The organism is Serratia sp. A07 (assembly GCF_058725505.1).
The window spans coordinates 168,530-226,200 of the sequence record NZ_JBZXDO010000004.1 but is presented as its reverse complement, the minus strand read 5'-3'; the positions used below and the strand labels follow the sequence as shown (position 1 = coordinate 226,200).

Genomic DNA, 57,671 nt, shown 5'->3' with positions numbered 1-57,671 from the left:
CCGCCGTAACTGATCAGCGGCAGCGTCAGACCTTTGGTCGGCAGCATGCCCGCGGCGGCGCCGACGTTAACCAGCGCCTGGAAGCTGAACCATACGCCGATCGCGCAGGCCAGGAAGCCGGAGAAGCGTTGGTCGATCTCCAGCGCGCGGCGCCCGATGGACATCGCGCGAAAAGCGACGAAGAATACCATTAACAGGGCTAAAACCACACCGATATAGCCCAGTTCTTCACCCAAAATGGAGAAGATGAAGTCGGTGTGTGCTTCCGGCAAATACTCCAGTTTCTGCACCGAGTTGCCGAGCCCCTGTCCCCAGAACTCGCCGCGGCCGAACGCCATCAGCGACTGGGTCAGCTGGTAGCCGCTGCCGAACGGATCGGCCCACGGGTTCCAGAACGACGTCACACGGCGCATACGGTACGGTTCCGCGATGATCAGCAGCACCACGGCGAACACGCCGGAGCCGATGATCGCCAGGAACTGCCACATTTTCGCGCCGGCCAGGAACAGCATCGCCAGCGTGGTGATGAACAGCACCACCACGGTACCGAGGTCCGGCTGCGCCAGCAGCAGCACTGCCAGCACCACCATCACGCCCATCGGCTTGCAGAAGCCCCAGAAGTTGCTGCGTACCTCTTCCACCTTGCGCACCAGATAGCTCGCCAGGTAGCAGAACAGCGACAGCTTGGATAGCTCCGCCGGCTGAATACGCAGAGGGCCAAGCGCGATCCAGCGCGAGGCCCCGTTCACCGAACTCCCCACCACCAGCACGATCAGCAGCATCACGATCGACATCAGCAGCATCACGTTGCTGTAGCGCTGCCAAATCTCCATCGGGACGCGCAGCGTCACCAGCGACAGGCCGAACGCCAGGCCGAGGTACAGCGCGTCGCGTTTGGCGAACAGGAACGGATCGTCCGCCAGGCGTTGGCCGATCGGCATCGACGCCGAGGTCACCATCACGAAGCCGATAATCGCCAGCCCGAAGGTCAGCCACAGCAGGGTGCGATCGTACAGCACCATGTTGACCGCGTCGTTGTCGCGCGCGCCGGTCACCCAGTCTTTCAGCCGTTCTGTCAGCCCGAAGTTCGGCAAGCGTAGTTTCATCCGCCAAGCTCCTGCGCCAGGCGGGCGAACTCATCGCCACGCACTTCAAAATTACGGAACTGATCGAGGCTGGCACAGGCCGGCGACAGCAATACCATGTCGCCAGGCTGTACGCGGCCGGCGATGGTGCGCATCGCCTGCTCCATGGTCTCAGTCAGCGTCGCCACCTCCGGCCGCAGCTGTGCCAGCTGGGCGCCGTCGCGGCCAAAGCAGTACAGACGCACGTTGTCGCCCTGCAGGTAGCGCGCCAGCGGCGAGAAATCGGCGGACTTGCCGTCGCCGCCCAGCAGCAGATGCAGCGTACCGTCTACCTGCAGGCCGTTCAGCGCCGCTTCGGTGCTGCCGACGTTGGTGGCTTTGGAATCGTTGATCCAACGCACGCCGTTGTGCTCCCAGGCCAGCTGGAAGCGGTGCGCCAGGCCGGTGAAGGTGGTCAGCGCCTTCAGGCTGGACGCGCGCGGGATATTGACCGCATCCGCCAACGCCAACGCCGCCAGGGCGTTGGTGTAGTTGTGGCGGCCGGTCAGTTTCATCTCGCGCGTATTCAGCACTTTCTCACCGCGCACCCGCAGCCAGGTTTCCCCCTGCTGGCGGTTCAGGTGATAATCGCCGACGTCCGCACCGAAGCTGACGCAGCGCTCGTCGGCGCCGCGCACCGGCATGGTCAGTGCATCGTCTGCGTTCACCACGCACACGGCGGCGTTTTCATACACGCGCAGCTTGGCGCCGCGATACTGCTGCAGGCCGAACGGATAGCGATCCATATGATCTTCGGTCACGTTCAGGATGGTCGCCGCCGCCGCCCGCAGGCTATACGTCGTTTCCAGCTGGAAGCTGGACAGCTCCAGCACGTAAAGCTGGCATTCCTGACGCAGCAGGCTCAGCGCCGGCAGGCCGATATTGCCGCCCACGCCCACCGCCCAACCGGCGGCTTTCGCCATCTCGCCCACCAGGGTGGTGACGGTGCTTTTGCCGTTGGAGCCGGTGATCGCCACGATCGGCGCCTGCGCTTCACGGCAGAACAGTTCGACGTCGCCGACGATTTCCACGCCGGCATCCGCCGCAGCGCTCAATGCCGGGGTCGCCAGCGCGACGCCCGGGCTGGCAACGATCAGATCCGCCGCCAGCAGCCAGTCCTGATTCAGATCGCCCAGATGGCGCTCCACGCTTTCAGGCAGTTTGTCCAAGCCTGGCGGCGCGATACGGGTATCCATCACGCGCGGCGTCACGCCGCGCGCCATGAAGAAATCGACGCAGGACAGGCCGGTGAGGCCCAACCCGATGATGACGACTTTTCTACCCTGATAGTCTGCCATGATTAACGCACCTTCAGCGTTGCCAGGCCAATCAGCACCAGCATCAGCGAAATGATCCAGAAGCGCACGATAACGCGCGGCTCAGGCCAGCCTTTCAATTCATAGTGGTGGTGAATCGGCGCCATGCGGAAAATGCGTTGCCCGCGCAGCTTGAACGATCCCACCTGCAGGATCACCGACAGCGTCTCTACCACGAATACGCCGCCCATGATCACCAACAAGAACTCCTGACGCAGCAGCACCGCGATGGTGCCCAGCGCGCCGCCCAGCGCCAACGAACCGACGTCGCCCATAAACACCTGGGCCGGGTAAGTGTTGAACCACAGGAACCCGAGGCCGGCGCCGACGATGGCGGTACACACGATCACCAACTCACCGGCATGACGCAGATACGGAATATGCAGGTAGTTGGCGAAGTTCATGTTACCGGTCGCCCAGGCCACCAGCGCGAAGCCGGCCGCCACGAATACCGTCGGCATGATAGCCAGGCCGTCCAGGCCGTCGGTCAGGTTGACCGCGTTGCTGGTGCCGACGATCACGAAATAGGCCAGCAGGATGTACAGCAGGCCCAGCTGCGGCATCACGTCCTTAAAGAACGGCACAACCAGCTCGGTGGCTGGCGTGTCTTTTCCTACGGCGTACATGGCGAATGCGACAATCAGCGCAATCACCGACTGCCAGAAATACTTCCAGCGGGCGATCAGCCCTTTGGTGTCCTTACGCACCACCTTGCGGTAGTCGTCGACGAAGCCGACGATGCCGTAACCCACCAGCACGAACAGCACGCACCAGACATACGGGTTGGACGGGTAAGCCCACATCAGCACCGAAATGGTGATGGAGGTCAGGATCATGATGCCGCCCATGGTCGGCGTGCCGCGCTTGCTGAAGTGCGACTCGGGGCCGTCGTTACGCACCACCTGGCCGAAGGACATTTCTTGCAGGCGCTTGATCACCCGAGGGCCCATCCACAGCGACAGGAACAGTGCGGTCAGCAGGCTGACAATGGCTCGGAACGTCAGATAAGAAAAGACGTTGAAGCCTGAGTAATACTTGACCAAATGCTCGGCCAGCCAAACTAACATGGTGCTTTCTCCTGTAACGCGCGTACTACCTGCTCCATTGCGGCACTACGTGAACCTTTGATTAACACGGTAATGACCGCATGTTCCGACAGTAATTCCGCCACGCGCGCGATCACTGCTGTCTTGTCTTGATAATGTTCGCCGTTACCGGACGCCTCGCTCAGCACGCGGCTCAAACCGCCGACGCTGATCACTTTATCGACCCCGGCCAGACGGGCGGCTTCGCCCACCTGACGGTGGCACTCTTCCGCTTCCGCACCCAGCTCGGCCATATCGCCGACCACCATCACGCGGTAGCCCGGCATCTCTGCCAGTACCTGCGCCGCCGCGGTCATCGACCCGACGTTGGCGTTATAGCTGTCGTCCAGCAGCAGCTTGCCTTCGGCCAGCGCCACCGGGAACAGCCGCCCCGGTACCGCCTGCAGCTGTTTCAGCCCCTGACGCACCGCTTCGAGGGTGGCGCCCACCGACATCGCCAGCGCCGTCGCCGCCAGCGCGTTGGCCACGTTGTGGCGCCCCGGCAGCGGCAGCGCGATCTCGGCGGTGCCGAACGGGCTGTGCAGCGTGAACTGCGTGCCTGCACCGTTCACCCGCACGTTATCCGCGAAGAAGTCCACGCCTTCGGCAGCCTGCGGCGAGAAGCGCCAGACGGTTTTGCCGCCCAGCATGCTCTGCCAGTGCGGCCAGTCGTTGTTGTCGGCGTTGATGATCGCCACGCCGTCGGCCGGCAGGCCGGTAAAGATTTCACCTTTCGCCTGGGCGACGCCGGCCAGCGAGCCGAAGCCTTCCAGGTGCGCCGCCGCCAGGTTGTTCACCAAAGCGGTCTGCGGACGCGTCAATGCGGTGGTGTAAGCGATTTCGCCAATATGGTTAGCGCCCAGCTCTATCACGGCAAAATCATGCTGCGGCTCCAGACGCAACAGCGTCAGCGGCACGCCGATGTCGTTATTGAAGTTGCCAGCGGTATACAGCACTTCGCCGCATTCGCGCAGAATGGCGGCGGTCATTTCTTTCACCGAGGTCTTGCCCGAGGAACCGGTCAGCGCCACCACGCGCGCCGGCACCTGCTGACGCACCCAGGCGCCAAGCTGCCCCAGCGCCAGACGGGTGTCTTGCACCACCAGCTGTGGTACGTCCACCAATAAGCGCTTACTGACCAGCAGCGCCCCGGCACCTGCGGCTACGGCATCCGCCGCAAAGTCGTGAGCGTCGAAACGCTCGCCTTTCAGCGCCACAAACAGGCAACCGGCGGTCACCTTGCGGGTGTCTGTCGTCACCTCGACAATTTGGCAATCGGCGCCGATCAATTCAGCGCTCAATACCTCAGCCAGTGTCTGAAGAGAGACAGGGATCATGCCAGCACCCCCAGCAGTCGGGCGACCGTCGTGCGGTCGGAGTAATCCAGGCGGCGGTTGCCCACCAGCTGATAATCTTCGTGGCCTTTGCCTGCCACCAACACCACATCCTGTTCCTGCGCCTGCATGATGGCGCTGGTCACCGCTTCGGCACGGCCGTGGATCACCAGCGCCTGTCCGGCGTCCAGCAATCCGGTCAGGATGTCGTTGATAATCGCGCGCGGCTCTTCGGTACGCGGGTTGTCATCGGTGATCACCACGCGATCGGCGAACTGCTCGGCGATGCCGCCCATCAGCGGACGCTTGCCCTTGTCGCGATCGCCGCCGCAGCCGAACACACACCACAGCTGCCCCTGGCAGTGCAGGCGCGCGGCTTCCAGCGCTTTCTCCAGCGCATCCGGCGTGTGGGCGTAATCCACCACGACCGTCGGTTTGCCCGGCGCGTTAAACACTTCCATGCGGCCGCAGACCGGCTGCAGGCGGCTGCCGGTTTCCACCAGCGCCTCCAGCGGATAGCCCAGCGACAGCAGCGTCGCCAAGGCCAACAGCAGGTTGCTGACGTTGAAAGCGCCCATCAGGCGGCTTTCGATCTCGCCGTCGCCCCAGCTGGAGCTGAAACGAACGGTGGCGCCGTTGTCGTGATAATCGACCGCCGTGGTTTTCAGCCAGCGGCCGTGGCCGCCCGGCTGCAGGTTGCCCTGCATCGTCACTGCCACCGCATCCGGCAACTTGCTCAGCCAGCGCTGACCGACTTCATCGTCGGCATTGATGATCGCCTGCCCCACGCTGTGGGCGGCGAACAGCGACCATTTGGCCGCCTCGTAATTGGCCATGTCACCGTGGTAATCCAGGTGATCGCGGCTTAGGTTGGTGAAGACCGCCGCGGCGAACGGCAGCGCCGCCACCCGGTGCTGCACCAGACCGTGGGAAGAAACTTCCATGGCGGCGAAGGTCGCGCCCTGTTCCGCCAAATCGTTTAATACGTGTTGAACATCCACCGCAGAACCGGTGGTATTCTCGGTCGGACACACCTGGCCCAGCAGGCCGTTGCCGACGGTGCCCATCACCGCGCTGGTTTCGCCCAGCAGTTGGCTCCACTGCGCCAGCAGTTGAGTGGTGGTGGTTTTGCCGTTGGTGCCGGTTACGCCGACCAGACGCAGACGCTCGCCCGGCTGGTGGTAAAAACGCCCGGCCAGCGCGGAAAGGCGCTGGTTCAGTTGGCTCAGGTAGATCACCGGCACGCCGTGCATTTCAACGATGGCACCGTCTTCGGCCTGACCGTCAGCTTCGGCGATCACGGCGGCGACGCCCTGCGCGATGGCCTGCGGAATATAGCGGCGTCCATCCGTTTGATGGCCGACAACGGCGACAAACAGATCCCCGGCAGCCGCCACACGGCTGTCTAATGTCATTTCCCGCAGCGCGCGCCCGGGTGCCGTCGGCACCCACGGGGCGAGTAAGTCGCGCAAATTACGATCTGCCACCTGAACCCTCTTTCTTGTTAATCACTAATTCGCTTTTGTCACCGGTAGGCAACGCGTCAGGCTCGACGTTCATGGTACGCAATACGCCGCCCATGATGGCACCGAACACCGGCGCGGAGATTGCGCCACCATAGTATTTCCCACCCTGCGGGTCGTTGATGACGACCACCAGGGCAAAACGGGGGTTACTTGCCGGCGCGACGCCGGCGGTATAAGCGATGTATCGGTTGACGTATTTGCCGTCCGGGCCCACTTTTTTCGCGGTACCGGTTTTGATGGCGATACGGTATCCCTTGATGGCGGCTTTCACGCCGCCGCCGCCCGGCAAGGCCACGCTTTCCATCATGTGCACCACGGTGCGCACCAGAGGTTCAGGGAAAACGCGTTCGCCGGCGACCGGAGGGTCAACCTTGGTGATCGACAATGGGCGATACACGCCCAGGCTGCCGATCGTTGCATAGACTCGCGCCAACTGTAACGGAGTTACCATCAGCCCGTAGCCGAAAGAGAAGGTGGCCCTCTCTATGTCAGACCACCGTTGTTTTTTTGGGTATATGCCACTGCTTTCTCCGACCAGCCCCAAATTGGTCGCTTTTCCCAGCCCAAAACGAGAGTAAGTATCTACTAACGCTGAGGACGGCATCGCTAACGCCAGCTTTGAAACACCGACGTTACTCGACTTCTGCAAGATCCCGGTCAATGACAGCTCCGAGTACCGCGCCACGTCTTTGATCTCGTGGCCCTGAATGCGGTACGGGATGGTGTTCAACACACTGTTTTCTCTCACCACGCCGTTTTGCAGCGCGGTCATCACCACCATCGGCTTCACGGTTGAACCGGGTTCAAAAATATCGGTGATAGCACGGTTACGCATGGTCTCTTTCGGCGTACCGGCCATGTTGTTCGGGTTGTAAGACGGGCTGTTGGCCATCGCCAGCACTTCGCCGGTGTTCACGTCGATCAGCACCGCAGTGCCCGACTCGGCCTTGTTGAACGCCACCGCGTTGTTCAGCTCGCGATACACCAGCGCCTGCAGGCGTTCATCGACGCTCAGCACCAGGTTGTGCGCCGCCTGACTGTCTACGGAGGAAATATCTTCGATGACCCGGCCGAAGCGGTCCTTACGCACCGTTCTCTCGCCCGGTTGCCCGGTCAGCCAGCGGTCGAAGCTCTTCTCGACGCCTTCAATGCCTTGTCCGTCGATGTTGGTCACGCCGATGATGTGCGACGTCACCTGCCCCGCCGGGTAGTACCGGCGCGACTCCTGCCGCAGGTAGATCCCCGGCAGCTTGAGCTTGTGGATGTAGTCGCCGATCGCCGGGTTCACCTGGCGCGCCAGATAAACGAAGCGCCCTTTCGGGTTGGCGTTGATGCGGTTGGAGAGTTGGTCCAGCGGGATGTTCAGCGCATCAGAAAGCGCTTTCCAACGGCTGTCCAGCGTGATACCGCCGCGCTCGTTCAGCTCTTTCGGATCCGCCCACACCGCATTGACCGGCACGCTGACCGCCAACGGACGGCCGGCGCGATCGCTGATCATGCCGCGCGCGGTCGGCACTTCCTGCACGCGCAGCGAACGCATGTCGCCTTCTTTCACCAGACGATCGGGGTTGATGACCTGCAGGTACGCGACGCGCAGCATCAGGCCAACCATCGCCAGCAAAATGCAGCCGCACAGCAACGCAAAACGCCAGCTGACAAAGCTGGCCTGATCTTCCTGGCGTCTCAACTTACCGGGGCGCGCTGCTTTCATGCGTTTCCTTTCTACTCCGTGTCATTATTCCGGTTAAACCATTCATTGTTTAACGATGATATTTTCCTGCGATGGATCAACGTGTTGCATCTGCAGTTTTTCTGTCGCGATACGTTCAACCCGGCTGTGATCGCCGAGGGCGTTCTCTTCTAAAATCAGGTTGCGCCACTCGATATCCAGCGCATCGCGCTCCAGAACCAGCTGTTCGCGCTCGGCGGTCAGCAGGCGGGTGCGGTGCGCGGTGGTCACCACGAAAATCGCGGAGACCAGTGACGCAATCAGTAAAATCATGGGGATCTTGGCGTTGCGCAGCAGGTCGCCGCCAATAACCCCGACCAAACCGTGGCGTTCGTTGCCGATCACGCGGGCATCCTCTCAGCAATACGCAGCACCGAGCTGCGCGCACGCGGGTTGTCCGCCACTTCCGCTTCCGAAGGCATCATTTTGCCCAGCGCTTTCAGCGTTCGCCCGCCCATGCTGCGCAGTTGCTCTTCGGTCAACGGAATGCCCGCCGGCACCTGGGCGCCGCGGCTATGGTGACGCATAAAGCGTTTGACGATGCGGTCTTCCAGCGAGTGGAAGCTGATGATCGACAAACGGCCCTGTGGGGCCAGCACTTCCAGCGCGCCGTCGAGCGCACGCTCGATCTCTTCCAGCTCGCTGTTGATATAGATACGAATCGCCTGGAAGCTGCGCGTCGCCGGATGCTTGTGCTTTTCACGGAACGGACTGGCATCGGCAATCAGATCCGCCAACTCTTTGGTGCGCGTCATCGGCTCCACGCGGTTTCTTTCCACGATGGCGCGTGCGATGCGCTTGGCGAAACGCTCTTCGCCAAAGGTTTTCAGCACCCAAGCGATGTCGTCCGCTTCGGCCTTCATCAGCCACTCTGCGGCGGACAGGCCGGTGGACGGATCCATGCGCATGTCCAGCGGACCGTCGCGCATAAAGGAGAATCCGCGCTCTGCGTCGTCAAGCTGCGGCGAAGAAACGCCCAGATCGAGCAGAACGCCGTCGATCTTGCCCACCAATTCACGTTCCCGCACGTAGTGCGACAACTCGGAGAATGGGCCGTGTACGATGGTAAAACGAGGATCTTCAATAGATTTGGCGGCTGCAATCGCCTGAGGGTCACGGTCAATCGCCAGCAAGCGCCCTTCCGGCCCCAGCTGGGACAGAATCAGACGAGAATGGCCACCGCGACCAAAAGTACCGTCGATATATATGCCGTTGCTGCGGATGTTGAGGCCGTTGACGGCTTCGTCCAGCAGGACGGTGGTGTGTTTATAGTTTTCCAACATGCTTATAGCGACAAGTCCTGTAGCCGCTCAGACAACGGTTCCTGAGTCGACTGTTCAGCGTCAATATCATCCTTGACTTGTTGATACCAGGTCTGTTCATCCCACAGTTCAAACTTGTTGAACTGACCGACCAGCATCACTTCTTTCGTGAGCCCGGCGTGTTGCCGCAGCGTATTGGCTAACAGCAAACGACCGGCACTATCCATCTGACACTCACTGGCATGCCCCAGCAGCAGGCGCTGAACGCGGCGCTCGGCGGGATTCATGCTCGACAGACGTGATAATTTTTGTTCAATAATTTCCCATTCGGGCAAAGGATAAAGCAGCAGGCAGGGCTGATGGAGGTCAATGGTACAGACCATTTGGCCTTGCGATTCCTCGTTGAGCAATTCCCGATATCGGGTAGGTACGGCAAGCCGCCCTTTGCTGTCGAGGTTGACCATCGTCGCTCCACGGAACATTCCTGAGCTACCCCTTAGTGACCGTTTTCACCACTTTACCCCACAAATTCCCACACAATGGAGTTTACGGAGGGTATGAAAACCTTGTCAAGCCAGAGCGCCAGCGCTTTGGCAATATTTCTCTGGTCATTTTGGGAGCTGACTCGCGAAAGAAACTCTGATTATTCGACGATTAAAAATTAACACCATGATAAACGGAGAGAATTTTCTAAGCGGAAAGAATCTGATTAAAAACCTGACGAACTGGCGATTAATTAACTCATTACTTCCTTCTGCAATCCATGTCTCATTTTTCAGCTCGGCAATCTCAGTGCGGTAACCGCTGGCGAGCCGCGCCCGCCAAGGCTCGGCGTTGGGCGAACCGATCGCGGAATAAGGCCATAACTCCTTGAGTTAATAACGCTCAATCGTTATTCACCGTAAAACCGGGCGCTATTTTACTTCAATTTGCATGGCCGTGATGCGGCCGCGATAAAAATAAATGGTTCGGATATTACGAGCAGAAGTAATTTCGATTTAAATCAATTTGGTAAGATTATTCCCAAAATACCTGTTTACAATTATGGTTTCATTTTCTTACACCTTTATTTCCACAATTTTTGCCGGAAAAAATCCCCATTCGACGCCAAAAATCGCAACCGTATGTTTTTAATGAATTTATTTTAAATTGCCGATTTTAATCTCTCTACCCTCTCCTATCGCCCGGTTCTGCGGGACAAAAACCGAGCAAATGTTAAAAATAAAAATATAAATCTAGTTAAAAAACACAATGCAGATTAGTACACTATATAAAAAGCAAAAAAGCAGCTTTAACAGCCAACGATTAATAAATTAACAGAATTTTAACCAAAGGGAGATAACACATGCTTTCGCCCGCCGCTCACTGGCGTAGCGCCGCTGCCGATACGTTCGCACTGGTGGTGTACTGCTTTATCGCCGGCATGGCGATAGAAGTGTTGATCTCCGGCATGAGCTTCCAGCAATCCCTCTCTTCGCGCCTGCTGTCGATCCCGGTCAACATCCTGATCGCCTGGCCTTACGGTCGCTATCGCGATCTGTTTATCCGCACGGCGCGCCGCTGTCCACGCGGCCAGTTCGTGCTGCGCAACCTCGCCGACCTGCTGGCCTACGTCAGCTTCCAATCGCCGGTTTATGCCGCCATTCTGTGGAGCGTAGGCGCCGACGGTCAACAAATGCTGGCGGCGGTCACCAGCAATGCGCTGGTCTCCATGGCGATGGGCGTGGTGTATGGCTATTTCCTGGAATATTGCCGGCGGCTGTTCCGGGTGGTGGGCTACGTCTAAACCAGGAGCCCGACATAGCGGGCTCCTGTAGAGCGGACTATTTGCGGCTCAGGCTGCCGCGGCGGAACAGATTGCGGCGGATACGCGTCAACCCCGGTTTGGGTTTACGCGGTTCGTCCAGGCTGGCCAACACCAGCTCCAGCACGCGTTCGGCTACGTCACGATGGCGCTGCGCCACCGCGAGCACCGGGCACTCGAGGAAATCCAACAGTTCATGGTCGCCGAAGGTGGCAATCGCCAGATCGGTCGGCAAACGGCCACGTTGCTTCAGCGTCACGTCCATCACGCCCTGCAACAACGAGAACGAGGTGGTGAACAGCGCCTGCGGCATCGGGTGCGTTTTCAGCCATTCGGCAAACAGCGCGCCGGCGGCTTCACGTTCATAGCTGTTGGCGTACAGATAATCGACGTGGCGGGGATCTTCTTGCCAGGCCTGACGGAAGCCCTGCTCACGCAGGAAGCTCACCGAAAGCTCCGGCAAGGCGCCCAGATACAGCACCGATTCAGCCGGGAAGGTGCGCAGCTCCTGCGCCAGCGCAAAGGCGTCTTCCTGATCGGCCCCGACGACGCTGATGAAATGCTCGCGATCCAGCGCGCGGTCCAGCGCGATGATCGGCAGCGGATCGTTGGCCCAGCGTTGATAGAAAGGATGCTCCGGCGGCAAGGCGGTGGAGACGATGATGGCGTCCACCTGGCGCTGCAACAGGTGCTCGATACAGCGCATTTCGTTGTCCGGCTGATCTTCGGAACAGGCGATCAGCAATTGGTAACCACGCTGGCGCGCCTGGCGTTCCAGGTAGTTGGCGATGCGGGTATAGCTGGTATTTTCCAGATCCGGGATCACCAGACCGATAGAACGGGTACGCCCGGCGCGCAGCCCCGCCGCGACGGCATTCGGGTGATAGTTATGCTCCCTGACCACGGCCATCACTTTCTCGACGGTTTTATCGCTGACACGATACTGCTTCGCCTTGCCGTTGATGACGTAACTGGCCGTCGTGCGCGAAACGCCCGCGAGACGCGCGATTTCATCCAGTTTCACATTAACCCCTTAATGACGCTGAAAATAGAAGTGAAGGCTGTGCTCGGATTAACCATGACATCCCGTACGGTTATTCAATCCAGCCTCTGCGATCTAACAGCAGAAAACACTGCCTAGCAACCGCTTTTGCCGAAAGGTGCCAGCAATCGGGCAAAAAATACCGAAAAACAAAGGGCGCAGCCACGCCGCGCCCCCGATTATTCGCCGCCAGACCGCGCTCAGCGCATGATTTTGTCGCCGCGCGACACGCCAACCACGCCGGAACGGGCCACTTCCACGATCTCCGCCACTTCACGCACTGCGCTCAGGAAGGCGTCGAGCTTGTCGCTGGTGCCGGCCAGCTGTACCGTGTACAGCGTCGCCGTCACATCGACGATCTGGCCGCGGAAAATGTCGGCGCAGCGCTTCACCTCTTCACGGCCGTAGCCGCTGGCCTGCAGCTTCACCAGCATGATCTCGCGCTCAACGTGGGCGCCCTGCACCAGCTCGCTGACGCGCAGCACGTCCACCAGCTTGTGCAGCTGTTTCTCAATCTGCTCCAGCACTTTCTCGTCGCCGACGGTCTGGATAGTCATGCGCGACAGCGTCGGATCGTCGGTCGGTGCCACCGTCAGGCTCTCGATGTTATAACCGCGCTGGGAAAACAGCCCGACCACGCGCGACAAAGCGCCGGATTCGTTTTCCAGCAAGACAGATAAAATACGGCGCATGATCAGGTCCTCTCCGTTTTGCTAAGCCACATTTCGTCCATGCTTCCACCGCGGATCTGCATCGGGTAAACATGTTCGGTTTCATCGACGGTCACGTCGACGAACACCAGCCGCTCTTTTTCCGCCAGCGCCTGCGCCAGCTTGCTTTCCAGCTCATCCGGCGTGCGGATGGCGATACCGACATGGCCGTAAGCCTCGGCCAGCTTGACGAAGTCCGGCAGAGAATCCATGTAGGACTGCGAGTGACGGCCGGAATAAATCATGTCCTGCCACTGCTTCACCATGCCCAGATAGCGGTTGTTGAGGTTCACCACCACCACCGGCAGGTTATATTGCAGCGCGGTGGACAGCTCCTGAATGTTCATCTGAATGCTGCCGTCGCCGGTCACGCACACCACGGTTTCCTCCGGCAGCGCCAGCTTGACGCCCAATGCCGCCGGCAAACCGAAGCCCATGGTGCCGAGGCCGCCGGAGTTGATCCAGCGGCGCGGTTTGTCGAATGGATAATAGAGCGCGGCGAACATCTGGTGCTGGCCCACGTCCGAGGTGACATAGGCGTCGCCTTTGGTCAGGCGATGCAGGGTTTCGATCACCGCCTGCGGCTTGATGGTGCCGCTGTGCTTGTCGTAACCCAGGCAGTCGCGGGCACGCCACTGCTCGATAGACTGCCACCAATCGCGCAGCGCGTCGTGATCCTGCGCTTTCTCGTCCTGCGCCAGCAGCTCCAGCATCTGAACCAACACCTGCCTGGCATCGCCGACGATCGGAATATCGGCGTCCACCGTTTTGGAGATCGAAGTCGGATCGATATCGATGTGCAGCACGGTGGCGTCCGGGCAGTATTTAGCGAGGTTATTGGTGGTGCGATCGTCGAAGCGCACACCGACGGCGAAGATCACGTCGGCATGGTGCATGGTTTTGTTGGCTTCATAGGTGCCGTGCATGCCGAGCATGCCGACGCTCTGGCGATGGGTGCCGGGGAAAGCGCCCAATCCCATCAGGCTGCTGGTCACCGGCAGGTTCAGCTGCTCCGCCAACGCCAACAGTTCGGCCTCGCAACCGGCGTTGATCGCGCCGCCGCCGACGTACATCACCGGCTTTTTGGCCGCCAGAATGGTTTGTAACGCGCGTTTGATCTGCCCGCGGTGGCCCTGCACCGTCGGGTTATAAGAACGCATGCTCACGTCCTGCGGGTAGGCATAAGGCATCCGCACCGCCGGGCCGACGATATCTTTCGGCAGATCGATCACCACCGGGCCGGGGCGCCCGCTGGAAGCCAGGTAGAACGCCTTCTTCAACACCGCCGGGATGTCTTCAGTGCGTTTTACCAGGAAGCTGTGCTTCACCACCGGGCGAGAAATCCCCACCATATCGCACTCCTGGAAGGCGTCGTAGCCGATCAGCGAGCTGGGCACCTGCCCCGACAGCACCACCATCGGGATCGAGTCCATGTAGGCGGTGGCGATGCCGGTAATGGCGTTGGTGGCGCCGGGGCCGGAGGTCACCAGCACCACGCCCACTTCACCGGTGGCGCGCGCGTAGCCGTCGGCCATGTGCACCGCCCCCTGCTCGTGGCGCACCAGAATATGATCGATCCCTCCTACCGTATGCAGGGCGTCGTAGATATCGAGCACCGCCCCGCCGGGGTAGCCGAATACATGCTTAACGCCCTGATCGATCAACGATCGGACGACCATCTCGGCTCCTGACAACATCTCCATGGGTTTGCCTCCAGGCTTGCTTATTCTTCTCTGGCGCCGGAACGTAGCGCCTGCTGCGGGGCAATGCCCCAAAGTTTTTATGGGTTGTCGCTATCGAATTAACATAACGTCAGAATATGGGGCAGGCAAACGGCAAAATGGCTTAACGGTAGCGGGGTTATTGCCAAGCAGCTGGAGATCGCGGCTTTATAAAAACAATGCGCTAGCCTCGGGGTTGTCAGGCTAAGCATTGTTTCGAACAGGCGGGAAATTACAGAACTAAATCAGGTGAAGGATATGCCGATTTTTTGGCCGGGTGCATGGCCCGGCGGCGGCGTCAGGCCTGTTCCTGGTACATCGAGTCGATTTCACGCTGATAGCGCTGCAGGATCACTTTACGGCGCAGCTTCAGCGTTGGCGTCAACTCCCCCAGCTCCATCGAAAAGGCCGCCGGCAGCAGCGTGAACTTCTTCACCTGTTCGAAGCGCGCCAGCTCCTTTTGCATCTCGCGCAGGCGCTTTTCGAACATCTCGAGGATTTCGCCGTTGCGCAGCAGTTCCAGGCGATCTTGGTATTTCAGGTTCACTGACTTCGCGTACTCTTCCAACGACTCAAAGCACGGCACGATCAGCGCGGAAACGAATTTACGCGCATCGGCGATGATCGCCACCTGCTCGATAAAGCGATCCTGCGCCAGCGTGCCTTCCAGCATCTGCGGCGCGATATATTTGCCGCCGGAGGTTTTCATCAAATCCTTCAGGCGTTCGGTGATGAACAGGTTGCCCTCTTCATCGATCGCCCCGGCGTCGCCGGTTTTCAGCCAGCCGTCCTCGGTAAAGGTCGCGGCGGTTTCCAAAGGTTTGTTGAAATAGCCGCGCATCACAATCGGCCCGCGCACCTGGATTTCATTTTCCTCGCCAATGCGCACCTCGACCTCCGGCAGCGGTTTACCGATGGAGCCGAAGCGGAAATGCCCCTCTTCCCAGCAGGAGACGGTCGCACAGGTTTCGGTCATGCCGTAACCGTACTTGATGTTGACGCCCATCGCCTGGAAAAACAGGATCACATTGTCGTCCAGCTTGGCGCCCGCCGCCGGCAAAAAGCGCACCCGGCCGCCGAGGATACCGCGCAGCTTGCTCAACACCAGCTTATCGGCCCAGCGGTGGGTGAAGTCGAACACTTTGCCCAACGGTTTGCCGGCGCGCTCCTGCAGGAATTTGCGCTCGCCGCAGACGATCGCCCAGTGGAACAACGCACGGCGCAGCCAAGGGGCGCGCGCCACTTTTTCGTGCACCGCGCTGAAAATCTTCTCGTAGAAACGCGGCACCGCACACATCAGCGTCGGGCGGACCTGCCCCATCGCTTCCCGCACCCAGTCGGTGTTCGGCAGGAAAACGTTCTGCGCGCCGGAATGCATCACAAAGAAGCTCCAGGCCCGCTCAAAAACGTGCGACAGCGGCAGGAAGCTGAGCGACACATCTTCTTCGCCGACCGTCAGCCTTTCATCATGAAGGTAGAGCTGCGCCGCCAGGTTGCGGTAGTCCAGCATCACTCCTTTCGGCTCGCCGGTAGTGCCCGAGGTATAGATCAGGGTGAAGAGATCCTGCAGGTCGCACTCTTCAATACGCTGCTGGCGTTGAGCGGCAAAAGTCGCCGGATCGGCAGCGCGCTCGAAGGTGCTCAGATGCTGTGCGATCTCGCAGCCGCGCAGATCGGCCCCCTCGTCGAAGACGACAATATGGCGCAGCTGCGGGCAGACGCCGCGCAGCGCGATGGCGGCGTCAAGCTGCGCCTGCTCGCCGACGAACAGTATACGGATGTCGGCGTCGTTGGTGACGAACGCCGCCTGTGCCGGCGTGTTGGTGGAATAAAGCGGAACGCTGATGCCGCGCAGGTGAAGGATAGCGAGATCGGTCAACGCCCAGACCATCGTGTTATTGGCGAAAATACCGATGCGTTCTTGTACTTCGACGCCCAGCCCCAGCAGCCCGGCGGCAATGCGGTCAATACGAGTGGCGGCCTCTCCCCAGGTCAGCTGCAACTCGCCGTTGGGCGACCATTGGCGAAAAGCTGTGCGATCGGCTCGGTGGATGATTTGATGCTGTATACGATGGATCAAATGGTATTGCAGCAGATTAGTGATCATAGTGCTCTAAGCCTGAAATGAATCAAACAGTTAAGCCGGAACGACGCCTTACGGCCCTCATCTCAGCTTACACGTGTTTACTTTTTTCTGCGCAGTCTACCTAGTCTCAGACAGGGGGAAAAGCGATTTCAGCGTAGAAGTGTGAGCCAAAACTCAGTCCGGCTTCCGCACTTTCATTGGTTGGACAAAACGGGGAGGAAAAGGTTTGCTGATGGCAATAAAACGCGGCCCATCCGGGCCGCCGCATCGAGTTAGTTTAAAATACCAGCCGGAAAGTAAAAATCAGAATATTAATTTATATTAATTATTTTTGCTGAACGAACAAACTCACTCTGAAAATAAGTTATTTTATCGCCGTAAAACCAAGAAACATCTTAATAAAAACACAGATAGTTCTTAGTTTTTATCATGAGAAAAAAACGCTCAGTTGAATATTATCTTTATGTGGCTCCCATTCTTTATCGCTTTACTTTGGGTTACCTGCCTCAATCAGGACGGATTTCATCCACTGGTGGCCTTTATCCCGCTCGGAGGATTCATGCCAGGAGAGATAGCAGGTGGCTTTATTCTCGTTGCCACATAAAGGAACCGCCTTTATTTTCAACGCTTCCGTCTGCTGTCGCACCAACCAAACGGGCGCAATCGCCACCATTTCCGTTTGCGACACCATATTCAACACGCTGTAGAGATCCGTGCACTGTTGCGTCACGGCGCGCAGCATCGGCTCCTCTAAATAAAAAGGTTTACTGAACGATCCAAAACTCTCCAGGGAAACCGCAGCGTGCTGCTCGGCCAGCATGTGCTCCGGCGTCACCTCCTCGCCTATTCTCGGATGCGCCTGCGCAACCGCCAGCACTAATTCGTCGTCGAACATCGCCAGGCTGCGAAACTCCGCCGATTCGAAACGGCTGTAGCCGATGACAAACTCGACGTCCTGATAACGCAATTGATGCTCAATATTATTGTTGATGTACGACTTTATTTGCAGGTTAAGCTGCGGCGCGATCTGTTTGACGTGATTGATTATCCCGGCGCCCAGACGCAAATCGAGCGGGCTACACAGCGACAGGGAGAACGCTCGCGTGCTGGTCAGGGGTTCGAACTCGGCGCCCGGCAACTCATTTTGCACCAGCTGCAGCGCTTGCCGCACCGGCCCAAAAAGCTGCCTGGCCCGCATGGTGGGCTGGATCCCGCGCCCACAGCGCACGAAAAGCTCATCGTTGAACATCACCTTCAGGCGCGCCACCGCGTTGCTCACCGCCGGCTGCGACATCCCTAACGAATTAGCGGCTCGCGTAATATTTTGCATTTGCATCACGGCGTCAAACACCGTCAGCAAATTAAGATCGACGCTGCGCAAATGAATGTCCGCCGGCTCTTTGACCATGGCGATTTCTGAATCATATTCAGCCATATTTCACTCCACTAAATCCTGTGTAGATAATCTAATCCTTATGCTCGACAAACAATGAAACGCCGCATTGTCTTATCTTTGCACGACAAATCCTGCCATTACCGCCATCAGCCGATAAAAAACCTCGTGTTATCGTCACGATATAAGTCGTATGTGGAATACATGTCAGCAGCATCTCCCGTCAGCGGGAAGAATGCCACCTGGGTGGTACTAATAATTAGGTATCAACAATGATTAAGACAATTAAACAACCTAACCGCACAGTATGAGACAAACTATAGAAACACATCATAAGCAATCAAACCATCTAAAAACACCGCTCACTTTGTGTAAAAACGCATTATTTTGTTATATTATGACTAAAACAATCAATTAATCATATGAATTTAATTTAAATCATTTGTATTAAAAATGTTATTTTATTGCCCCCCGTGATTAATTCCTCTTATTTTTTCATCACAAATCTTAACGCAACGAAATCCAGAAGCAATTAGCGCAGTATATATTCGATTCGTTTATGCTAAGCAGCACGCAAACTGGCCCCGTTTTTTCTCTAGGGCGTCGCTTTTTTGCCGCATGATCCTCTGTTCGGTCGATTCGCCGATGCATTGTCCCCGCATTCAATCAGGTGTTGACATCGCCAGGGCAATCACGTATCAAATTAGGCAGACACCCCATTTAAGAGAAGCTGAACCCTTATGATCCGTACTCACCGTCTACTAGGCCTACTACTTAACGCATCTTGTTTGCGCGGTATGCCTGTGGACGAAGTTCGGAGCTGACTCAGCCGATCACCCATAAGAAACCCGCGCTACTGCGCGGGTTTTTTTTTGCCCGCTTAGCGTGAAATCAACACGATAAGGAATGCACCGATGAGCCAACAAGTCATTATTTTCGATACCACGCTGCGTGATGGCGAACAGGCATTGCAGGCCAGCCTGAGCGTAAAAGAGAAGATTCAGATTGCGCTGGCGCTGGAGAGAATGGGCGTCGACGTGATGGAGGTCGGCTTCCCGGTCTCTTCGCCGGGCGACTTCGAGTCGGTGCAAACCATCGCGCGCCAGATCAAGAACAGCCGCGTCTGCGGCCTGGCCCGCTGCGTAGACAAAGACATCGACGTGGCCGCAGAAGCGTTGCGCGTCGCCGAAGCGTTCCGCATCCACGTGTTCCTGGCCACCTCGACCCTGCACATTGAATCGAAGCTGAAACGCTCGTTCGACGAAGTGTTGGAGATGGCGGTGCGCTCGGTCAAACGTGCCCGCAACTACACCGACGACGTAGAGTTCTCCTGTGAAGACGCCGGCCGCACACCGATCGACAATCTGTGCCGCGTGGTCGAAGCCGCCATCAATGCCGGTGCCACCACCATCAATATCCCGGACACCGTCGGCTACACCACGCCGAACCAGTTCGGCGGCATCATCACCACCTTGTATGACCGCGTGCCGAACATCGACAAAGCCATCATCTCCGTGCACTGCCACGACGATTTGGGCATGGCGGTCGGCAACTCCATCGCCGCGGTACAGGCCGGCGCCCGTCAGGTGGAAGGCACCCTGAACGGCATCGGTGAACGCGCCGGCAACTGTTCGCTGGAAGAGGTGATCATGGCGATTAAAGTGCGCCAGGACATCATGAACGTGCACACCAACATCAATCATCAGGAAATTTTCCGCACCAGCCAGATCGTCAGCCAGCTGTGCAACATGCCGATCCCGGCCAACAAGGCGATCGTCGGCTCCAACGCCTTCGCCCACTCCTCCGGCATTCACCAGGACGGCGTGCTGAAGAACCGCGAAAACTACGAAATCATGACCCCGCAGTCGATCGGCCTGAAGGACGTGCAGTTGAACCTGACTTCCCGCTCCGGCCGTGCGGCGGTGAAACACCGCATGGAAGAGATGGGCTACCAGGAGCAGGACTACAACCTGGATACCCTGTACGCCGCCTTCCTGAAGCTGGCCGACAAAAAGGGCCAGGTGTTCGACTATGACCTGGAGGCGCTGGCCTTCATCAATAAACAGCAGGAAGAGCCGGAGCACTTCAGCCTGGGCTACTTCAGCGTGCAGTCCGGCAGCAGCATCATGGCCACCGCTTCGGTGAAACTGATCTGCGGCGGCGAAGAGAAAGCCGAGGCCGCCACCGGCAATGGCCCGGTCGATGCGGTTTATCAGGCAATCAACCGCATCACCGACTACCCGATCGAGCTGGTGAAATACCAGCTGACCGCCAAGGGCCATGGCCGCGACGCGCTGGGCCAGGTGGATATCGTGGTCTCTTACAACGGCCGCCGCTTCCACGGCGTAGGTCTGGCGACCGACATCGTCGAATCCTCCGCCAAGGCGATGGTGCACGTGTTGAACAATATTTGGCGCTCACAGCAGGTAGAAAAAGAAAAGCAGCGCCTGCAGCAAAACAAACATCAAAATAATCAGGAAACGGTGTGAACATGACGAAGACTTATCACATTGCCGTCTTGCCCGGAGACGGCATCGGCCCGGAAGTAATGGCTCAGGCGCGCAAAGTGTTGGACGCGGTGCGTCAACGCTTTGACATTCGCATCACCACTGCCGAATACGACGTCGGCGGCATCGCCATCGATCGCCACGGCAGCCCGTTGCCGCCGGCGACCGTCGCCGGCTGCGAGCAGGCCGACGCCATCCTGTTCGGATCGGTAGGCGGCCCGAAATGGGAACACCTGCCGCCGGCCGAGCAGCCGGAACGCGGCGCGCTGTTGCCGCTGCGCAAGCACTTCAAGCTGTTCAGCAACCTGCGCCCGGCGCGCCTGTATCAAGGGCTGGAGGCATTCTGCCCGCTGCGCGCCGACATCGCCGCCCGCGGCTTCGACATTCTGTGCGTGCGCGAACTGACCGGTGGCATCTACTTCGGCCAGCCGAAGGGCCGCGAAGGCCAGGGTATGCAGGAGCGCGCTTTCGATACCGAGGTGTATCACCGTTTCGAGATTGAACGCATCGCGCGCATCGCCTTCGAATCCGCCCGCAAGCGCCGTAACAAGGTGACGTCGATCGACAAGGCCAACGTGCTGCAGAGTTCCATCCTGTGGCGTGAGGTGGTCAATCAGGTCGCCAAGGATTACCCGGACGTGTCGCTGTCGCACATGTATATCGACAACGCCACCATGCAGCTGATCAAGGATCCGTCCCAGTTCGACGTGCTGCTGTGCTCCAACCTGTTCGGCGACATCCTGTCCGACGAATGCGCGATGATCACCGGCTCGATGGGCATGTTGCCGTCCGCCAGCCTGAACGAGCAAGGCTTCGGCCTGTACGAACCGGCGGGCGGTTCCGCGCCGGATATTGCAGGCAAAGGCATCGCCAACCCGATTGCGCAGATCCTGTCCGCCACCCTGCTGCTGCGTTACAGCCTGGGCGCCGATGAAGCGGCCGACGCCGTGGAGCGCGCCATCAACCAGGCGTTGGAACAGGGCTACCGCACCGCCGATCTGGCCGGTGACGGCAAAGCCGTCAGCACCGATGAAATGGGCGACATCATCGCTCGCTTTGTAGCTCAGGGGGCATAACATGGCCAAGACCTTATACCAGAAGCTGTACGACGCCCACGTGGTGCACGAAGCGCCGAACGAAACGCCGTTGCTGTATATCGACCGTCACCTGGTGCACGAAGTCACTTCGCCGCAGGCGTTCGACGGCCTGCGCGCCATGGGCCGCAAGGTGCGCCAGCCCGGCAAAACCTTCGCCACCATGGATCACAACGTGTCGACCCAGACCAAAGACATCAACGCCAGCGGCGAAATGGCGCGCATCCAGATGCAGGAGCTGATCAAGAACTGCGCGGAATTCGGCGTTTCGCTGTATGACCTGAACCACCCGTTCCAGGGCATCGTACACGTGATCGGGCCTGAGCAAGGCATGACGCTGCCGGGCATGACCATCGTCTGCGGCGACTCGCACACCGCCACCCACGGCGCTTTCGGCTCGCTGGCGTTCGGCATCGGCACCTCCGAGGTGGAACACGTGCTGGCGACCCAGACCCTGAAGCAGGGCCGCGCCAAGACCATGAAGATTGAAGTCACCGGCGACGCCGCCGAGGGCATTACCGCCAAAGACATCGTGCTGGCGGTGATCGGCAAAACCGGCAGCGCCGGCGGCACCGGCCACGTGGTGGAGTTCTGCGGCAAGGCAATCGAAGCGTTGAGCATGGAAGGCCGCATGACCCTGTGCAACATGGCGATCGAAATGGGTGCCAAGGCCGGGTTGGTCGCACCGGACGACACCACCTTCGCCTACCTGAAAGGGCGCCAGTTCGCACCAACCGGCGAAAACTGGGAGCAGGCGGTCGCCTATTGGCGCACGCTGAAGTCCGATGCCGACGCCCAATTCGATACCGTGGTGACGCTGCACGCCGAAGAGATCGCGCCGCAGGTCACCTGGGGCACCAACCCCGGCCAGGTGATCGCCGTCAATCAGGCGATCCCGGCGCCGGAATCGTTCAGCGATCCGGTCGAGCGCGCCTCTGCGGAAAAAGCCTTAGCCTACATGGATTTGAAACCGGGCATCAAATTGACCGACGTGCCGATCGATAAAGTGTTCATCGGCTCCTGCACCAACTCACGCATCGAAGATCTGCGCGCGGCGGCGGCGATCGCCAAGGGGCGCAAGGTCGCCAGCGGCGTGCAGGCCATCGTGGTGCCGGGATCCGGCCCGGTGAAGGCCCAGGCGGAAGCCGAAGGGTTGGACAAAATCTTTATCGAAGCCGGTTTCGAATGGCGTTTGCCGGGTTGTTCGATGTGCCTGGCGATGAACAACGACCGCCTGAATCCGGGCGAGCGCTGCGCATCCACCAGCAACCGTAACTTCGAAGGGCGTCAGGGCCGCGGTGGGCGTACCCACCTGGTCAGCCCGGCGATGGCCGCTGCGGCCGCCGTCGCCGGTCACTTCGCCGACATCCGTGATATTCACTAAGGGGCTAACGTGGCTAAATTTACTCAACATACCGGCTTAGTGGTGCCTTTGGATGCGGCCAACGTCGACACCGACGCCATTATTCCCAAGCAGTTTTTGCAGAAGGTGACCCGTACCGGCTTCGGCCAGCACCTGTTCAACGATTGGCGCTTCCTCGACGACGCCGGCCAACAGCCGAACCCGGAGTTCGTGCTGAATAAACCGCGCTATAAAGGCGCGAGCATCCTGCTGGCGCGCGAGAACTTCGGCTGCGGTTCCTCGCGCGAACACGCGCCCTGGGCGCTGACCGATTACGGGTTCAAAGTGGTGATCGCGCCGAGCTTCGCCGATATTTTCTACGGCAACTCGTTCAATAACCAGCTGTTGCCGGTGACGCTGAGCGAGCAGCAGGTGGATGAGCTGTTCAACCTGGTCGGCGCCAACGAAGGGACGGAGTTCGTGGTGGATCTGGAGAACCAGACGGTCAACGCCGGCGGAAAAAGCTATCCGTTCGAAATCGACAGCTTCCGCCGCCACTGCATGATCAACGGGCTGGACAGCATCGGCCTGACGCTGCAGCACGAAGCGGACATCTCCCGCTACGAAGCGCAGCAGCCGGCGTTTCTGAATTAATCCCCTTCACCCGCCGCCCGGCGGGTGAATTTTTTCCTCACCAGTAGCCCAGCAGCTTCCACCACGCCCCACCGATCAGCATCCAAATCAGCAGGTTAACCACGCTCATCACCAGCCCCACTTTCCACCATTCCCCCAGCGTCACGTAGCCGGAGCCGAAGATGATCGGCGCGGTGCCGGTGCCGTAATGCGTCAGCGACATCATCAGCGAGGAAGAGAACGCCAGGATCAGGCCCAGCAGCGCCGGTGGCGCGCCGAGCGCGATGCCGGCGGCGAAGAAGGCGGCGAACATCGCCGTCACGTGCGCGGTGGTGCTGGCGAAGAAATAGTGAGAATACAAATAGATGAGAGTCAGCAAGATCGTGCCGCCCACCCAGCTCATGCCCATATGGTCGATGCCGTTGCCCACGGTTTGCGACAGCCAGCCGATCAGCCCCAGCTTGCCGAGGAAGCTGGCCATCATCACCAGCGCCGAGAACCACACCACGGTGTCCCAGGCACCTTTATGCTTGAGCACATCCTCCCAGCTCAGCACGCCGGTGGCCAACAGCACCGCCAGGCCGATCAGCGCCGCGGTGGTGGGATTGACCGCCAGCGCCGGGCCGAAGATCATCGCCGGGATGCCGGCCCACAGCACCAGCAGCAGCGCGAACACCCCGAGGGTGATTTTCTCCGGCAGCGTCACCGGCCCCAGCGCCTGCAGTTTTTCGCGCGCGAAGCGCGGCGCGTCCGGGGTACTTTTGACCTCCGGCGGATACAGCAGATAGATGACCAACGGCATCACGATCAGCGAGCACAGCCCCGGCACCAGCGCGGCGACTGCCCACATCGACCAGGACAGTTCGAAGCTGCCGTGGGTGCCTTTGGCAATCAGGCTGACGATCAGCGGGTTAGGCGCGGTGGCGGTGATAAACATCGCCGAAGTGACCGGGTTGATGTTGTAGTTCACCAGCGACAGATAGCGACCGATTTTACCGGAGGTATTGAGCTCGGGTTTGGAACCGAAGCTGTCAGCGATCGACTTCATGATCGGGTGAATGATCCCCCCGCCGCGTGCGGTGTTGCTCGGCGTCACCGGCGCCAGCGTGGTTTCCGCCAGCGTCAGCGCATAGGCGATACCCAGCGTTTTTTTGCCAAACAGCGAAATGAAGTAGTAGCCAATGCGCGCGCCCAGCCCGGTTTTGTTCAGGCTGAGGGAGATCATGATCGAAAAACCGATCAGCCAGATCAGCTGGTTGGAAAAGCCGCTGAGCGCGTCGTCCAGCGCGGCGCCCGGCTTGCCGGGGTTGGTGACGCCGGTCACCGCCACCAGGGCGATGGCGATCACCGAGACCGCGCCGATCGGCATCGCCTTGCCGATGATGGCGATGATGGTGCCGATAAACAGCGCCAGCAGCTGCCAGGCGTTGGGTGCAACGCCCTCCGGCACGGGAATGAGGAACCAGATAATCAGCGTGGCGGCGAGGGCGCACAGGGAAGGAAGCGGTTTGAGCGGTGTGAGTTTATCCATAACGTTCCCACTGTTCTAAACAACAAGGCGGCGTCTCAATAGCGAGACGGGCGTGGGCGCAACGATCGCGCTCCATATGCCTTCAGCTTGGGCGTCCGTTTCAGCCTTCTCAATGACTTGCATCAAGAATGCCGCCGTTTGACCTCACACTTCACGCACTTTGGCGCTCATCCAGAGCGCCGCCAGCGCCAACAGCGCCGCCATCCAATACACCGAGCCATGACCGAAGTTCTCCACCAGCGCCCCCTGCAGCACCCCGGCCAGGATCACCCCGGTCGAGATACTGTTGGTGAACAGCGTGGTGGCGGCGCCCGGTCGGCCCGGCATCAAATCTTGAAAATAGAGCATGCCGATACCGGCGACGATGCCGATAAACACCGCGTTGAGCAGCTGCAGCGCGATCAGGGCCGGCTTGGCCGCCAGCACTATCAGCCCGAGATAAAACAGCACGCCCGCCGCCACCGCCAGCAGCATCATGTTGCGCTTGCCGAAGCGTTTGACGTAATAACCGGCCAGCAGCATTGCCGGGATCTCCAGCCCGGCGGCGGTGCCCATCAGCACCCCGGCCAGCCCTTCCGGCAGGCCGAGATCGGCGGTGATATACAGTGGCATGTCGATGATGTACAGGGTGTTGCAGGTCCACATCAGCATTGAGGCAATGAATAGCCAGCGCACGTCTCGATTGCGCCAGGCGCTGGCGGGCGCAATCGGCGCGGAAGCGCCTTCCCGCAACCCTTCGCCATCCGCCGCGCGCGGCACCGAAGGCAGCATGAATCCGACCAGCAGCACGCAGACCGCGAAGGTGGCGGCGGCGATCAGGAACATCACGGTAAAGCCGTAGTTCAGCGCCAACGCAAACGACAGCGGCGGGCCGATCACCCAGGCCAGCGAAAGCTGGGCGCGCATCACCGAGCTGAACATCACCACTTCACGCGCCTCGCTGTCGGCGTATTCCCGCGCCAGGGCGAAGATCTGCGGCATGGCGGTGTTGGCGATCGCCGCCATCAACACCCCGGCGGTGATCAGCGTCAGGTAATCGCGGTTAAAGGCGAACAGCAGGCAGTTGCCGACCGCCATCAGGCAGCACAGCAGGATCAGCCTGCGCCGGTCGCCGCGGGTGTCAGAACGTTTGGCCAGCAGGAAGCTGACCACGATGCCGGCCACGGCGTTAGCGGTGTAAAACAGGCCGACCCACAGCGGCCGCACCTTGACCTCGGTGGTCAAAAACAGGCTGAGCGTCGGCGTCAGCAACGCGCCGGCGATGCCGGAGAGAAAAGCGATCAGCAGGAATGCGGCAAAGATGGGGTTGATGCGCAGTGACAACCGGCTCAGGCGTTGCATATCGTCTTCCCTGACCTTAAAGCAGAAGAATGAACCTTAGGTCACGGCGAGAAAAATGCAAGCATATCGCCATGACCACGCATAAAAAAACCAGTGGGTCGCCCCACTGGCTGGTGAAACAGCACCATTACTCAGAAATTGGTTGCCGCCGCCCTTACAGGTGCTCGCGATACTGCTTATCGGTCATCTCTTTGATATCCCACTGGGTCAGGTGCGCCAGCATCGCCAGCCGCGCCTGTTCGGGCACCACGCTCAGCCAGTCGGCGCGCTGGCGGCGCACTGCGCTGAAATAGCGTTGATAGAACTGTCTGGATAAGAAAGCTTTCATGATTACGCCCTCCCCTTTCATTGATGAAAATTATCGGCGTAATATAGGGAAAGAAAAATTGACGAGTTGAGGCAGGAGCGTTCCTCTTTTATGTCTACGTCCCGATTGCAGCAGCAGTTCATCCGTCTGTGGCAACGTTGCCACGGTGAAACGACCGACACCACACTGCAGGCGCTGGCGGAGGTGCTGAGCTGTTCGCGGCGCCACGTGCGCTCCCTGCTGAGCGCCATGCAGCGGGAGGGTTGGCTCACCTGGCAGGCGGAGTCGGGGCGCGGCAAGCGTTCGCGGTTAACCTTCCACTACACCGGCCTGGCGCTGCAGCAACAGCGGGCCGAGGAGCTGCTGGAACAGGACCGCATCGATCAGTTGGTGCAGCTGGTGGGCGACAAAAACGTGGTGCGCCAGATGCTGCTGTCGCAGCTGGGGCGCAGCTTCCGCCAGGGGAAACACATCCTGCGGGTGCTCTACTACCGGCAGCTGTACAACCTGCTGCCCGGCTCGGCGCTGCGGCGTTCGGAGACCCATTTGGCGCGCCAGATCTTCAACGGCCTGACGCGCATAAATGAGGAAAACGGGGAACTGGAGTCCGATCTGTCTCACCATTGGCAGGCGCTGACGCCGCTGCACTGGCGGTTTTACCTGCGCCCGGCGATCCATTTTCATCATGGCCGCGAGCTGGAGATGGCGGACGTCATCACTTCCCTTTCGCGACTGACCTCGCAACCGCTGTTCTCGCACATCGAGAGCGTCACCTCGCCGACGCCGTTCGTTATCGACGTGCAGCTGCGCAGCCCCGACCACTGGCTGCCCTGGCTGCTGGGCAGCGTGCAGGCCATGATCCTGCCGCGCGAATGGCGTGAACTGCCGGATTTCGCCCGCCATCCGGTCGGCACCGGCCCCTACCGCATGGTGCGCAACCATCCCAGCCAGATGAAGATCCACGCCTTCGACGACTATTTTGGCTACCGGGCGCTGATCGACGAGGTGAACATCTGGGTGCTGCCGGAGTTTTCCGAAGAGCTGGTGCACTCCGGCGTGCAGCTGCAGGGCGATGAAACCGGCAACAGCGAGCTGGAAAGCCGGCTGGAAGAGGGTTGCTATTTCCTGCTGTTCGATCAGCGTTCTCCGCTGGCCGCCGACCCCGCCATTCGCAGTTGGCTGTGCGAATTGATCAACCCCATTTCGCTGCTGAGCCACGCCGGGCCGCTCTACCAGCGCTATTGGTCGCCGGCGTACGGCCTGCTGCCGCGCTGGCACCACAACCGCACGCTGGCGCAGCAGCCCAAGCCCGCGGGCCTGACCGAACTGACGATGACCCACTTCAATGAACATTCGGAGTTTCACGCCATTCGCCAGGCGATCGAACCGCTGCTGGCGCAGCACGGCATCCGCCTGATCGTGCAAAGCGTGGATTACGCCACCTGGCACCAGGGCGACGCGCGCAGCGATCTGTGGCTCGGCAGCGCCAACTTCTATCTGCCGCTGGAGTTTTCGCTGTTCGCCACGCTGTACGAACTGCCGCTGATGCAGCATTGCATGAACGAAGATCTGGCGCAGGACGCGGCGCTGTGGCGCGCCAACCGCTTGCCGCTGGCCGAGTTCTGCCAGCGTCTGGTCAGCAACCACCAGCTGCATCCGCTGTTCCACCACTGGCTGCAGCTGCACGGCCAGCGCAGCATGCGCGGCGTGCGGATGAACACCCTCGGCTGGTTCGACTTCAAGTCCGCCTGGTTTGCCCCGCCGGAGGCATAAGCGCCTTTCGCCCGGGTCGGTTAATCTTTACAATAGCGCCGTCTCAACGGGGTGCGGTAAGTCGGGCCGCGTGATAAGCCCGATTTTCCGCTGAGAGCACACCCGTCGAACCTGATCCGGTCAATACCGGCGGAGGGATTTGAGCCCAGCGAACCGGCGACGCCGCCTCGCCCCCTCAGATGCCCTTGCCCCCTTATTTTTCAGGAGTGCAACGTGGTCAAAACATATCTGCCCTGCTTATTGCTGCTGTGTGCCGCGCCGGTGTTCGCCAAGCCGACGCTGACGGTTTACACCTACGATTCCTTCGCCGCCGACTGGGGCCCAGGCCCGGCGGTAAAAAAAGCCTTCGAAGCCGAGTGCGACTGTGAACTGAAGTTCGTCGCGCTGGAAGACGGCGTCTCGCTGCTGAACCGCCTGCGTATGGAAGGCAAGAACAGCGCCGCCGACGTGGTGCTGGGGTTGGACAACAACCTGTTGCAGGCGGCGCAGCAAACCGGCCTGTTCGCGCCGAGCGGCGTCGACACCGCCAAACTGACGGTGCCGGGCGGCTGGCAGGACGCGACTTTCGTGCCTTACGACTACGGGTACTTCGCCTTCGTCTACAACAAAGAAAAACTGAAGAACCCGCCAAAAAGCCTGCAGGAGCTGGTCAGCAGCGATCGCAACTGGAAAGTGATCTACGAAGATCCGCGCACCAGCACGCCGGGCCTCGGCCTGCTGCTGTGGATGCAAAAAGTGTATGGCGACAAGGCGCCGGCCGCCTGGCAGCAGTTGGCGAAGAAGACCGTCACCGTCACCAAAGGCTGGAGCGAAGCCTACGGCCTGTTCCTGAAAGGCGAAGGCGATCTGGTGCTCAGCTACACCACCTCTCCCGCCTATCACCTGATCGAAGAGAAAAAAGATATCTACGCCGCCGCCACGTTCAGCGAAGGGCACTACCTGCAGGTGGAAGTGGCGGGCAAGCTGAAGGCCGCCAAACAGCCTGAGCTGGCGGAGCGCTTCATGCAGTTCATGGTGACGCCGGCCTTCCAGAACACCATCCCGACCGGCAACTGGATGTACCCGGTGATCAACACCCCACTGCCCGTCGGCTTTGAGCAGATGAACGTGCCGCATACCGCGTTGCAATACAGCGCCGAAGAGGTGGCCAAACAACGCGGCGGTTGGATCCGGGCATGGCAAACCGCCGTCAGCCGCTGATCCCCCGCTGGCTCTGGCCGGGGCTGCTGGCCGCCGGCGTGATCCTGCTGGTCGCCGCGCTGGCGATGGGCTCGCTGTGGCGTCACGCGCCGGACAGCGACTGGCGCGGCCTGTGGCAGGACAGCTACCTGTGGCACGTGGTGCGCTTCACCTTTTGGCAGGCGCTGCTGTCGGCGCTGATTTCGGTGCTGCCCGCCGTTCTGCTGGCGCGCGCGCTCTATCGCCGCCGCTTCCCCGGCCGGCAGCTGCTGCTGCGGCTGTGCGCCATGACGCTGGTGCTGCCGGTGCTGGTGGCGGTGTTCGGCCTGCTCAGCGTCTATGGGCGCCAGGGCTGGCTGGCGACGCTGTGCGGCTGGCTGGGCGTCGAGTATGGCTTCTCGCCCTACGGCCTGCAGGGCATTCTGCTGGCGCACCTGTTCTTTAACCTGCCGCTGGCCACCCGCCTGTTGCTGCAGGCGCTGGAGAATATCCCGGTGGAGCAGCGCCAGCTGGCCGCCCAGCTGGGCATGAATGGCTGGCAGCAGTTCCGCTTCGTCGAATGGCCGGCGCTGCGCCGCCAGATCCTGCCGAGCGGCGCGTTGATCTTCATGCTGTGCTTCGCCAGCTTCGCCACCGTGCTGTCGCTCGGCGGCGGGCCGCAGGCCACCACCATCGAACTGGCGATCTATCAGGCGCTGAGTTACGACTACGATCTGGGCCGTGCCGCCATGCTGGCGCTGATCCAGTTAAGCTGTTGTCTGGGGCTGGTGTTGATCAGCCAGCGCCTGAGCCAGGCGCTGCCGGTGGGCCATACCCACGCCCAGCGCTGGCGCAACCCGGAAGACAGCCTGTGGCGGCGCGTCGGCGATTTTCTGCTGATCGCCGCCGCGCTGTTGCTGCTGCTGCCGCCCCTGCTGGCGGTGATCGCCGACGGCGCCAATCAGGCCGTCGTCAGCGTGCTGCGCCAGCCAGTGCTGTGGCAGGCGCTGTTCACGTCGCTGCGCATCGCCCTCGGCGCCGGGCTGTTGTGCGTGGCGCTCACTATGATGCTGCTGTGGAGCAGCCGCGAGCTGAAGCTGCGGCAGCACCTGCGCGGCGGCCAGGCGCTGGAGCTGAGCGGCATGGTGATCCTGGCGATGCCGGGCATCGTGCTGGCCACCGGCTTCTTCCTGCTGCTGAGCGATACGATCGGGCTGCCGCAGTCGCCCTATGCGCTGGTGATTCTCACCAATGCGCTGATGGCGGTGCCCTATGCGCTGAAGGTGTTGGAGAACCCGATGCGCGACCTCGCCGAACGTTACAACCCGCTGTGCCTGTCGCTGGATATCCACGGCTGGCAACGGCTGCGGCTGATCGAACTGCGCGCGCTGCGCCGCCCGCTGGCGCAGGCGCTGGCCTTCGCCTGCGTGCTGTCGATCGGCGATTTCGGCGTGGTCGCCTTGTTTGGCAACGAGCATTTCCGTACCCTGCCTTTTTACCTGTATCAGCAGATTGGCGCCTACCGCAGCAACGACGGGGCGGTGACCGCGCTGCTGTTGCTGCTGTTGTGTTTCCTGCTGTTTACCCTGATCGAACGCTTACCGGGGCGCCATGCTGACGCTTGAAAAACTGACCTATCTGTACGAACACCTGCCGATGCGCTTTGATCTGCGCATCCAGCCGGGCGAGCGCGTCGCGGTGCTCGGCCCCAGCGGCGCCGGTAAAAGCACCCTGCTGAGTTTAATCGCCGGTTTTCTGCCGGCGGCCAGCGGCCGGCTGCTGCTGAACGACGAAGACCACACCGCCACGCCGCCGGCCAAACGGCCGGTGTCGATGCTGTTTCAGGAGAACAACCTGTTCGCGCACCTGACGGTGGCGCAGAACATCGGGCTGGGGTTGGATCCCGGTCTGCGCCTGACTGAACAGCAGCGCCAACAGCGGGCGCATATCGCCCGTCAGGTCGGTCTGGAGGAGCACCTGGAGCGCCTGCCGTCGCAGCTTTCCGGCGGTCAGCGTCAGCGCGCCGCGCTGGCGCGCTGTTTGATTCGCCAACGGCCGATCCTGTTGCTCGACGAGCCCTTCTCGGCGCTCGATCCGGCGCTGCGCAACGAGATGCTGCAACTGCTGCAGACGGTGTGCGAACAGCGCAACCTGACGCTGCTGATGGTGTCGCACAACCTCGACGACGCCGCGCGCATCGCGCCGCGCACGCTGCTGGTGGTCGACGGGCGCATCTACTACGACGGCCCGACGCAGGCCCTGCTGGACGGCAGCGCGCCCGAAGCACGCGTGCTGGGCATTTCGGGTAAAGCGTGATCTGACGCGCGTTTTTTATGCTGCAGCAATAAACCTGTTGTGCGAATTTTGCGCCTGTGTTTTTATAAAAACCTGACTTTTTTTACTGATGATAAGGTTCCCTGTGATCGCATCCTCGCTGACTTCGACCCTACTAGTTACCGCGCTACCAGCCGCGGTGGTCGTCGTGCGTGTGGTGGTGGTCGTCGGCAATGCGCCGTAGGGTCCGAATCAACGCATCGATTCCCAAACCCCGCCGGCGCAAACCGGGCGGGGTTTCTTGTTTTAGCACCCTGCCCAGAAAAGCTCACCGGCCTTGAGAAAGGACAGGAACATGGCAACTTCGGGCACGCCTCAACCGGGCACCAGCTTCACCGGCGCACAATTGATCGTTCATCTGCTGGAGCGTCAGGGCATCACCACCGTCGCCGGCATCCCCGGCGGCGCCGCGCTGCCGCTGTATGACGCGCTGAGCCAAAGCACCCGCATTCACCACGTGCTGGCGCGCCACGAACAGGGCGCGGGCTTTATGGCGCAGGGCATGGCGCGCGCCAACGGCAAAGCGGCGGTGTGCATCGCCTCCAGCGGGCCGGGCGCCACCAACCTGGTCACCGCCATCGCCGACGCCAAGCTCGACTCCATCCCGCTGGTGTGCATCACCGGTCAGGTGCCCTCCTCGATGATCGGCACCGACGCCTTCCAGGAGGTGGACACCTACGGCATTTCCATTCCGATCACCAAGCACAACCATCTGGTACGCGATATCCGCGAACTGCCACAGGTGATCGGCGACGCGTTCCGCATCGCCGAGTCCGGCCGCCCCGGCCCGGTCTGGATCGATGTGCCGAAAGACGTGCAGACCGCCACCATCACCCTGGAGGAGCTGCCGCCGATCGCCGTACCGGACGCCGCACCGAGCTGGGCAAGGTCAAACAGGCCAACGTGGCGATCCATGCCGACGTCGGCCAGGTACTGCAACAGCTGCTGCCGCAGATCGACACGCAGCCGCGCAGCGCGTGGCTGAGCACCGTCAACGACCTGAAACGCGAGTTCCCGTTCAACATGCCGAACGCCGACGATCCGCTGAGCCATTACGGCCTGGTGCTGGCCGCCGCGCGCTGCGTGGACGACAGCGCCATTATCACCACCGACGTGGGCCAGCATCAGATGTGGGTGGCGCAGGCCTATCCGCTGAGCCGGCCGCGCCAGTGGCTGACTTCGGGCGGGCTGGGCACCATGGGCTTCGGTCTGCCGGCGGCGATCGGCGCGGCGTTGGCGGAGCCTGAGCGTAAAGTGCTGTGCTTCTCCGGCGACGGCAGCCTGATGATGAACATTCAGGAAATGGCCACCGCGGTCGAACACGATCTGGATGTGAAAATCATTTTGATGAACAACCAGGCGCTGGGGCTGGTGCACCAGCAGCAAACCCTGTTCTACCAGCAGCGCATCTTCGCCGCCGCCTATCCGAAGCGCACCGACTTCCTGAAGATCGCCGCCGGATTCGGGCTGGACACCTGCGATTTGAACGCCGCGGAAGATCCGCAGGCCGCGCTGGCCGAAGCGATCCAACGCCCGGGCCCCTGCCTGATCCACGCGCTGATCGACATCAACGAAAAAGTGTTCCCGATGGTGCCGCCGGGCGCCGCCAACATCGACATGATTGGAGAATAAGCCATGCTGCAACCACAAGATAAACCCCAGGTGATCCTGGAGCTGGCCGTGCGCAACCATCCCGGCGTCATGTCGCACGTTTGCGGGCTGTTCGCTCGCCGCGCGTTCAACGTCGAAGGCATTCTGTGCCTGCCGCTGAAGGACGGCCAGCAGAGCCGCATTTGGCTACTGGTGGCCGACGACCAACGGCTGGAGCAGATGATAAGCCAGGTGGAAAAGCTGGAGGACGTGCTGCAGGTGAAGCGCCACAGCGAAGACGTGCGGGTATTTGAACAGCTGGAAGCGTTCTTCCAGTAAGGCGAACGGGGGCTGACGCCCCCTATCCATTATGATGATTGCCCGGACAGCACCTGCCACAACAGGTGCCGATACACCGGCATCAGCGGCTGCTGGCTCAGCAGATAACCGACCGCCAGCGCCGCCAGCCAACTCACGGCGCACACTAAGCGCAGCCGCAGCGGCGTCAGCCACCGGCTCAGCCGATCGGCGTTGCGCTTGCCCTCACGCCACCAGCGCCAGCTCAGCCACACCGCCAGCCAGAGGGTGAGCGCCGCGGCGAGCAGCAGCCACTTGAACATCGCGCTGTTGGCGCCGGCGGGAATGTCGATCGCCACGCCCGCCAGGATGCCGGGGAAAAAATAGACCGGCGGCCAGGTCAGGCAGCCGATGATGTTCGGCAAGGCAAACTTGTACGGCGGCAGATCGAGCATGCCGGCCACCATCGGCACCAGCGGGCGCGTCGGGCCAACGAAGCGGCCGATCAGAACGGTGGCCATGCTGTGCTGATGCAAGGCGTGCTCGGTTTTATCGAGCAGCGCTTTGTTCTTCTTCAGGAACGACCAGCGGTGCAACGGCCCCTTGAAGGCGCGGCCGACGAAATAAGAGATCCAGTCGCCGAGCAGGCAGCCGACGATCCCCGCCGCCCAGGCGTAGTAGAAGTCCACCTTGCCGCTGCCGATCAGGGCGCCGATGCTGGCCATCATCACCGTGCCGGGCAGCAGTAGCCCTACCAGCGCCAGCGACTCGAGAAAAGCGACCAGCAGAACGACCATCAAGGTGAAAGCCAGTGACTGGGTGATCAAATCTTGTAAATAGGCTTCCATTACACCTCTGCGGATTATTCGGCCAAACGGGGCGAAGGATTTTCCAGTGCAGCCGCAGACGAGTCAATCGATGAATTGTATGCGTATTTGGCAACGCCGCACGGCAATGGACAATCACTGTATAAAAACCCATACTATAATTTATCTATATTAGCGCCAAAACCGACATCTCGCTGAATGTCGCGCACGCCGCCCGACGGAAGACGAAGGGGTTATGACAGCACTGCAACAGGGTTTCCTGCTCACTCGCCACTGGCGCGACACGCCCGCCGGCACCGAGGTCGAATTTTGGCTGGCGACCGACGCGGGCCCGCGTCAACTGCGCTTGCCGCCGCAAACCTCGGTGGCGTTTATCCCCGCGGAACACAGGCAGCGCGCGGAACTGCTGCTGCGCGAAGAACGGCAAGTCGAACTGAAACCGCTGGCGCTGACGGATTTTCATCACCGCCCGATGCTGGGGCTGTACTGCCGCCAGCACCGTCAGCTCATCAAACTGGAAAAGCTGCTGCGGGAAGGCGGCGTTACGCTCTACGAGGCCGACATTCGCCCGCCCGAGCGCTACCTGATGGAACGCTTCATCACCGCGCCGGTGTGGTTCAGCGGCCAGGGCAACGGCGGCGGGCCGTTGCTCAGCGGCCAGATGAAGCCGGCGCCGGACTACCGCCCGACGCTCAGGCTGGTGTCGCTGGATATCGAAACCACCGCCCACGGCGAACTTTACTCCATCGCGCTGGAAGGCTGCGGCCAGCGGCAGGTCTACATGCTGGGGCCGGCCAACGGCGGCGATGCGCCGCTGGATTTCGATCTGGAATACTGCGTCAGCCGCCCCCAGCTGCTGGAACGGTTGAACGCGTGGCTGGAGCGCCACGATCCTGACGCCATCATCGGCTGGAACCTGGTGCAGTTCGATCTGCGGGTGCTGCAAAAGCACGCCGAACGCTACCAGATCCCGCTGCGGCTGGGCCGTGGCGGCAACTTGCTGGAGTGGCGTGAGCACGGCTTCAAGCAGAACCACTTTTTCGCCGCCGCCGCCGGCCGCCTGATCATCGACGGCATTGAGGCGCTGAAATCCGCCACCTGGAACTTCCCCTCCTTCAGCCTGGAATACGTTTCGCAGGAACTGCTGGGCGAAGGCAAAGCGATCGACAACCCTTATCAGCGCATGGCGGAGATCGACCGACGCTTCGCCGAAGACAAGCCGGCGCTGGCCCGCTACAACCTGAAGGACTGCGAGCTGGTGACGCGCATCTTCGCCAAGGCCGATCTGCTCAACTTCCTGCTGGAACGTGCCACCGTCACCGGGCTGGCGGCCGATCGCAGCGGCGGATCGGTGGCGGCCTTCAGCCACCTCTATATGCCGCGCATGCATCGCCTGGGCTTTGTCGCCCCCAACCTCGGCGAACAGCCGGAGGAACACAGCCCCGGCGGCTTCGTGATGGACTCCCAGCCCGGCCTGTACGATTCGGTGCTGGTGCTGGACTATAAAAGCCTGTACCCGTCGATCATCCGCACCTTCCTGATCGATCCGGTCGGGTTGGTGGAAGGCATGCGCCACCCAAGCGACGCCGACTCGGTGCCCGGCTTTCGCAACGCCCGCTTCTCGCGCAGCAAACACTGCCTGCCGGCGATCGTCGAACAGATCTGGCAGGGGCGCGAGGCCGCCAAGCGCCAACACAATAAGCCCCTGTCGCAGGCGTTGAAGATCATCATGAACGCGCTGTACGGCGTGCTGGGATCGAGCGGCTGCCGCTTCTTCGATCCGCGGCTGGCGTCGTCGATCACCCTGCGCGGCCACGAGATCATGCGCCAAACCCGCGAGCTGATCGAAGCCGAAGGCTATCAGGTGATTTACGGCGATACCGACTCCACCTTCGTCTGGCTGAAACAGCCGCATGACGAGCAGCAGGCGGCGCAGATCGGCCGGGCGCTGGTGCAGCGGGTCAACGCCTGGTGGCAGCAGCATCTGCAGCAGCAGTTCGGGCTGGAGAACGCGCTGGAGCTGGAGTTCGAAACCCACTATTCCCGCTTCCTGATGCCGACCATTCGCGGAGCCGAACAGGGCAGCAAGAAGCGCTACGCCGGCCTGATCGCGCGTGCCGACGGTCAGGAAGAGATGGTGTACAAAGGCCTGGAAACGGTGCGCACCGACTGGACGCCGCTGGCGCAGCAGTTCCAGCAGCAGCTCTATCAACGCATCTTCAAACGGCAACCCTACCAGGACTATGTGCGCGACTACGTCGGCAAAACCCTGAACGGCGACTTCGACGAGCAGCTGGTGTACCGCAAACGCCTGCGCAGAAAGCTCGACGACTATCAGCGCAACGTACCGCCGCACGCCCGCGCCGCGCGCATCGCCGACGACTACAACCGCAGCCAGGGGCGGCCGCTGCAGTATCAGAACGGCGGCTGGATCAGCTACGTGATGACCGTCGCCGGGCCGGAACCGCTGGAAACTCGCCATTCGCCCATCGACTATCAGCATTACCTCGAACGTCAGCTGCAACCGGTGGCAGACGCTATACTCCCTTTCTTGCACGACGATTTCACCACGCTGGTCACCGGGCAGATGGGGCTGTTTTGAGATTGCGCCAGGTTAAGAAAAATCATCCGGTTTTGCAGGTGACGAACGCGCCGCCTTCCATTACCATAGCGCCCTTCCCAAAACTGAACCACGCTTAGCCCTGCCGTCTCGCGACGTCTGCATGGCGTGAACGGCTATTGCCCGTCAAATTTAAAACAAACCGGGATTAGCAGACGTTCAGTACAGGTGCCGCGGCCCTTCCCGCCCGGTAACAAGACTTACTTACAAAGAATCGAGCCGACAATATATGCCTTTTACTCTTGGTCAACGCTGGATCAGCGACACGGAAAGCGAATTAGGACTGGGCACCGTCGTGGCGCTGGACGCGCGCATGATTACCCTGCTTTTCCCCGCCACCGGTGAAAACCGCCTCTATGCCAGAAACGATTCGCCGATCACCCGCGTGATGTTCAACCCGGGCGATACCGTCAGCAGCCACGAGGGATGGCAGCTGCAGGTGGAAGAGGTGAAAGAGGAAAACGGTCTGTTGACCTATATCGGCACCCGCCAGGACACCCAGGAAAGCGGCGTGGCGATGCGCGAAGTCCTGCTGGACAGCAAGCTGACCTTCAGCAAACCGCAGGATCGTCTGTTCGCCGGCCAAATCGACCGCATGGATCGTTTCGCGCTGCGTTTCCGCGCGCGCAAATACCAGAGCGAGCAGTATCGCCTGCCGTTCGCCGGCCTGCGCGGCATGCGCGCCAGCCTGATCCCGCACCAGTTGCACATCGCCCATGAAGTCGGCCAGCGCCATGCGCCGCGCGTCCTGCTGGCGGACGAAGTCGGCCTCGGAAAAACCATCGAAGCCGGCATGATCATCCACCAGCAGCTGCTGGCGGGCCGCGCCGAGCGCGTGCTGATCGTGGTGCCGGAAACGCTGCAGCACCAGTGGCTGGTGGAGATGATGCGCCGCTTCAACCTCTACTTCTCGCTGTTCGACGACAGCCGCTACGCCGAAGCCAAGCTCGACAGCAGCAACCCGTTCGAAACCGAACAGCTGGTGATCTGCTCGCTGGACTTCGTGCGCCGCAACAAGCAGCGCCTGGAAGAGCTGGCAGACGCCCAGTGGGATCTGCTGGTGGTCGACGAAGCGCACCACCTGGCCTGGAGCGAAGAAGCGCCGAGCCGCGAATATCAGGTGATCGAACAGCTGGCCGAGCATATCCCCGGCGTGCTGCTGCTGACCGCCACCCCGGAGCAGCTGGGCCAACAGAGCCACTTCGCGCGCCTGCGCCTGCTCGATCCAAACCGTTTCCACGACTACGGCGAGTTCGTCGCCGAGCAGCAGAAATACCGCCCGGTGGCCGACGCCGTCACCCTGCTGCTGAGCGGTGAGCGCCTGGCCGACGACAAATTGAACCTGCTGGGTGAGCTGATCGATGAGCAGGACATCGAACCGCTGCTCAAAGCCGCCAACAGCGAGGGCGACAACGCCGAGCAGGCGCGCCAGGAACTGGTCACCATGCTGATGGATCGCCACGGCACCAGCCGCGTGCTGTTCCGCAACACCCGTAACGGCGTGAAGGGCTTCCCGCACCGCAACCTGCACCAGATCAAGCTGCCGTTACCGACCCAGTATCAGACCGCGATCAAAGTCTCCGGCATCATGGGCGCCAAGAAGTCCGTCGAAGCGCGCGCGCGCGACATGCTGTACCCAGAGCAGATCTACCAGGAATTCGAAGGCGAAAACGCTACCTGGTGGAACTTCGACCCGCGCGTCGAGTGGCTGCTGGACTACCTGCTGGCCAACCGCAACGAAAAAGTGCTGGTGATCTGCGCCAAGGCCGACACCGCGCTGCAGCTGGAGCAGGTACTGCGCGAGCGTGAGGCGATCCGCGCCGCGGTGTTCCACGAAGGGTTGTCGATCATCGAGCGCGACCGCGCCGCCGCCTACTTCGCTTCCGAAGAGGAAGGCGCACAGGTGCTGCTGTGTTCCGAGATCGGCTCCGAAGGCCGCAACTTCCAGTTCGCCAGCCAGCTGGTGATGTTCGATCTGCCGTTCAACCCGGATCTGCTGGAGCAGCGTATCGGCCGTCTGGACCGTATCGGCCAGATGCACGATATCCAAATCATGGTGCCTTACCTGGAGCACACCGCGCAGGCGGTGCTGGGCCGCTGGTTCCACGAGGGGCTGGACGCCTTCGAACACACCTGCCCGACCGGCCGCACCATCTACGACAGCTGCTACGAGCAGTTGATCGGCTATCTGGCCGCGCCGACCGAGCAGGAAGGCTTCGACGAATTCATCCACGCCTGCCGCCAGCAGCACGATCAGTTGAAAGCGCAGCTGGAACAGGGCCGCGACCGCCTGCTGGAGATGCACTCCAACGGCGGCGACAAAGCCCAGGCGCTGGCCGCCGCCATCGCCGAGCAGGATAACGACGTCAATCTGGTGGGCTTCGCGCTCAACCTGTTCGACATCGTCGGCATCAATCAGGAAGACCGCAGCGACAACCTGATCGTGCTGACGCCGTCCGATCATATGCTGGTGCCGGACTTCCCGGGCCTGCCGCAGGACGGCTGCACCGTCACCTTCGACCGCGATCGGGCGCTGTCGCGCGAAGACGCGCAGTTCGTCAGCTGGGAGCATCCGATCATCCGCAACGGCCTGGATCTGATCCTGTCCGGCGACACCGGCAGCTGCGCAGTGTCCCTGTTGAAAAACAAAGCGTTGCCGGTCGGCACCCTGCTGGTTGAGCTGGTTTACGTGGTAGAAGCCCAGGCGCCGAAGCACCTGCAGCTGACCCGCTTCCTGCCGCCGACGCCGATCCGCATGCTGATGGACCGCAAGGGCACCAACCTGGCGGCGCAGGTCGAGTTCGAAAGCTTCAACCGCCAGCTGAACGCGGTCAACCGCCACACCTCCAGCAAGCTGGTCAACGCCGTGCAGCAAGACGTGCACGCCATGCTGCAGCAGGCGGAAAGCCTGGTGGAAGCGCAGGCGCGCACGCTTATCGAACAGGCGAAGCAAGAGGCGGACGACAAGCTGAGCGCCGAGCTGGCGCGTCTGGAAGCGCTGAAGGCGGTCAACCCGAACATCCGCGACGACGAAGTCGAAGCGCTGGAGTTCAACCGCCGTCAGGTGCTGGCCAACCTCAATGAAGCCGGCTGGCGCCTGGACGCCATTCGTCTGGTGGTGGTCACCCACCAGTAACCGGCGCGACGCGGGGAGGCAACCGCCTCCCCGTTCGGCCCTTATCGCGGAGCCAAGATGGAACCCTACAATCCCCCGCAGGACCCGCTGCACATCCTTTATCAGGATGAACACATCATGGTGGTCAACAAGCCCAGCGGCTTGCTGTCGGTGCCCGGCCGCGCGCCGGAAAACAAAGACAGCCTGATGACCCGTATTCAGGCCGCTCATCCGGCCGCCGAATCGGTGCACCGGCTGGACATGGCCACCAGCGGGGTGATCGTGGTGGCGCTCAACAAGGCCGCCGAGCGTGAGCTGAAGCGTCAGTTTCGCGAACGCGAACCGAAGAAATCCTATATCGCCCGCGTTTGGGGGCATATGGAGCATGACGAAGGGTTGGTGGACTTGCCGCTGATCTGCGATTGGCCGAACCGGCCGCTGCAGAAAGTGTGTTTTGACACCGGCAAAGCGGCGCAAACGGAATATCGGGTGCTGTCGCGCGACGCCGACGGCAGCACCCGCGTGAAGCTAACGCCGATCACCGGCCGCTCGCACCAGCTGCGGGTGCACATGCTGGCGCTGGGGCATCCGATCCTCGGCGACGGTTTCTACGCCCCGCCGGAGGCCAAGGCGATGGCGCCGCGGCTGCAACTGCATGCGCAAGAGCTGCGCATCACCCACCCCGCCTTCCAGACGCCGATGCACTTTCGCGCCGAGCCGGATTTCTAAGGCTAAAACCCAACGGGCCCAGCATACCGGGCCCGCTTACATCGCTTATTTAAAGCCTTTCTCACGTTTGATCAGGTCGTACGCCGCCTGAATCTCCTGCGCTTTCTGCTTGGCCATTTCCATCATCTGCGGCGGCAAGCCTTTCGCCACCAGCTTATCCGGATGGTGTTCGCTCATCAGTTTGCGGTAGGCGCGTTTGATGGTGGCGGCATCGTCGCTGCTGCGCACGCCGAGCACCTTGCACGCGTCGTCGAGCGTCGGGCCGCGCTGAGCCTGCTGATAGCCGCCCTGCGAATACCCGCCCTGCTGACCGCCGCCGAACTGGCGCCCACCTTCCATCATGCTGAGGAACTGGTCGAACTGCGCGCGTGAAATACCCAGCTCCTCGGCGATGACGTACAGCACCTGGCGTTCGTTCGGGTGCAGCGAGCCGTCGGCGAACGCCGCCTGAATCTGAATTTCCAGAAACATCCGAATCAAATCGAAGCGGCCAAAACAGATGCTGCGGAACTGCTGCAGCGTCTCACGCAGCGGGAACTGACTCTGTTTGCCCTCGCGGAACGCCTGCTGCGCCGCGGTGCGCGCTTCGCCATGCAGCTGCAGGCGATCCATGAACAGGCTGGCGATCTGGATATCCGCCTCGGTAACGCGTCCTTTGGATTTGGTCAGGTGGCCCATCACCTGAAAAGTGGTGCGGAAAAACAGCGTTTGCCGCGTTTGCTGGTCGGTGAAGAACCCCCGGCTGCGCTTGTTGCTGCGCGCCGTATCGATCATATGACCGATAATCAGCCCCAGAACTACACCCCAGAATCCCGCGCCAGACCAGATGGCGACGATGACGCCGAGCAGTTTTCCCCAATACTGCATATACTCCTCAATTATCATGCCGAAAGCCGCCCACTCCCCTTCGCTTCAGGAAAGGGTGCAGGCGATTTTTCCTAGAATTTGGATTATCATACCTGTCATTTATCTTTGCGCCTAACGACGACGCAAGTAAACGGCTGGATTTAGCACTAGCGCAACGCAGATGAGTAATATAGTCTCTGACCGTTTGCCGGACATGACGCCTCTGATGACGGAACACCAAAACCGCGTATGAAAAAAAGTTTCCCAACACTGCTGGCCACGATGATTTGGACGGCACTCTACAGTCAGCATGCGCTGGCTGATCTGGCCGAGCAATGCATGCTTGGCGTTCCCGTTTACGACAAGCCTTTGGTCAGCGGCGATCCGAACAGCCAACCGGTGACGATCAATGCCGATGACTCGCGCGCCGACTACCCGAAAAGCGCCCTGTTCAGCGGCAACGTGCGCGTCGAGCAGGGCAACAGCACCCTGACCGCCAAAGAAGTTGAGCTGAACCAGACGGAAAAACCCGGCCAGACGGAGCCGGTGCGTACCGTCACCGCCACCGGCGACGTGCACTACAGCGACAATCAGATCAAACTGAAAGGCCCGAAGGCCTGGTCGAACCTAAACACCAAAGATACCGACGTCTATGAAGGCGACTACCAGATGGTAGGCCGTCAGGGGCGCGGCGACGCCGACAAGATGAAGATGCGCGGCGCCAACCGTTACACCATTCTGGAAAACGGCACCTTTACCTCCTGTCTGCCGGGCGACGACAGCTGGAGCGTGGTCGGCTCCGAAGTGATCCACGATCGCGAAGAACAGGTGGCGGAAGTGTGGAACGCCCGCTTCCGCATCGGCGGCGTGCCGGTGTTCTACAGCCCGTACCTGCAGCTGCCGGTCGGCGACAAGCGCCGTTCCGGCTTCCTGATCCCGAACGCCAAGTACGGCAGCAACAACGGCTTCGAGTTCATGTTGCCGTACTACTGGAACATCGCGCCGAACTACGACGCCACCATCACGCCGCACTATATGTCCAAGCGCGGCCTGCAGTGGCAGACCGAGTTCCGTTATCTGGTGCAGCCGGGCCTCGGCCTGATGGAGTTCGACTGGCTGCCGGACGACAAGGAATACGGCAAAGATCATGACGACAACAAACGCTGGTTGTTCTACTGGAACCACAACGGCGTCATGGATCAGGTGTGGCGCTTCAACGTCGACTATACCAAGGTCAGCGACTCTAAATACTTCACCGACCTGGACTCCAAGTACGGCTCCACCACTGACGGCTACGCCACGCAGAAATTCAGCCTCGGCTATGCCAACGAGAACTGGAACGCCACGCTGAGCTCCAAACAGTTCCAGATTTACGACGACACCGATCGTTCACAGTCGGACTCGTATAAAGTCCAGCCACAGCTGGATCTGAACTACTACAAGAACGACCTCGGCCCGTTCGACTTCCATATCTACGGTCAGGCGGCCAAGTTCACCAGCGTCAACCCATACAGCCCGGACGCCACCCGTCTGCATATGGAGCCGACGCTCAACCTGCCGTTGACCAACGGCTGGGCCAGCCTGAACACCGAAGCCAAGGTGATGGCGACCCATTACCAGCAGGATATTCCTGACGGTTTCGCCGCCAACTACCAGAGCCGTAAAGGCGTCGCTGCACCGGAACTTGATGACTCGGTCAACCGCGTACTGCCGCAGTTCAAGGTTGACGGCAAGCTGGTATTCGAACGACCGATGATCTGGGCCGAAGGCGCCACCCAGACGCTGGAGCCGCGCGTGCAGTACCTGTACGTGCCGTACCGCGACCAGAGCAACATCTACACCTACGACACCACGCTGCTGCAGACCGACTACTCCGGCCTGTTCCGCGACCGCACCTACAGCGGCCTGGATCGCATCGCTTCGCAGAACCGCGTTTCCACCGGTTTGACCACCCGCATTTATGATGACGCGCTGGTTGAACGTTTTAACGCTTCCGTGGGTCAAATCTACTACTTCAGCCGTTCGCGCACCGGCGACCAGGTAACCGGGTACGACAACAACGACGATACCGGCAGCGTGGCCTGGGCCGGCGATACCTATTGGAAAATCGACGATCGTTGGGGCCTGCGCGGCGGCCTGCAGTACGACACCCGCCTGAACAGCGTCTCGCTGGGCAACGGCGTGGTGGAATACCGCCAGGATGCCGAGCGCGTGGTGCAGCTGAACTACCGTTACGCCACGCCGGAATATATCCAGACGGCGTTGAACACCAAAACGGTTCCGGCCTTCCAGGACGGCATCTCGCAGGTGGGCATCACCGGCAGCTGGCCGATCGCCGATCGTTGGGCGGTGGTCGGGGCGTATTATTACGACACCCGCGCCAAACAATCCGCCGATCAGCTGGTGGGGCTGAAGTACAACACCTGCTGCTGGGCAGTGACCCTGGGCTATGAGCGCAAGATCACCGACTGGAACAACAGCAACAATACCAGCGTTTACGACAACAGAGTTTCGTTCAACGTCGAACTGCGCGGCCTGAGCAGCGATCATAGTCTCGGCTCCGCAGAAATGCTGCGCTCCGGCATTCTGCCGTATCAGCGCGCATTCTGACGCTTTGCAACACTTTGAAAACGAGAACTTTCACCCGCATTTGCGGATTACATAATGGGAAATGTATGAAGAACTGGAGAACGCTTATTCTCGGATTGGTGGTTTGCGCCAATGCCGCGTTCGCAGCACCCCAAGAAGTGGATAAAGTCGCCGCCGTCGTGGATAACGGCGTGGTACTCGAAAGCGACGTCAACGGTCTGTTGCAGTCAGTGAAGCTCAACGCCCAGCAGGCCGGCCAACAGCTGCCGGACGACAAGACGCTGCGCCATCAGATCATCGAACGCCTGATCATGGATAACATCCAGCTGCAGATGGCCAAGAAAATGGGCATCACCGTGTCCGACGCCGATCTGGATAAAGCGATCGCCAATATCGCCGCACAAAACAAGATGAGCGTCGATCAGCTGCGCAGCCGCCTGTCGTACGAAGGGTTGAACTACAACACCTACCGTTCGCAGATCCGCAAAGAGATGCTGATCTCCGAAGTGCGTAACAACGAAGTGCGCCGCCGCGTCACCATCCTGCCGCAGGAAGTGGACTCGCTGGCCAAACAGGTGGGCGCGCAGAACGGCAGCGACACCGAAATGAACATCAGCCACATCCTGATCCCGCTGCCGGAGAACCCGTCTCAGCAGCAGGTCGACAAAGCCGAAGAGCTGGCCAAACGCCTGGTGGGCGAGATCAACAGCGGCGCCGACTTCGGCAAGCTGGCGATCACTTACTCCGCCGACTCTCAGGCGCTGAAAGGCGGCAACATGGGCTGGGGCAAGCTGCAAGAGATCCCGACCCTGTTCGCGGAACGTCTGGTGAGCGCCAAGAAAGGCGACGTCGTCGGCCCAATCCGCTCCGGCGTCGGCTTCCACATCCTGAAAGTGAACGACATCCGCGGCGCGAGCCAGTCGGTGTCGGTTACCGAAGTGCACGCCCGTCACATCCTGCTGAAACCTTCGGTGGTGCTGACCGACGATCAGGCGCGCGCCAAGCTGCAATCCGTTGCGGAAGCGATCAAGAGCGGCCGCGCCAAGTTTGCCGACGAAGCCAAACAGCTGTCGCAGGATCCGGGTTCCGCCATGCAGGGCGGCGATCTGGGCTGGGCTTCCCCGGACATCTACGATCCGGCCTTCCGCGATGCATTGCTGAAGCTGAGCAAGGGTGAAATCAGCGCGCCGGTCCACTCCTCCTTCGGTTGGCACCTGATCCAGCTGCTGGATACCCGCCAGGTGGATAAGACCGACGCCGCGCAAAAAGATCGCGCTTACCGCATGCTGTTCAACCGCAAGTTCGCCGAAGAAGCACAGACCTGGATGCAGGAACAGCGCGCCCAGGCTTACGTGAAGATCCTCGATGGCAGCGATGCACAGCAATAAACGCGTCGTCATTACCCCCGGCGAACCCGCCGGGGTAGGGCCGGATTTGGTGGCAGCGCTGGCGCAACAGTATTGGCCTGTTGAGCTGGTGGTGTGCGCCGATCCTGCCCTGCTGCTTGAACGCGCCCAACTTTTGGGCCTGCCGCTGACGCTGCGCGACTACCAGCCGCAGCAACCGGCCGAAGCACAACGCGCCGGCACGCTGACCGTGCTGCCGGTCCCGCTCGCTCACCCGGTCACCGCCGGGGAGCTGAACGTCGGCAACAGCGCCTACGTGGTGGAAACCCTGGCGCGCGCCTGCGACGGCTGCCTGAACGGCGAATTCGCTGCGCTGATCACCGGCCCGGTGAACAAGGGCGTGATCAACGACGCCGGCGTGCCGTTTATCGGCCATACCGAATTCTTTGCCGATCGCAGCCGCTGCGATCGCGTGGTGATGATGCTCGCGACCGAAGAGCTGCGCGTGGCGCTGGCGACCACCCACCTGCCGCTGCTGGCGGTGCCGGGCGCCATCACGCAACAGAGCCTGTTCGAAGTCATCCGCATCCTCGACCACGATCTGAAAACCAAATTTGGCATCGCCCGGCCGCACATTTACGTTTGCGGTCTGAATCCCCACGCCGGGGAAGGCGGCCATATGGGGCACGAAGAGATAGACACCATCATCCCGGCGCTCGACGTGCTGCGCGCTGAGGGCATCCATCTTGTCGGCCCGCTGCCGGCGGACACCCTGTTCCAGCCCAAATATCTGCAAGATGCCGATGCGGTGCTGGCGATGTATCACGATCAGGGGCTGCCGGTGCTAAAATACCAAGGGTTCGGCCGCGCGGTGAATATCACCCTCGGTTTGCCTTTCATACGCACCTCGGTCGACCACGGTACCGCTCTGGAACTGGCCGGCACCGGCACCGCCGATGTCGGCAGTTTCCAAACGGCCCTGAATCTCGCCATTAAAATGATAATTAATTGTAATGAATAACAGAGTCCACCAAGGGCACTTTGCCCGCAAACGCTTTGGACAAAACTTTTTAACCGATCAGTTTGTCATCGATAGCATTGTCTCCGCCATTCACCCGCAGCCGGGCGAAGCGGTGGTCGAGATCGGCCCCGGCCTCGGCGCCCTGACCGAGCCGGTCGGCGCACGCATGGACCGCATGACGGTGATCGAACTGGACCGCGATCTGGCCACCCGGCTGGAGAACCACCCGCGGCTGAAAGACAAGCTGACCATCCACCAGCAGGACGCCATGACGGTGAATTTCGCCGAACTGGCCGAGGAAGCTGGCCAACCGCTGCGCGTATTTGGTAACCTGCCGTACAATATTTCGACGCCGCTGATGTTCCACCTTTTCAGCTATACTCAGGCAATCCGCGACATGCACTTTATGTTGCAAAAAGAGGTGGTCAACCGTCTGGTGGCCGGCCCGAACAGCAAGGCCTACGGGCGTTTGACCGTGATGGCGCAGTACTACTGCAACGTCATTCCGGTGCTGGAAGTGCCGCCGACCGCGTTCGCGCCGCCGCCGAAGGTCGATTCCGCCGTGGTGCGCCTGGTGCCGCACAGCGTGCTGCCGAACCCGGTGGGCGACGTGCGCATGCTGAGCCGCATCACCACGCAGGCGTTCAACCAGCGGCGGAAAACCATCCGCAATAGCCTGGGCGACCTGTTCACGCCGGAGCAGCTGACGGAGCTGGGCGTCGATCCTTCGCTCAGAGCAGAAAATATTTCTGTGGCGCAGTACTGCAAGCTGGCGAACTGGCTGTCAGCCAATCCGACGCCGCAGCAATAAGGAGTTGTTGTCATGATTGATTCGCCCCGCGTGTGTATTCAGGTTCAGAGCATCTATGTGGAATCACAGTCGATCCCTGAAGAAGAGCGTTACGTCTTCGCCTATACCATCACTATCCGCAATCTGGGGCGGACCGACGTGCAACTGCTGGGCCGTTACTGGCTGATCACCAACAGCAACGGCCGCCAAACCGAAGTTCAGGGCGAAGGCGTGATCGGCGAACAGCCTGTCATTCCGCCCGGCGGAGAGTTTCAGTATACCAGCGGCGCGATTCTGGAAACGCCGCTGGGCACCATGGAAGGCCATTACGAAATGGTGGACCATCAGGGTCAACCGTTCCGCACCGCTATTCCCGTGTTTCGCTTAGCCATTCCAACGCTGATCCATTAATTATGTCGACATACCTTATCGGCGACGTTCACGGCTGTTACGATGAACTGAAGTCGCTGCTGGCTCAGGCTGCTTTCGATCCCGAGCGCGATCGGCTGTGGCTGACCGGCGATCTGGTGGCGCGCGGCCCCGCCTCGCTGGACGTGCTGCGCTTCGTGCGCTCGCTCGGCCCGGCGGTGCGCATGGTGCTGGGCAACCACGATCTGCACCTGCTGGCGGTCTACGCTGGCATCAGCCGCAACAAACCCAAAGATCGCATCACCCCGCTGCTGGAAGCGCCGGACGCCGACGAGCTGATCAACTGGCTGCGCCGCCAACCGGTGCTGCAGGTGGACGATGAGCAAAAGCTGGTGATGGCGCACGCCGGCATCACCCCGCAGTGGGATATCGACACCGCGAAAATGTGCGCGCGCGAAGTGGAAGCGGTCTTGAGCAGCGACAGCTACCCGCTGTTTCTCGACGCCATGTACGGCGACATGCCGAACAACTGGGCGCCGGAACTGAGCGGCCTGGCGCGCCTGCGTTTCAGCACCAATGCGCTCACGCGCATGCGCTACTGCTTCCCCAACGGCCAGCTCGACATGATCTGCAAAGATGCGCCGGGCACCGCGCCGGCGCCGCTGAAGCCGTGGTTCGAGCTGCCGCGCCTGGTGGATCCGGAATACACCATCGTCTTCGGTCACTGGGCCTCGCTGGAAGGCAAGGGCACGCCGGAAGGCGTGATCGGGCTGGACACCGGCTGCTGCTGGGGCGGCGATCTGACGATGCTGCGCTGGGAAGACCGCCGTTACTTCACGCAGCCCGCCAACCGTGGCGAGGCGCCTGACCACGCCGGCAGACTGGCCGCGTCCTGAAAACATAAAGGCGGCCCCAGGCCGCCTTGGTTCTCTTTACTGCCTTACGCCCCAATCACCCCGCCATCTTCACGCGTGATCATCAATACCGATGAACGCGGGCGCGGGCTGTTGTTCGGGAAGTGCGAATCGCCCTCTTCTCCCGGATGCTGCACGTTGACGAACATCGTCTTGTAGTCCGGAGTGAAGGTGATGCCGGTCAGTTCGCAGGACTTCGGCCCCACCATGAAACGGCGAATTTCGCCGCTGACCGGATCGCCCACCAGCATCTGGTTGTTGCCCTGCCCGACGTAATCCCCCTTGTTGCTGTACTTGCCGTCGGTGAGGATCCACAGGCGGCCGGCGCGATCGAAGCCCAGCCCGTCCGGGCTGTTGAACGTGTTGTCCGCCGTGATGTTCGGCGTGCCGCGGTTGACGCCTTCCGGGTGGGCAATCGGGTTGCCACACAGCGCATACATGTCCCAGGCAAAGGTGCCGGCGGTGGCGTCACCGCCTTCGTCCCAGCGAATGATCTGGCCATAGATATTGTTCGGCCGCGGGTTGGCGGCGTTCAGCGGCATCCCTTCCTCACCGCGCTTACTGTTGTTGGTCAGCGTGCAATAAGCGCGGCCGTCATGCGGGTTCACCGCGATCCACTCCGGGCGATCCATCTTGGTGGCGCCGACCTGCTGTGCCGCCTTGCGGGCGAAGATCAGCACTTCGGCCTCATCGCGGAAGCCGTTCTCCGGCGTCAGGCCATTCTTGCCGAACTCGAGCGCAATCCAGCGCCCTTTGCCCTTCAGCGGCGTGCCGGCGTCGTCACCGTCGAACTGCGCCACGTACAGCGTTCCCTCATCCAGCAGCGTGCGATTGTTGGCCGGATTGGCGGCGTCGACCACGCCTTTGGAAACGTACTTATAGATATGTTCGCCGCGCTCGTCGTCCCCCATGTACACCACCAGGCGGCCATCTTTGGCCACGGTCACCGCCGCATTTTCATGCTTGAAGCGGCCCAGCGCGGTGTGCTTGATGGGCGTCGAAGTCGGATTCAGCGGATCGATCTCCACGATCCAGCCGTGGCGGTTGAATTCGTTGGGGTTCTTCGCCACGTCGAAGCGCTCGTCATAGTCCGGCCAGTTACGCTCCGGCTCGCTGACCTTCAGCGTATAGCGCTTCTGTTCCGGCGTGGTTGGGTAATCGGCCTGACGGGTGCCGAAGTAGGTATCGAAGTTTTCTTCGCAGGTCAGGTAAGTGCCCCACGGCGTCTTGCCGTTGGCGCAGTTGCCGAAGGTGCCCAGCACCTTGCGTCCGCTCGGATCGGCGGCGGTCTGCAGCAGCGGATGCCCGGCGGCCGGGCCGCTGAACTGCATGTCGGTGTTGGCGGTGATGCGGCGGTTATAGCGCGACGGGCGCTCCACTTCCCAACGCTGGCCGTCGCCGACGCGCTTTACCGCCACGATGGAAACACCGTGCGCCGCCTGGGATTTACGCACCTCTTCCAGGCTGGTGGCCTTGGTGCCGCCGTGGGCGAACAGGTATTGCTCGTTGACGTATTCGTTATTGATGGCCATCACGCCGTGGCGATCGTCGATCGGGAAGAAACTCATGCCGTCGTTATTGTCGCCGAACTGTTTTTCCTGATCGGCGGCGCTGTTGTTGCCCTGCGGATCGAAAGCCGGTGCGCCATCCACCAGCGGCTCCCCCCAGGAGATCAGCACCTCCGCACGGTAGCCCGGTGCGATGGTCACCTCGTCGGCGGTAGAGGCGGCGATGCCCTGAAAGCCCAGCAGTTTGTTCGGCGGCAGATCCTCGGCCAACGCCTCGGCGGAGACCGACCAGATGCCGCCGCCGAGAAAGCCGGCCAGGCCGACGGCGCCGGCGCTGCCGAGCAGCAGTTTGCGGCGAGTGGGATCGATCAGGCGGTCGGCGTCTAATTGCTCAATTTGCTTGGTCATAGCGTGGTTACCTTTTTAGTTATGGCGCCGCGGTCAAGATTCACCAGAGTTGCCGGGGCGCTCGGAGTTGGGCTTCATACTAATCAGGTAATGTGACGGAAAGGTTACGGACGACGGGCGCAAAAAGGCCGGGGGCGCAATTGCTTGCGCCCCCGGGGAGAGTTGGCTAACGCGCTGAAATCAACGGCGCTGCAGGATCTCGAAGCAGTAGCTGTGCGAGTTCAGATCGTCGGCGTCGTGGAACTCGCTGAACGTGGTTTCCCACTCGTCCGGCTCGTAATCCGGGAAGTGGGTATCGCCGCCGACCTCGGCGTCGATGTGCGTCAGGTACAGGCGATCGGCGCGCGGCAGCAGCTGGGTATAGATACGCCCACCGCCGATCACCATCACTTCTTCCACGTCGCCGGCGGCGGCCAGCGCTTCATCCATCGAGGTCACCCAGGTCACCCCGGCTTCGCTGCCCGGACGGCTGCTCAAAACGATATTGTGGCGGCCCGGCAGCGGGCGGCCGATGGACTCGAAGGTCTTGCGGCCCATAATAACCGGCTTATTCAACGTGTTGCGTTTAAACCACGCAAGGTCCGCCGGCAGGTGCCACGGCATGGCGTTTTCCATGCCAATAACGCGATCCGCCGCCAAGGCAGCGATCAGGCTGATAATCATTGTTTAACCCTGTGTAGGCAGCAAAATTGGTGACACTATACGTAAAGGCCTGAGTGCCGTCGATAGGCTAATCAAGCAAGATGAATATATAAGATAGCTCTTATCAGCATATCTAATAACCAACGATCTCCCGCCGGGAAATTTCACACGCCGGGGCGTTTGCGGTACAGCCACAGGCCCGGCAGCGACAGGCCGATCGACAACGCGCCGACGATGAAACTGGCCTTGAGGAAGTTGGTGATCATGGTCTCCATCAAGGCTTCGCTGTAGCCCAAATGTGAGATCTCTACCACAGTTATCATCGCGGTATAGGCGGAAATGCCGGGGAACATCGGGATCACCGCCGCCACGGTGAACACCTTCGGGTGCGCCAGCAGCCAGCGCGACCAGTAGATACCGATGATACCGATCAGGATCGCCGCCAGCAGCGAGGCCCACTCGATGTTCATGCCGCCGTGCATCATCAGCATGCGCGAACCGCGCCCGATGGCCCCAAGCAACGCGCAATAACGCAGCGCGCGCAGCGGCACGTTGAACACCATGGCGAAGCCCAGCGCCGGCACCGCCGCCAACAACATCTCCTGCAACAAGGCCCACAACAGACTCATGACCACCCCCGCAGATCCCACAGCGACATCGCCATCACCACCCCGATGCAGGTCGCCAGCGTCAGCAGGCTGGCCATCGCCCAGCGCGCCAGCCCGGTATTGACGTGCCCCTTGAACATATCGGCCACCGCGTTGATCAGCGGGAAGCCCGGCACCAGCAACAGCACGCTGGCGGCCATCGCCACGCTCGAGGTGTCCTTAAACGCCGGCAGGCGCAGCAGCAGCCCGGAGATCGACGTCGCAACAAACGCCGTCAGGCAAAAATTGATCAGCGGATTCATATGGCGGGCGGTGAGAATTTGGCGCACCAGCATCGCCGTGCCACTGGCGATAAAGGTCACCAGGAAGGCGTCAGCGCCACCACCGTTGAGCATGCTGAAGCACCCGCAGGACAACCCCACCATCAGCACCACCAGCCAGCGCGGGTAGCGCAACGGCCGGATCCGGTCAAAACGGCGCGCCACGTCGTGCGCATCCGCCAGGTGGTGCTCGGCGAGGATCACGATATGCTGCACTTCGGTCACCACCTGCATATTGATGCCGCGATCGACGTTCTTGCGGGTGGTGGTCAGACAGGCGCCGTGGCTGAGGGTGGTCAACACCACCGCATTGGCGGAGATCGAGCTTTCCACGCTGTCCATCCCCAGCGCCAGCCCCAGGCGGGTCGACAGCTGTTCCACCACCGTGCTCTCAGCGCCGTGCTGCAACAGCAGCAGCGCGCATTGAATGCACAGGCGGGTTATTTCACGCTGTTGCCGGTGCGGTTCCGGCATGTCTGTGGCGTTAGTCTGCTGCATAGGGCTCCGTCGCTGGCGGTAGATGAATAATTATCATAGAGCCTAACAATACCTCATTGGGTTGATGCGCATCAGAGGAAGCGGCGTTATTATCGCCAGAACTCTGTCTTTTGTGCGAGACGCCCACATGCTTGAAACTTCGCTGTTCGTCGCCGGCATTGCCGCCCTCGGCATGCTCTCCCCCGGCCCGGATTTTTTCCTGGTGATCAAAAACGCCGCCCGCTATCCGCGGCTGGCCGCCATGATGACCGCCTTTGGCGTGATCTGCGGCGTCGCTACCCACATGTCCTACTGCGTCGCCGGGCTGGCGGTGGTGATCACCACCACGCCGTGGTTGTTCAACCTGCTGAAATACGCCGGGGCAGTGTATCTGGTGTGGATCGGCATCCAGGCGCTGCTGTCGCGCGGCGGCGGTAAGATGAACGTCAGCAATCTGCCGAAGCAGCAGGTCAGCCTGAAGAGCGCCTTTGCGCAAGGCTACCTGTGCAACCTGCTGAACCCGAAAGCCACCCTGTTCTTCCTGGCGGTATTCACCCAGGTGCTGCAGATCGATTCCGGCCTGGGCGACAAGCTGTGGTACGCGGGGATTATTCTCGGCCTGTCGGTCATCTGGTGGCCGCTGCTGGTGTTCCTGATCCAGAGCGGGCCGGTGCGCCGCGGGTTGGAAAAGACCCAGAAGATCGTCGACAAGCTGCTGGGCGGTATGCTGATCGCCTTGGGCATCAAGGTCGCACTGAGCTAAGCAAAAAAAGGGGCGCCGATCTGGCGCCCCTACTCTTATCCTTTAGCTTCCACCACTTCATCCTCCGGCGCCTTGCCGTCGATACTGCCGCGCCAGCCGGTCTGCTGCACCCGCGCCAGCCGATTCTGATCCTGCTCGATGGCCGCGCTGAGCATCTCCTTGGCCCGCTGCAGGCTGGCGATGCGGAACTCGGTGTCCTGATAATTCTCCAGCGTGTCTTCCAGCATCTTCAGGTTATAGCGGCGGAACGTATCCGCCTTCTCGCGCGCCTCATAGGCGTCCAGCCCCAGCAGCTCAAGCGTTTCACGGCCGATGCGCAGTGAGCTTTCAAAGGTTTCGCGCTCCGGTTTTTCCACCCCCAGCTGCCGCAGCTGATACCAGTGATCGACGTCGCGCGCTCGCGCCACCACCTTCAGATGCGGGAAGTGCTGCCTGGCCAGCTCGGTTAACGCCAGGCTGTCTTCCACGTCGTCGATGGCGTTGATCAGCACCTTGGCGTGGGCGGCGCCGGCGGCCTCCAGCAAATCGGCGCGCGTGGCGTCGCCGTAGAACACCTTGGTGTCGAATTTGCGCAGCGTCTCGATATGGTCCGGATCGTGATCCAGTACCACGGTGTGTACGCCGTTGGCCAACAGCAAACGGCCGGCGATCTGACCGAAACGGCCGAAGCCGGCGATGATCACGCTGGCATTCTCGTCGTCGATAACGTCAGCCGGGCGCTCCTCTTTCGGCGCATTTTTCTCCAGCTGCGCGGCGATCACCAGCAGCAGCGGCGTGGCCGCCATCGACAGCGCCACCGCCAGCGTCAGCGACTTGGCCCATTCGACCGGCAGGACGCCGGCCAGCTGCGCGGCGCTGAAGATCACGAAGGCGAATTCACTGCCCTGCCCCAGCAGAATGGCGAACAGGCCGCGCTGGCGCTTCGGCACGCCGAGCAGCGGCCCAATCAGCCACAGCAGCGCCGCCTTGATCAGCATAAAGCCCAGCAGCAGCGAGGCGATCAGCAGCGGGTGATGGAACAGCGTGCCGAAGTCGATCGACATGCCGACGCCGATAAAGAACAGCCCCAGCAGCAGCCCCTTGAACGGCTGAATATCGCTCTCCAGCGCGTGGCGGTATTCCGAGCTCGCCAACAGCACCCCGGCGAGGAATGCCCCCATCGCCATCGACAGCCCGGCCATCTCCAGCAGGATGCCGAAACCGAACACCAGGAACAGCGCCACGGCGCTGAACACCTCGCGCATGCCCGAACGGGCGACGAAGTGCAGCAGCGGGCGGGTGACGTAGCGGCCGAGCAGTATCACTATCGTCAACGCGCCCACCACCTTGGCCGCCGACAGCACGAAAGCGCCCAGCGTGGTGGTGGCGCCGCTGCTAGCCAGCAGCGGGATCATCGCCACCAGCGGGATCGCCGCGATATCCTGGAACAGCAGCACCGCAAATGCGCTGCGGCCGATCGGCGACGGCGTCAGGTTGCGTTCGCTCATCGCCTGCATGGCGATGGCGGTGGATGAGAGCGCCAGCGTCAGGCCAATCAACAGCGCCACCTTCCAGTTGAGGCCCAGGAAGTAACAGAAGGCGCTCAGCGCCAGGCCGCAGCCCACCATCTGAATGCTGCCGCCGCCGAACACCGAGGCGCGCAGCATCCACAGCCGCTTGGGATCCAGCTCCAGGCCGATGATAAACAGCATCAGCACCACGCCGATCTCGGCGAAGGTCAGGATCGACTCGGCATCCGACACTAGCTTCAGCCCCCAGGGGCCAATGATGCAGCCGGCAATCAGGTAGCCGAGCACCGAGCCCAGCCCCAGTCGCACCGCGATCGGCACAAACAGCGCGGCGGAGCCGAGGTAGATCAGCCCCTCGATCATCATGTGGTGGTTATCCATGGCTGGCCTCCCGTGTTTCCGCTTCGGCATGTTCCATCAGGTAGTCAACCAACCGCTGCCGGTAGGCTTCGCCGGCGGCGAGCAGCGCCGGTTCGTTGCAGGTAAAGGTGTTATGCAGAGCGAAAAAAGGCTGCCAGTTCATGCCGCAGTAAATCGCCGTGGCCTGCAGCGGCTGCGCCAGCGCGGCGAAGTTGGGAAAGTCGCCCAGCTCGAAGTGGTGCTCGTCGCCGCCGCTGGTCACCGCCCACAGGCAGTCTTTCCCCACCAGCGCGTTGCCGTCGTGGCCGTAGGCCCAGCCGTGCTCCAGCACTTTGTCGATCCACAGCTTCAACAGCGGCGGGAAGCTGTACCACTGCATCGGATGCTGCAGCACCACCAGGTCGGCGCGCTCCAGCGCCCGCTGCTCGGCGTTGATGTCGATATTGAAATCGGGGTACAGCTCATACAGCGAGCGCACCTCTACCTCGGGGAGATCCCTCACCGCCTGCAGCAGGCGCTGGTTGGCATGCGAATGCCGGGGATACGGGTGAGCATAAATTATCAGAATCATTGTTATCGTCGTTCCTTCGTTCCTTGCCAATACACCAAGCATATACCAATCACACAGGGTGACAGTTTGCCCACTGATTGATAGCGGAAATTTTTAACGCCAGCCGACAAATTCGCTGAATAAAAAAGGGCGCTGCATCTGCAGCGCCCCTGGCGTAGCGTTATCGCGCGGTTATTTGCCGATGCGCGCGTGCATTTCCTGCACCGACGTGACCTGCTCGGTCGGATCCGCTTTCAGCGCCATCGCGGTGGCAAAGCCGCCGTTCAGTGTGGTGTCGTAGTGCACCTTGTACTGCAGGGCGCTGCGGCGAATCAGCTTGGAGTCTTCAATCGCCTGACGGCCGGCCGTGGTGTTGACAATGTATGTGTACTCGCCGTTCTTGATACGGTCCTGAATGTGCGGACGCCCTTCGTGCACCTTGTTGACCAGGCGCGGGTTGATGCCCGCTTCGCCCAGCACCACCGCGGTGCCGTGGGTGGCGTCCAGCTCGAAGCCCTGCTTCAGCAGGCTGGCGGCCAAATCGACCACGCGAGCCTTGTCGCCTTCACGCACCGACAGCAGCGCGCGGCCCTGCTTTTTCATGCCCGAGTTACTGCCCAGCATCGCTTTGGAGAAGGCTTCCGCGAAAGTGCGGCCCACGCCCATCACTTCCCCGGTAGAGCGCATTTCCGGCCCCAGAATCGGGTCGACGCCCGGGAATTTGTTGAACGGCAGCACCACCTCTTTTACCGAGTAGTACGGCGGGATAATTTCTTCGGTCACGCCCTGCTCAACCAGCGTTTTGCCCGCCATCACGCGCGCGGCCACTTTGGCCAACGGCACGCCGGTCGCTTTGGACACGAACGGCACGGTACGCGCGGCGCGCGGGTTCACTTCAATCAGGTAGACTTCGTTGTCTTTCACCGCGAACTGCACGTTCATCAGGCCGCGTACCTGCAGCTCGAACGCCAGTTTTTCCACCTGGCGACGCATCACGTCCTGAATTTCCTGGCTCAGGGTGTACGCCGGCAGCGAACACGCGGAGTCGCCGGAGTGCACGCCCGCCTGCTCGATGTGCTCCATGATGCCGCCAATCAGCACGCGCTCGCCGTCGCAGATGGCGTCGACGTCCACTTCCACCGCGTCGTCCAGGAAGCGGTCCAGCAGCACCGGCGCATCGTTGGACACGCTGACCGCAGTCTGGAAGTAACGGCGCAGGTCGGTTTCGTCATAGACGATCTCCATCGCCCGGCCGCCCAGCACGTAGGAAGGGCGCACCACCAGCGGATAGCCGATGCCCGCCGCCTTCTCCACCGCCTGCT

General features: G+C 61.1%; 47 protein-coding genes, 1 pseudogene and 1 riboswitch (2 of these 49 running past the window's edge). Of the genes and pseudogenes, 22 read left to right on the top strand and 26 right to left on the bottom strand.

All coding sequences use genetic code 11. The annotated features are described in order from the left end of the window. The 9 genes in view from ftsW to mraZ are tightly spaced (at most 42 nt apart) and all read right to left on the bottom strand, a layout consistent with a single transcriptional unit that may run on beyond the window. Nucleotides 1-1,106, bottom strand: partial view of a cell division protein FtsW gene (ftsW, locus tag AC4PR2_RS06455; RefSeq protein ID WP_038873480.1) — the 5' portion only. Its footprint begins 97 nt before the window's first position; only the first 1,106 of its 1,203 coding nucleotides appear in the window; the start codon lies at nt 1,104-1,106; its stop codon lies off the left edge, out of view. Then, nucleotides 1,103-2,422 (bottom strand): UDP-N-acetylmuramoyl-L-alanine--D-glutamate ligase, encoded by a 1,320-nt coding sequence (murD, locus tag AC4PR2_RS06450; RefSeq protein ID WP_025301569.1) that lies wholly within the window; start codon nt 2,420-2,422, stop codon nt 1,103-1,105. Before murD ends, ftsW begins: the two co-directional genes overlap by 4 nt. 2 nt (nt 2,423-2,424) lie before the next feature. Continuing rightward, a complete protein-coding gene (gene mraY, locus AC4PR2_RS06445) occupies nt 2,425-3,507 on the bottom strand; it encodes a phospho-N-acetylmuramoyl-pentapeptide-transferase (RefSeq protein ID WP_004932782.1) in 1,083 nt (360 codons plus the stop codon). Continuing rightward, on the bottom strand, nt 3,501-4,862 hold the full coding sequence (gene murF / locus AC4PR2_RS06440; protein ID WP_049200286.1) for a UDP-N-acetylmuramoyl-tripeptide--D-alanyl-D-alanine ligase: 1,362 nt from the start codon (nt 4,860-4,862) through the stop codon (nt 3,501-3,503). The genes mraY and murF overlap by 7 nt, the downstream gene beginning before the upstream one ends. Continuing rightward, on the bottom strand, nt 4,859-6,346 hold the full coding sequence (murE, locus tag AC4PR2_RS06435; RefSeq protein ID WP_033637101.1) for a UDP-N-acetylmuramoyl-L-alanyl-D-glutamate--2,6-diaminopimelate ligase: 1,488 nt from the start codon (nt 6,344-6,346) through the stop codon (nt 4,859-4,861). Before murE ends, murF begins: the two co-directional genes overlap by 4 nt. Further along, nucleotides 6,333-8,096, bottom strand: a complete 1,764-nt coding sequence (locus AC4PR2_RS06430) for a peptidoglycan glycosyltransferase FtsI (RefSeq protein WP_004932790.1) — start codon at nt 8,094-8,096, stop codon at nt 6,333-6,335. The genes murE and AC4PR2_RS06430 overlap by 14 nt, the downstream gene beginning before the upstream one ends. A 42-nt stretch (nt 8,097-8,138) precedes the next feature. Next, nucleotides 8,139-8,459, bottom strand: coding sequence for a cell division protein FtsL (gene ftsL / locus AC4PR2_RS06425; RefSeq protein ID WP_033651674.1), 321 nt, complete (start codon nt 8,457-8,459; stop codon nt 8,139-8,141). After that, nucleotides 8,456-9,397, bottom strand: coding sequence for a 16S rRNA (cytosine(1402)-N(4))-methyltransferase RsmH (gene rsmH, locus AC4PR2_RS06420; RefSeq protein ID WP_049200285.1), 942 nt, complete (start codon nt 9,395-9,397; stop codon nt 8,456-8,458). The genes ftsL and rsmH overlap by 4 nt, the downstream gene beginning before the upstream one ends. A 2-nt stretch (nt 9,398-9,399) precedes the next feature. Further along, complete coding sequence (gene mraZ / locus AC4PR2_RS06415) at nt 9,400-9,858, bottom strand: division/cell wall cluster transcriptional repressor MraZ (protein ID WP_025159638.1); 459 nt, start codon at nt 9,856-9,858, stop codon at nt 9,400-9,402. 863 nt (nt 9,859-10,721) lie between these two features. Here mraZ and AC4PR2_RS06410 point away from each other — a divergent pair. Continuing rightward, nucleotides 10,722-11,162, top strand: coding sequence for an L-alanine exporter AlaE (locus AC4PR2_RS06410; RefSeq protein ID WP_084826854.1), 441 nt, complete (start codon nt 10,722-10,724; stop codon nt 11,160-11,162). A gap of 37 nt (nt 11,163-11,199) precedes the next feature. Here the strand turns inward: AC4PR2_RS06410 and cra are convergent, their stop codons facing one another. The 5 genes from cra to leuO all read right to left on the bottom strand — a co-directional run bounded on the left by cra (nt 11,200) and on the right by leuO (nt 18,174). Beyond that, nucleotides 11,200-12,204, bottom strand: a complete 1,005-nt coding sequence (cra, locus tag AC4PR2_RS06405; protein WP_004932801.1) for a catabolite repressor/activator — start codon at nt 12,202-12,204, stop codon at nt 11,200-11,202. Between the two features lie 218 nt (nt 12,205-12,422). After that, nucleotides 12,423-12,914, bottom strand: coding sequence for an acetolactate synthase small subunit (gene ilvN / locus AC4PR2_RS06400; RefSeq protein ID WP_004932806.1), 492 nt, complete (start codon nt 12,912-12,914; stop codon nt 12,423-12,425). Nucleotides 12,915-12,916: 2 nt separating this feature from the next. Then, entirely contained in the window at nt 12,917-14,635 is a 1,719-nt protein-coding gene (gene ilvI, locus AC4PR2_RS06395) for an acetolactate synthase 3 large subunit (protein ID WP_043148148.1), read from the bottom strand. A gap of 316 nt (nt 14,636-14,951) precedes the next feature. Next, a complete protein-coding gene (locus tag AC4PR2_RS06390; protein WP_197802387.1) occupies nt 14,952-16,760 on the bottom strand; it encodes an AMP-binding protein in 1,809 nt (602 codons plus the stop codon). A 466-nt stretch (nt 16,761-17,226) separates the two neighbouring features. Continuing rightward, nucleotides 17,227-18,174, bottom strand: coding sequence for a transcriptional regulator LeuO (leuO, locus tag AC4PR2_RS06385; protein WP_197802386.1), 948 nt, complete (start codon nt 18,172-18,174; stop codon nt 17,227-17,229). 872 nt (nt 18,175-19,046) lie between these two features. Here leuO and leuA point away from each other — a divergent pair. Genes leuA through leuD form a run of 4 tightly spaced genes read left to right on the top strand, consistent with a single transcriptional unit; the run spans nt 19,047 to nt 23,729 of the window. Further along, nucleotides 19,047-20,621, top strand: a complete 1,575-nt coding sequence (gene leuA / locus AC4PR2_RS06380) for a 2-isopropylmalate synthase (RefSeq protein WP_004932820.1) — start codon at nt 19,047-19,049, stop codon at nt 20,619-20,621. A gap of 2 nt (nt 20,622-20,623) precedes the next feature. Continuing rightward, nucleotides 20,624-21,715 carry a 3-isopropylmalate dehydrogenase gene (leuB, locus tag AC4PR2_RS06375; RefSeq protein ID WP_060440781.1) on the top strand — a complete coding sequence of 364 codons (1,092 nt, stop codon included), beginning with the start codon at nt 20,624-20,626 and terminating at the stop codon, nt 21,713-21,715. A gap of 1 nt (nt 21,716) precedes the next feature. Beyond that, nucleotides 21,717-23,117, top strand: coding sequence for a 3-isopropylmalate dehydratase large subunit (gene leuC / locus AC4PR2_RS06370; protein ID WP_048232639.1), 1,401 nt, complete (start codon nt 21,717-21,719; stop codon nt 23,115-23,117). 9 nt (nt 23,118-23,126) lie between these two features. Then, entirely contained in the window at nt 23,127-23,729 is a 603-nt protein-coding gene (gene leuD, locus AC4PR2_RS06365; RefSeq protein WP_060422456.1) for a 3-isopropylmalate dehydratase small subunit, read from the top strand. A 37-nt stretch (nt 23,730-23,766) separates the two neighbouring features. On the opposite strand, the gene AC4PR2_RS06360 is transcribed toward leuD, so the two are convergent. The 3 genes from AC4PR2_RS06360 to sgrT form a co-directional block, all read right to left on the bottom strand. Beyond that, on the bottom strand, nt 23,767-25,239 hold the full coding sequence (locus AC4PR2_RS06360) for a DASS family sodium-coupled anion symporter (protein WP_141957970.1): 1,473 nt from the start codon (nt 25,237-25,239) through the stop codon (nt 23,767-23,769). Between the two features lie 144 nt (nt 25,240-25,383). Continuing rightward, nucleotides 25,384-26,580 carry an MFS transporter gene (locus tag AC4PR2_RS06355; protein WP_060422450.1) on the bottom strand — a complete coding sequence of 399 codons (1,197 nt, stop codon included), beginning with the start codon at nt 26,578-26,580 and terminating at the stop codon, nt 25,384-25,386. 154 nt (nt 26,581-26,734) lie between these two features. Beyond that, nucleotides 26,735-26,908: a glucose uptake inhibitor SgrT gene (sgrT, locus tag AC4PR2_RS06350; RefSeq protein ID WP_004932838.1), complete on the bottom strand. Its 174-nt coding sequence runs from the start codon at nt 26,906-26,908 to the stop codon at nt 26,735-26,737. A gap of 90 nt (nt 26,909-26,998) precedes the next feature. Here sgrT and sgrR point away from each other — a divergent pair, with 90 nt between their 5' ends. The 7 genes and pseudogenes from sgrR to ilvN (AC4PR2_RS06315) all read left to right on the top strand — a co-directional run bounded on the left by sgrR (nt 26,999) and on the right by ilvN (AC4PR2_RS06315) (nt 34,081). Next, nucleotides 26,999-28,660 (top strand): HTH-type transcriptional regulator SgrR, encoded by a 1,662-nt coding sequence (gene sgrR, locus AC4PR2_RS06345; protein WP_060440783.1) that lies wholly within the window; start codon nt 26,999-27,001, stop codon nt 28,658-28,660. A 37-nt stretch (nt 28,661-28,697) separates the two neighbouring features. After that, nucleotides 28,698-28,816, top strand: a riboswitch (TPP riboswitch). A 57-nt stretch (nt 28,817-28,873) separates the two neighbouring features. Further along, nucleotides 28,874-29,860, top strand: a complete 987-nt coding sequence (gene thiB / locus AC4PR2_RS06340) for a thiamine ABC transporter substrate binding subunit (RefSeq protein ID WP_443014457.1) — start codon at nt 28,874-28,876, stop codon at nt 29,858-29,860. Continuing rightward, nucleotides 29,836-31,443, top strand: a complete 1,608-nt coding sequence (gene thiP / locus AC4PR2_RS06335) for a thiamine/thiamine pyrophosphate ABC transporter permease ThiP (RefSeq protein WP_038873432.1) — start codon at nt 29,836-29,838, stop codon at nt 31,441-31,443. Before thiB ends, thiP begins: the two co-directional genes overlap by 25 nt. Beyond that, on the top strand, nt 31,430-32,134 hold the full coding sequence (thiQ, locus tag AC4PR2_RS06330; protein ID WP_038873430.1) for a thiamine ABC transporter ATP-binding protein ThiQ: 705 nt from the start codon (nt 31,430-31,432) through the stop codon (nt 32,132-32,134). The genes thiP and thiQ overlap by 14 nt, the downstream gene beginning before the upstream one ends. A gap of 88 nt (nt 32,135-32,222) precedes the next feature. After that, entirely contained in the window at nt 32,223-32,336 is a 114-nt protein-coding gene (gene ivbL / locus AC4PR2_RS06325) for an ilvB operon leader peptide IvbL (protein WP_154747116.1), read from the top strand. A gap of 111 nt (nt 32,337-32,447) precedes the next feature. Continuing rightward, nucleotides 32,448-33,784: pseudogene (locus AC4PR2_RS06320) on the top strand (thiamine pyrophosphate-dependent enzyme). Nucleotides 33,785-33,787: 3 nt separating this feature from the next. Beyond that, on the top strand, nt 33,788-34,081 hold the full coding sequence (ilvN, locus tag AC4PR2_RS06315; RefSeq protein ID WP_016929110.1) for an acetolactate synthase small subunit: 294 nt from the start codon (nt 33,788-33,790) through the stop codon (nt 34,079-34,081). Between the two features lie 29 nt (nt 34,082-34,110). Here ilvN (AC4PR2_RS06315) and AC4PR2_RS06310 read toward each other — a convergent pair whose 3' ends face one another. Then, nucleotides 34,111-34,887, bottom strand: a complete 777-nt coding sequence (locus AC4PR2_RS06310) for a DedA family protein (protein WP_330113268.1) — start codon at nt 34,885-34,887, stop codon at nt 34,111-34,113. A gap of 214 nt (nt 34,888-35,101) precedes the next feature. Here AC4PR2_RS06310 and AC4PR2_RS06305 point away from each other — a divergent pair, with 214 nt between their 5' ends. The 3 genes from AC4PR2_RS06305 (at nt 35,102) to rluA (ending at nt 41,330) form a co-directional block, all read left to right on the top strand. Then, entirely contained in the window at nt 35,102-37,468 is a 2,367-nt protein-coding gene (locus AC4PR2_RS06305; RefSeq protein ID WP_337046785.1) for a DNA polymerase II, read from the top strand. Between the two features lie 247 nt (nt 37,469-37,715). Next, the gene (gene rapA / locus AC4PR2_RS06300; RefSeq protein WP_443014456.1) at nt 37,716-40,622 is read left to right on the top strand and encodes an RNA polymerase-associated protein RapA; all 2,907 of its coding nucleotides are present in this window, start codon (nt 37,716-37,718) and stop codon (nt 40,620-40,622) included. 57 nt (nt 40,623-40,679) lie between these two features. Next, nucleotides 40,680-41,330, top strand: a complete 651-nt coding sequence (gene rluA, locus AC4PR2_RS06295) for a bifunctional tRNA pseudouridine(32) synthase/23S rRNA pseudouridine(746) synthase RluA (RefSeq protein WP_197802375.1) — start codon at nt 40,680-40,682, stop codon at nt 41,328-41,330. 45 nt (nt 41,331-41,375) lie between these two features. On the opposite strand, the gene djlA is transcribed toward rluA, so the two are convergent. Further along, nucleotides 41,376-42,197: a co-chaperone DjlA gene (gene djlA / locus AC4PR2_RS06290; RefSeq protein ID WP_015376627.1), complete on the bottom strand. Its 822-nt coding sequence runs from the start codon at nt 42,195-42,197 to the stop codon at nt 41,376-41,378. Between the two features lie 228 nt (nt 42,198-42,425). Between djlA and lptD the strand changes: the two genes are divergently transcribed. The 6 genes from lptD to apaH all read left to right on the top strand — a co-directional run bounded on the left by lptD (nt 42,426) and on the right by apaH (nt 49,187). Beyond that, a complete protein-coding gene (gene lptD / locus AC4PR2_RS06285; RefSeq protein ID WP_060422429.1) occupies nt 42,426-44,786 on the top strand; it encodes an LPS assembly protein LptD in 2,361 nt (786 codons plus the stop codon). A gap of 65 nt (nt 44,787-44,851) precedes the next feature. Then, nucleotides 44,852-46,153 (top strand): peptidylprolyl isomerase SurA, encoded by a 1,302-nt coding sequence (surA, locus tag AC4PR2_RS06280; protein ID WP_048232625.1) that lies wholly within the window; start codon nt 44,852-44,854, stop codon nt 46,151-46,153. Then, the gene (gene pdxA / locus AC4PR2_RS06275; protein ID WP_443014460.1) at nt 46,140-47,132 is read left to right on the top strand and encodes a 4-hydroxythreonine-4-phosphate dehydrogenase PdxA; all 993 of its coding nucleotides are present in this window, start codon (nt 46,140-46,142) and stop codon (nt 47,130-47,132) included. The genes surA and pdxA overlap by 14 nt, the downstream gene beginning before the upstream one ends. Continuing rightward, nucleotides 47,125-47,943, top strand: coding sequence for a 16S rRNA (adenine(1518)-N(6)/adenine(1519)-N(6))-dimethyltransferase RsmA (gene rsmA, locus AC4PR2_RS06270; RefSeq protein ID WP_060422426.1), 819 nt, complete (start codon nt 47,125-47,127; stop codon nt 47,941-47,943). The genes pdxA and rsmA overlap by 8 nt, the downstream gene beginning before the upstream one ends. Before the next feature lie 12 nt (nt 47,944-47,955). Beyond that, on the top strand, nt 47,956-48,333 hold the full coding sequence (apaG, locus tag AC4PR2_RS06265) for a Co2+/Mg2+ efflux protein ApaG (protein WP_016929119.1): 378 nt from the start codon (nt 47,956-47,958) through the stop codon (nt 48,331-48,333). A gap of 2 nt (nt 48,334-48,335) precedes the next feature. Then, entirely contained in the window at nt 48,336-49,187 is an 852-nt protein-coding gene (gene apaH / locus AC4PR2_RS06260) for a bis(5'-nucleosyl)-tetraphosphatase (symmetrical) ApaH (protein ID WP_070915014.1), read from the top strand. A 44-nt stretch (nt 49,188-49,231) separates the two neighbouring features. Here apaH and AC4PR2_RS06255 read toward each other — a convergent pair whose 3' ends face one another. From AC4PR2_RS06255 to AC4PR2_RS06240, 4 genes are all read right to left on the bottom strand, one after another. After that, nucleotides 49,232-51,121, bottom strand: a complete 1,890-nt coding sequence (locus tag AC4PR2_RS06255) for a PhoX family protein (protein ID WP_100396041.1) — start codon at nt 51,119-51,121, stop codon at nt 49,232-49,234. Nucleotides 51,122-51,301: 180 nt separating this feature from the next. Continuing rightward, nucleotides 51,302-51,784, bottom strand: a complete 483-nt coding sequence (gene folA, locus AC4PR2_RS06250; protein WP_038873402.1) for a type 3 dihydrofolate reductase — start codon at nt 51,782-51,784, stop codon at nt 51,302-51,304. Nucleotides 51,785-51,927: 143 nt separating this feature from the next. Next, on the bottom strand, nt 51,928-52,392 hold the full coding sequence (locus tag AC4PR2_RS06245) for a threonine/serine exporter (protein ID WP_033637072.1): 465 nt from the start codon (nt 52,390-52,392) through the stop codon (nt 51,928-51,930). After that, entirely contained in the window at nt 52,389-53,189 is an 801-nt protein-coding gene (locus tag AC4PR2_RS06240) for a threonine/serine exporter family protein (protein WP_060426347.1), read from the bottom strand. Before AC4PR2_RS06240 ends, AC4PR2_RS06245 begins: the two co-directional genes overlap by 4 nt. Nucleotides 53,190-53,316: 127 nt before the next feature. Here AC4PR2_RS06240 and AC4PR2_RS06235 point away from each other — a divergent pair, with 127 nt between their 5' ends. Then, nucleotides 53,317-53,931, top strand: a complete 615-nt coding sequence (locus AC4PR2_RS06235; protein ID WP_443014455.1) for a LysE family translocator — start codon at nt 53,317-53,319, stop codon at nt 53,929-53,931. Nucleotides 53,932-53,966: 35 nt separating this feature from the next. On the opposite strand, the gene kefC is transcribed toward AC4PR2_RS06235, so the two are convergent. The 3 genes from kefC to carB form a co-directional block, all read right to left on the bottom strand. Continuing rightward, nucleotides 53,967-55,820: a glutathione-regulated potassium-efflux system protein KefC gene (gene kefC / locus AC4PR2_RS06230; protein WP_197802370.1), complete on the bottom strand. Its 1,854-nt coding sequence runs from the start codon at nt 55,818-55,820 to the stop codon at nt 53,967-53,969. Beyond that, a complete protein-coding gene (gene kefF / locus AC4PR2_RS06225) occupies nt 55,813-56,370 on the bottom strand; it encodes a glutathione-regulated potassium-efflux system oxidoreductase KefF (RefSeq protein WP_060422413.1) in 558 nt (185 codons plus the stop codon). The genes kefC and kefF overlap by 8 nt, the downstream gene beginning before the upstream one ends. 171 nt (nt 56,371-56,541) lie before the next feature. Beyond that, a protein-coding gene (carB, locus tag AC4PR2_RS06220; protein ID WP_038873387.1) for a carbamoyl-phosphate synthase large subunit crosses the window boundary here: on the bottom strand, nt 56,542-57,671 show its end. Its footprint extends 2,095 nt past the window's final position; the window shows 1,130 of its 3,225 coding nt (coding positions 2,096-3,225); its start codon lies off the right edge, out of view; its stop codon occupies nt 56,542-56,544.

Bases quoted from the DNA above. Each gene is read 5' to 3' on its own strand.
- murD (WP_025301569.1), bottom strand. From the start codon at position 2,422: ATGGCAGACTATCAGGGTAGAAAAGTCGTCATCATCGGGTTGGGCCTC.
- mraY (WP_004932782.1), bottom strand. From the start codon at position 3,507: ATGTTAGTTTGGCTGGCCGAGCATTTGGTCAAGTATTACTCAGGCTTC.
- murF (WP_049200286.1), bottom strand. From the start codon at position 4,862: ATGATCCCTGTCTCTCTTCAGACACTGGCTGAGGTATTGAGCGCTGAA.
- AC4PR2_RS06430 (WP_004932790.1), bottom strand. From the start codon at position 8,096: ATGAAAGCAGCGCGCCCCGGTAAGTTGAGACGCCAGGAAGATCAGGCC.
- rsmH (WP_049200285.1), bottom strand. From the start codon at position 9,397: ATGTTGGAAAACTATAAACACACCACCGTCCTGCTGGACGAAGCCGTC.
- mraZ (WP_025159638.1), bottom strand. From the start codon at position 9,858: ATGTTCCGTGGAGCGACGATGGTCAACCTCGACAGCAAAGGGCGGCTT.
- AC4PR2_RS06410 (WP_084826854.1), top strand. From the start codon at position 10,722: ATGCTTTCGCCCGCCGCTCACTGGCGTAGCGCCGCTGCCGATACGTTC.
- ilvN (WP_004932806.1), bottom strand. From the start codon at position 12,914: ATGCGCCGTATTTTATCTGTCTTGCTGGAAAACGAATCCGGCGCTTTG.
- ilvI (WP_043148148.1), bottom strand. From the start codon at position 14,635: ATGGAGATGTTGTCAGGAGCCGAGATGGTCGTCCGATCGTTGATCGAT.
- AC4PR2_RS06390 (WP_197802387.1), bottom strand. From the start codon at position 16,760: ATGATCACTAATCTGCTGCAATACCATTTGATCCATCGTATACAGCAT.
- leuO (WP_197802386.1), bottom strand. From the start codon at position 18,174: ATGGCTGAATATGATTCAGAAATCGCCATGGTCAAAGAGCCGGCGGAC.
- leuA (WP_004932820.1), top strand. From the start codon at position 19,047: ATGAGCCAACAAGTCATTATTTTCGATACCACGCTGCGTGATGGCGAA.
- leuB (WP_060440781.1), top strand. From the start codon at position 20,624: ATGACGAAGACTTATCACATTGCCGTCTTGCCCGGAGACGGCATCGGC.
- leuC (WP_048232639.1), top strand. From the start codon at position 21,717: ATGGCCAAGACCTTATACCAGAAGCTGTACGACGCCCACGTGGTGCAC.
- AC4PR2_RS06360 (WP_141957970.1), bottom strand. From the start codon at position 25,239: ATGGATAAACTCACACCGCTCAAACCGCTTCCTTCCCTGTGCGCCCTC.
- AC4PR2_RS06355 (WP_060422450.1), bottom strand. From the start codon at position 26,580: ATGCAACGCCTGAGCCGGTTGTCACTGCGCATCAACCCCATCTTTGCC.
- sgrT (WP_004932838.1), bottom strand. From the start codon at position 26,908: ATGAAAGCTTTCTTATCCAGACAGTTCTATCAACGCTATTTCAGCGCA.
- sgrR (WP_060440783.1), top strand. From the start codon at position 26,999: ATGTCTACGTCCCGATTGCAGCAGCAGTTCATCCGTCTGTGGCAACGT.
- thiP (WP_038873432.1), top strand. From the start codon at position 29,836: ATGGCAAACCGCCGTCAGCCGCTGATCCCCCGCTGGCTCTGGCCGGGG.
- thiQ (WP_038873430.1), top strand. From the start codon at position 31,430: ATGCTGACGCTTGAAAAACTGACCTATCTGTACGAACACCTGCCGATG.
- ivbL (WP_154747116.1), top strand. From the start codon at position 32,223: ATGATAAGGTTCCCTGTGATCGCATCCTCGCTGACTTCGACCCTACTA.
- ilvN (WP_016929110.1), top strand. From the start codon at position 33,788: ATGCTGCAACCACAAGATAAACCCCAGGTGATCCTGGAGCTGGCCGTG.
- AC4PR2_RS06310 (WP_330113268.1), bottom strand. From the start codon at position 34,887: ATGGAAGCCTATTTACAAGATTTGATCACCCAGTCACTGGCTTTCACC.
- AC4PR2_RS06305 (WP_337046785.1), top strand. From the start codon at position 35,102: ATGACAGCACTGCAACAGGGTTTCCTGCTCACTCGCCACTGGCGCGAC.
- rapA (WP_443014456.1), top strand. From the start codon at position 37,716: ATGCCTTTTACTCTTGGTCAACGCTGGATCAGCGACACGGAAAGCGAA.
- rluA (WP_197802375.1), top strand. From the start codon at position 40,680: ATGGAACCCTACAATCCCCCGCAGGACCCGCTGCACATCCTTTATCAG.
- djlA (WP_015376627.1), bottom strand. From the start codon at position 42,197: ATGCAGTATTGGGGAAAACTGCTCGGCGTCATCGTCGCCATCTGGTCT.
- lptD (WP_060422429.1), top strand. From the start codon at position 42,426: ATGAAAAAAAGTTTCCCAACACTGCTGGCCACGATGATTTGGACGGCA.
- surA (WP_048232625.1), top strand. From the start codon at position 44,852: ATGAAGAACTGGAGAACGCTTATTCTCGGATTGGTGGTTTGCGCCAAT.
- pdxA (WP_443014460.1), top strand. From the start codon at position 46,140: ATGCACAGCAATAAACGCGTCGTCATTACCCCCGGCGAACCCGCCGGG.
- rsmA (WP_060422426.1), top strand. From the start codon at position 47,125: ATGAATAACAGAGTCCACCAAGGGCACTTTGCCCGCAAACGCTTTGGA.
- apaG (WP_016929119.1), top strand. From the start codon at position 47,956: ATGATTGATTCGCCCCGCGTGTGTATTCAGGTTCAGAGCATCTATGTG.
- apaH (WP_070915014.1), top strand. From the start codon at position 48,336: ATGTCGACATACCTTATCGGCGACGTTCACGGCTGTTACGATGAACTG.
- AC4PR2_RS06255 (WP_100396041.1), bottom strand. From the start codon at position 51,121: ATGACCAAGCAAATTGAGCAATTAGACGCCGACCGCCTGATCGATCCC.
- folA (WP_038873402.1), bottom strand. From the start codon at position 51,784: ATGATTATCAGCCTGATCGCTGCCTTGGCGGCGGATCGCGTTATTGGC.
- AC4PR2_RS06245 (WP_033637072.1), bottom strand. From the start codon at position 52,392: ATGAGTCTGTTGTGGGCCTTGTTGCAGGAGATGTTGTTGGCGGCGGTG.
- AC4PR2_RS06240 (WP_060426347.1), bottom strand. From the start codon at position 53,189: ATGCAGCAGACTAACGCCACAGACATGCCGGAACCGCACCGGCAACAG.
- AC4PR2_RS06235 (WP_443014455.1), top strand. From the start codon at position 53,317: ATGCTTGAAACTTCGCTGTTCGTCGCCGGCATTGCCGCCCTCGGCATG.
- kefC (WP_197802370.1), bottom strand. From the start codon at position 55,820: ATGGATAACCACCACATGATGATCGAGGGGCTGATCTACCTCGGCTCC.
- kefF (WP_060422413.1), bottom strand. From the start codon at position 56,370: ATGATTCTGATAATTTATGCTCACCCGTATCCCCGGCATTCGCATGCC.